The sequence below is a fragment of the Stenotrophomonas sp. STEN008 genome, from assembly GCF_056760435.1.
This window is the reverse complement of record NZ_JBRRET010000004.1, coordinates 113,648-171,318: the sequence shown is the minus strand read 5'-3', so window position 1 is coordinate 171,318 and position 57,671 is coordinate 113,648. Positions and strand designations below refer to the sequence as shown.

The following is a 57,671-nucleotide window of genomic DNA, read 5'->3' as shown; positions in this document are numbered from 1 at the left end:
AATGTGGTGCCGGGCAGCACCGCCGATGTGGTCGGTCGCGGCTTCGTGCCGGGCCAGAAGGTCAGCCTGCTGCGCGGCGACAGCGTGTTGAACGCCCAGCCGGTGGTGGTTGATGCCGATGGCAACTTCAAGACCCAGCTGGCCATTCCCGCCGATGCCGTGCCGGGCACCCATCCGGTCGTGGTGCGGGCGAGCCAGCCGGCCGCCGCGACGGTGCTGAAGCTGCGCGTCTCGCCGCAGCTGCCGCTGTCGGGCCAGGCGCAGTTCACCACCCAGTCCAACAAGCTGGTGCCGGGCCTGTACCAGTCCGCCTACAGCGCCGCCAGCAATGCGCTGTTCGTGACCTCCGCGGTCGGCCGGCCGCCGGTGACCCAGTCGCAGCTGCTGAAGATCGACCCGGCGTCGCTGAAGGTCAGCAAGGCGATCACTCCGGCGCAGGTGCCGGGCAGTACCAACGGCGCGGTCTATGCGGTGTACGGCGTGGGCGTGGATGATGCCAACGGCAACGTGTGGGTGACCAATACCCGTCAGAACAGCGTGGCCGTCTATCGCCAGAAGGATCTGTCGCTGGTGCACCAGTTCCCGGTCGATGCGGTGCCGCATGCGCGCGACGTGGTGATCGATGGTACCCGCGGCAAGGTGTTTGCCTCGGCCACCGGTGAGGATCACCTGTCGGTATTCGATGCGAAGACGTTCAAGGAGCTGCCCGCGGTGACGCTTGAATCGGGCGTGGATGACGGCAAGTTCACGCCGATGAGCCTGGTGCTGGACGAGAAGGGCGGCAAGCTGTTCACCGTCAGCATCGGCACGCCGGAGGCGGCGGTGATCGACGTGGCCAGCGGTGAGGTCGAGAAGGTGATCGATCTGGGCAACTCGATCAGCGCGTCGGGCGTGGCGTTCGACGCGGCGCGCAACCGGTTGTACGTGGCGTCGCAGGGCACCGACAACCTGCTGATCGTCGACGTCGCAGCCGGCAAGGTGCTGCACGATGTGCCGGTGGGCGCGGGTGCGCTGAACGTCGCCTTCGATGATGCATCCGGCCTGGCCTATGTCAGCAACCGTGGCGCCGGCACCGTGACCGTGGTCGACCGCGAGGGCAAGGTGGTCGCCAACCTCGACGGCGGCACTTTGCCGAACCACGTCCGTGCCGATGGCAAGGGCAACGTGTTCGCGGTGAACAAGTCGCGCGGCGCTGAAGACCCGAAGGGTGACCGCATCACCCGCATCACCCCGAAGCAGTAAGTCAGACGGCAGGGCGGCGCGCGCGTCGCCCTGCCAGCAAGGAGAACGTCCATGAACATCGTGCCCCGTCTGCGCCTGTGCGCACTTCCGTTGGCTGTTTCGCTGGCACTGGCTGCCTGTGGCGGCTCGTCGGCTCCCTCCGATGCCAAGAAGCCTTCCGAACCGCCGCCGGCGGCGATGGCGGCCGCCGCGGACACCGCGTTGCCGGCAGGCTGGAAACGCGTGGCCGGTGCCGAGATGCCGGCCGTGCATGACCAGAAGGCCGTGCTGCCGGCCAAGGTGCATTCCGATGACGGCGCCGATATCGCGGTGACCGACACCCGCCGGATCATCGCCGGTGGCGACGACGTCATCGCGGTGATCGAGGCGCTGGGGCTGGGCAAGCAGGTATTTGCCGCCCCGACCAACACCACCACCGAGGCTGGCCGGGCTGCGCCGCACCAGTTCCTGTTCAACCGCACCACGGGTGTGGAGGGTGTGCTGAGCCTGCGGGGTTCGCTGTTCCTGGGCAACAGCCTGCGCCGCCACACCGAGCTGGCGAAGAAGCTGCGCGAGGTGGGGGAGCCGGCGGTGGTCATCGACGATCTGCAGCCGGCGCCGGACAAGGTGCGCAAGGTCGCCGCCGCACTCGGGCTGGCCGAAGCAGGGCAGACGCTTGCCACGCAGGTGCAGCGTCAGCTGGATGAGGCCGCAGCGATCGGCCGGGGCCTGGGCCATGCGCCGCGTGTGATCCATGTGTCGGCCACCGGTGCCGGTGGCGCACCGACCGTTGCGGGCGCCGACAGCGCATCGGCGCAACTGATCGCGCTGGCCGGCGGCGTCAACATCGGCACCGAAGCGGGAGTGAAGAACTACTCGCAGCTGAGCAATGAGGGCGTGGTCGCCGCGGCACCGGAGGTGATTCTGGTGACCGAGCACGATCTGCAGCTGTTCGGCGGTGCCGAGGGCCTGTGGAAGTCGTACCCGACGCTGAAGCAGACACCGGCCGGGCAGGCCAACCGGGTCTGGGTGATGCCGGATGTGCAGCTCAAGTACACCAGCGTAGGTTCCGGGGCTGGCGCACTGGCGCTGGCGCGGGCGCTGGCGGCGCTGCCGAAGGCATGAGTCCGGCGGACCGGCGCCGTCGTCGCGGGCGGACGATGTTGATGGTGGCGATGCTGGCACTGCTGGCCGCCATTCTGGCCTCGTTTGCGGTCGGGCCACTGCGCTTGCCACCGCTGGAGGTGCTGCAGGCGCTGGCGGTGAAGATGGGGCTGCTCGATCCGCAGGCGGTGAGCAGCCGCGACCTGGCGGTGGTCTGGCAGCTGCGCATCCCGCGCGCCCTGTTGGGCGCGGTGGTGGGGGCATCGCTGGCGATGGCCGGTGCCAGCCTGCAGGGCCTGTTCGGCAATCCGTTGGCGGACCCGGGCATTGTCGGCGTCAGCCAGGGCGCCGCGCTGGGCGCGGTCGCCGCCATCGTGCTCGGTGCTGCAGGTGCGGCCGGCTGGTTGGTGCCGGTGGCCGCGTTTGCCGGCGGTGCGCTGGCGATCGGCCTGACCTACGCCCTTGCCCGGCCGGGCAAGGGCAGTGGCAATGCCACGCTGTTGCTGGTCGGCATCGCCATGGCGGCGTTCTGCTCGGCGCTGATCGGTTTCCTGACCTACATCGCCAGCGAGAGCGAACTGCAGTCGCTGGTGTTCTGGCAGATGGGTTCGCTGGCCCGCGCCAGCTGGAGTGATGTCGCCGCCGTGGTGCCGTTGTTCGCCATCGGCGTGTTCGCGCTGCAGCGCCTGGCAACGCCACTGGACATGCTGGCGCTGGGGGAACGCCAGGCCCAGCATCTGGGCCTGGACGTGGCACGGACCCGCCGCCGGCTGGTGGCGTTCAGTGCCCTGCTGGTGGGTGCGGCCGTCGCGTTTGCCGGTTCGATCAGCTTTGTCGGCCTGGTGGTGCCACACGTGGCGCGCATGCTGGTGGGGCCGGGGCACCGCTGGTTGCTGCCCCTTTCCGGCCTGCTGGGGGCGCTGCTGATCGTGGTGGCCGATACGGCCGCGCGCACGCTCGACCCGCCGGCGGAGATTCCACTCGGTCTGTTCTCGGCTGCACTGGGTGCACCATTCTTCCTCTGGCTGGTGCTGCAGCAGCGCCGCAAGGCAGCCCCATGACGGCCCTGCTTCATCTGCGCGACGTCGTGGTGCGACGCGGGCAGCGCGAGATCCTGCACGGCATCAACCTGGCGTTCGAGCCGGCGACGGTCACTGCCTTGGTGGGGCCCAACGGCGCTGGCAAATCGACGCTGCTGGCAGTCGCTGCGGGCGATCTGCATGCCGATGCGGGTGAGGTGAGCCTGCTTGGCAGGCCGCTGGCCGGCTACAAGGCCGGTCCACTGGCGCGCGAGCGCGCGGTGATGCCGCAGGAGCACGGCGTGCGTTTCGCCTTCAGCGTGGAGGAGGTGGTGGCGATGGGGCGCCTGCCACACCCGCCCGATCCCGTACGCGATGACACGCAGGTGGAGGCCGCGATCGACGCGACCGAACTGCAGGCGCTGCGCCTGCGCGAGGTGCAGCAGTTGTCCGGTGGCGAGTCGGCCCGGACCACGTTCGCGCGCGTGCTGGCGCAGGATACGCCGCTGCTGCTTCTCGACGAGCCGACCGCTGCGCTGGATCTGCGCCACCAGGAGCGTACGCTGCGCAGCGTGCGTGCCTGTGCCGAGGCCGGGGCCTGCGTGATCGTGGTGCTGCACGACCTGAATCTGGCCGCCGGCCATGCCGACCGCATCGTGCTGCTGGAACAGGGCAGGGTGGCCGCCGACGGCTCACCCGCGCAGGTGTTGACCGTGGACACGCTGCAGCGGGTCTATCAGCAGGACGTGGTCGTGCTGGAGCATCCGAAGCGGGGCGTGCCGCTGGTGGTGGTCACCTGATCCGGGCGGCGAAAGGAATCCTCATCGTTCCACTGGTGCGCGCAATCAGCACTTGCGCGCCAGATTGGCAGGTCTAGAATGCGCCCCATGAACCGGATGCCGCTCCTGAAGTTTTTCACCCTGACCCGCGCAAGCGCGGAACGGGCGTGTCTGCCTGGAGCTCGACGGGGCCGCTGAATCGGCCACCGTTGGACCATCCACAGAGCGCCCTCCGGGGCGCTCTTTTCGTTTCCGCAGTCCCTTTCATCCACCCGCTGCACCGCAAGGAGAACGTGCCATGCACCAGATCGCCGAGACCGAACGCTAGCCGCGCATCCTGTCGCCAACCGGGGTGCGCGGCCCCCGAAGTTGGCTTGCAGGAACCCATCACATGAACACCCAGATCCTTTCCCGTCGTCGCAACCTCGGCATCATTGCCCACATCGACGCCGGCAAGACCACGCTCACCGAACGACTGCTGTGGAAGAGCGGCGAGATCCACCGCGTCGGTGAGGTCCATGACGGCAACGCCACCACCGATTTCTCGGCGATCGAGCGCGAGCGTGGCATCACCATCGGCGCAGCAGCCGTGCAGGCGCAGTGGGCGCCGCGCGATCTGCCGCCGCATCGGCTGACCCTGATCGACACCCCGGGCCACATCGATTTCGCCATTGAAGTCGAGCGTTCGCTGCGGGTGCTCGACGGTGCCGTTGCGGTGTTCTCTGCCGTGGATGGCGTGCAGCCGCAGTCGGAAACGGTGTGGCGCCAGGCGCGCCGGCACCGGGTGCCGTTGATCGCCTTCGTCAACAAGATGGATCGTGTCGGCGCCTCGTTCGAGCGCGTGCTGGAGCAGCTGCGGGACAAGCTGCAGGCGCGGCCGTGGGCGCTGGGTGTGCCGCTGGGCAGCGAAAGCGACTTCAGCGGCTGGGTCGATCTGGTGGATGAGCGCGTGCTGCAGTGGCGCGACGGCGGCGTGGTGACCATCACGCCGTGGGATGACGCTGCACGCAGCCAGTGGCAACCGCGGCGCGACGCGCTGGTGGAGGCCGTGGCCGACCATGACGAGGGTCTGGCCGATGCGTGGCTGGAGGGCCGGGTGATCGATGCGGAACTGCTGCGCGCGGCACTCCGGCGGGCGACGCTGGCCGGTGCGGGCGTGCCGGTGCTTGCGGGTGCGGCGTTCAAGGACAAAGGCATCGAGGCGCTGCTGGATGCGGTGGTCGATTACCTGCCTTCGCCGTTGGATCGGCCTGCCGTCACTGCCGAAGGCGAGGCCGGCGACGTGCTGCTGCCGCCGGATCCGGAGGGTCCGCTGGCGGGCCTGCTGTTCAAGATCACCCATCAGCAGCACGGTGCGCTGAGCTTCGTGAGGCTGTATTCGGGGACGCTGAAGGCAGGCGACGCTGTGGCCAGCTCGCAGCATCCGCAGGGTCGGCGTGTGAGCCGTCTGGTGCGGGTGCAGGCAGACCAGACCCATGACATCGAGCAGGCCGTGGCCGGTGACATCGTCGCGGTGCTGGGCTGGAAGGATGCGATCAGCGGTGAAACGCTGAGCGCACGCGATCAGCCGTTGCGCCTGGAGAGCATCCAGGCACAGGCACCGGTGCTCGCGTGGCGCCTGGAACCTGCGCGCGCAGCGGACCTGATCCGCATGGCGCAGGGGCTGGCCAGCCTCGCCCAGGAGGATCCCTCGTTCCGCGTGGAAACCGATCGTGAGAGCGGCGAAACGCTGGTATGGGGCATGGGCGAACTGCACCTGGATGTGATGGTCGAGCGCCTGCGCAGCGAATGGAAGGTCGATGTCGGCATCGGTTCGCCGCGCGTCGCCTACCAGGAAACGCCGTTGCGCGCGGTCTCCGGCGTGGTCGGCAGGGTCGTCAAGCAGAGCGGTGGCCAGGGCCAGTTCGCCCATGTGGTGCTGGACGTGGCGCCGCGCGAGGATGACCAGGTGGTGTTCAACGATCGCATCGTGGGAGGCGTGATCCCCCGTGGTTTCATCGCAGCGGTGGAGAAGGGTGCGCGTGCGGCGCTGTCGGAAGGACCGCATGGGCATCCGGTCGTGGGCATCGAAGTGACCCTGGTGGACGGCCAGACCCATGCCAAGGATTCCTCGGACATGGCGTTCCACCGGGCCGGCAGTGAGGCCGTCAGGGCCGCGCTGGCCAGTGCCGGCACGCAGGTGCTGGAGCCGGTGATGGCGGTAACGGTGCATTCGCCCTCGGCGTCGGTGGGCGACGTGGTCGGCGACCTCAACCGTCGCCACGGTCGCGTCGCGCGCATCGAGGACCAGGAGGGCCGTGCCGAAGTGAGCGGCTTTGCACCGCTGGCGCAGCTGGTGGGCTACACCACTGCGTTGCGCTCGCTCAGCCAGGGGCGCGCCAGCAGTGAATCGCACCTGCACGGTTACGAGCCGGTACGCGCTGCCTGAAGTGTGCAAGGGGCCCGTTCGCGGGCCCCTCTTGCTGCCGGCGAGCGGCGGCAGGGCGCATTGCAGTGCAACAAAAGTGTAGAAAAAGCTGGATTAAAGTGATGCCTCACGATAAATTGCGCACCCGTCGTTGCTTGCCGCTGTCTGCCCCCACTCATGCGTGATGACAAAGACCCCGGAACCCTGGAGCTGACCCTGCCGCGCAAGCGCGGTCGTCCGCCCAAATTCGGGTACGCGATGAGCGATGCGCAGCGCGCCGCGCGTTACCGCGCACGCAGGTCGGGCCAGGCCAACCACGCCGATGTGCGCTCCTGCAGTGACATGGTCCTGCTGGACAAGATCCGCGCCGCGGTCAGTGCGCGCGACACCGAACTGGCGGGCTTCCTTGTCCACGTCCTGTGGCAGCGCTATCCGCTGCAGCTGAAATAAGTCAGTGCCGGGGTGGTGGTCGTCACCCGGCTTGTTGATAATGCGGGATTCAGGTTGTTCCCGCTGGCGCGCCCGGGATGGCAGGCGCGCATGATGAAACGGTTCCTACGATGACCACCAGCGACACCACCACCGAAGCGGCGCAGGCCGGCACCCCCCTGTTCTACACCCGTCCGGTGCCGCTGCAGGCTGATGTGCACGCCGACCTGCGCATCCTGCCGGGCAAGCTTGATTTCGCCGCCGGCAACAACGCCATTCCGCTGGTGCTCGGCGAGTTCTCGCTGGCACTGCACCATTTCCCGATCCTGTTCGCCGGCCCCGGCGCCGTTCCGATGGCTGCCGTCGGCGTGACCAACGAGAACCTGTTCATCAAGGACGGGCTGTGGGAAGACGAGGCCTACGTTCCGGCCTATCTGCGTCGCCACCCCTTCATCTTCATCGACACCGGCGCGGACAATGATTTCCTGCTCGGCATCGATGAAGCGAGCCCGCGCGTGGTCAAGGGAGGCGAGGAAGGCCAGGCGCTGTTCGCCGACGGCAAGGCTACCGACATGGTGCAGCAGGCGCTGGAGTTCTGCGGCCAGTACACCCGCGAGCACGAACAGACCCAGGCCTTCTCCAAGGCGCTCATCGAGAAGGGACTGCTGGTCGAGCGCAACGCGACCGTACGCGCTCCGAACGGCCAGGAGTTCAACCTCAACGGCTTCCAGGTGGTCGACGTCGAGAAGTTCGTCGCGCTGCCCGAGGAAACCGTGATCGAATGGCACCGCAGCGGCTGGCTGGCCCTGATCCACCAGCACCTGATGTCGCTGGGCCGCTTCAACGACCTGACCCGTCGCCAGGTCGAACGCCTGGCAGCCTGAGCGGGCTGAAGGGCCGGGCTCCCGCGCAGCGGGGCCCGGTCCGTGCGGGACGTCAGCGCAGTGACTGCGGAACACGCCGCAGCTCGCGGGTGTCATATCCCATCGCGGCGATGCGTTTCACCGCCTGCGCATAGTCCTCCGCAGAGACCTGCGGGGTGCGCGCCATGTACCACACGTAGTCGCGCTTGCTACGCGCCACGATGGTCTGCTGGTAGTCGCTATCGATCCAGGCAATGACGTACTCGGCCTGAATGGGCCATACGAACTGCATGCCCCAGATGGCGCCGTTGCCTTCCTTCTCGACCCTGCCGATCGGGTGCATCGATCGCTGTGGTGCGTCGAAACTGCCCTTGCGATACGTGAAGGTGGTCTGGATGCGGCCGTCCGGCCGCGGCGCGTAGCTTTCAATGGCGTCAAACGCTTCGCGTTCCGGCCAGGAAGGGATATGGGCGATGACGTACCAGTCGCCCATGAAGCGGGGAACGTCGACCGCCTGCGGTCGCGGCAGGGGGCGCAGGTCACTTGAACTGCAGCCGGTGCCGAACAGGGCGATCGCCAGGAACGAGAGCAGCGGAAGGGGGCGCATGGTGACCTCAACGTGGCCGGAACAGGTAATGGGCAACCAGCCACTGCTGGCCGTTGTCGTAGCCGAACAACTCGGCGCAGGCCATCCAGAACATGCGCCAGCGGTTCCACCATTGCCTTGCCGCCGGCCTGCCATAGGTTGCCTCCAGGATCGGCATGATGCGTTCACGCGCGGCATCCTGGTTCGCCAGCCAGTGGTCAGCCGTACGCTGGTAATGCGTGCCATCCAGCAGCCAGCGCCGCTGCAGGCGCAGGTCCTGCTGGAAGTGCAGCAGAGTGTCGGCAGCGGGCATCAGCCCACCCGTGAAGAAGTGCCGCCCCATCCAGTTATCGCCGCCTTCGGTTTCAAAGGGGTACATCAGGGTGCGGTGGGCGAAGATGTGCACGAACAGCGCGCCGTCGGGCTTCAGCCACTGCGCGATGCGTGACATCAGCTGCGCATGGTTGCGGACGTGCTCGAACATCTCCACCGAAACGCAGCGGTCGAAACGGCCGGCCGGCAGCTCCAGCCGGTTCACATCGCAGGTGATCACCTCGACATTGCCCAGCCCGCGCAGCCTGCACTGTTCAAGGATGTGCTGGCGCTGGCTGTGCGAATTGGACACCGCCGTGATGCGCGCGCCCGGGAAGCGCTCGGCCATCCACAGGGTCAGCGAGCCCCAGCCACACCCCAGTTCAAGGATGTGCTGCCCGTCAGCCAGGCTGGCACGCTCGCCGTAGAGCTCGAGCATGGCGACTTCGGCTTCGTCCAGGGTCTCGCGACCGCTCGGGTAGTAGCAGCTGCTGTATTTCAGGCGCTTGCCCAGGCAGGCCTGGAAGAATGCGGCGGGGACTTCATAGTGTTGCCGGTTGGCGGCATCGACATGAAGCGCGACCGGGCTGCCGGCCAACTGCTCAAGGCACTGGTTGAAGCGCGCGGACTGCGCCTCGATGCCCCCGGCACTCTCTTCCTGGAGGCGTTGGGCGCACAGCCGGCGGATACCGGAGCGCAGGGCCACATCCGGAATGAGGCCGCGCTCGGCCCAGGCGATCAGCCCGGTTTCCGGATCGGCAGGCGTTGCGAGCGATGTGGCGACAGTCATGGCAGGTGCTCCTTGGACGAACGCGGGAACCACGGGAAGAACATCGGCGTGCTGCGCTGGTAGTCGCGGTAGTCCTCACCACGGCTGCGCAACGCCTGCTTTTCGGTGAAGGGAATGCCGCTGAGATAGCGCAGGAACAGGTACATCAGCACCGGTCCTGTCCACGCAAGCCAGCCCAATGGCGAGCCGACCGCGAGCAGGACGTAGGTGAACCAGTGCAGCCATTCGAAGAAGTAGTTGGGGTGCCGCGAGTACCGCCAGAGGCCGGTGCGGCAGGTGCGCCCCTTGTTGGCCGGGTCGGCGCGGAACCGTGCGAGCTGATGGTCGGCCAGCGCCTCGCCGCCGACGCTCAACAGCCAGACTGCGGCAGCGGCGGCAACCCAGCCCGCCGCGGCGGGCGAGTCGTTGCTGGCGACGGCCACGAATGGCAGGGAGAACAGCACGATCAGCAGCGCCTGGGCGATGAAGAAGCCGAAGATCTTGCCCTGGTGGCTCTGCCAGTGATCTCGCAGGTATCGGTAACGCCCGTCCTCGGCCTCGCGCCGCACGCGGCTCCACAGGTGCAGCGCGAGTCGGCCGCCCCACAGGCCGCCCAGCACCGCAAGGGCCACACGCGGCAGCGCGGCGCCGTCACCGAGCAGGGCCAGTATCAGCGCTGACGCAGCGACGCCCTTCGCCCACAGCACATCGACGATGCCGATGTTGCGGTGGCGGCGTTGCCATGCCCATCCCCAGGCCATGATGAGCAGGGCATACAGGGCAACCCAGGGCAGGGCGTTCATGGTCGGGCTCCGGCAAACGGTGGGCGGATGGCCAGCCTCGACCAGCGACGCGCAGCGATACACAGCAGCGGCAGGGCGATGCTCCAGCCGATACCCAGCGTCAGCAGGCCTTTCCAGGCCGGGGGCGAAAGCTGCACGGCGTCGAAGCCGCGGCTGGCGGACAGGTACGCCAGCGGGGCAAGCAGCAGGCCAAAGCACACGGGGAGCGCCGTGTTCCGCTGCAGGAAGGCCATCGATGCATTGATCGTCATCGCGAAGGACGCCCAGAGTGCGAGGATCCAGGGCGGTGGCATCCAGCCCAGGGGCGCAGCGGCATAACGCACCACGCCCGCGGCGGCAGCGGCGCCATCGACCAGCCACGCACAGGCCAGGGCCAGGACCAGCAGGCGGAGCTCGACCCGGGGCAGGGGACTGGTGCTGAGCTGGCTGGCCACGAACAGTGTGGCGGCCAGCAGTGCTGGCCATTGCAGCCCGCGCCCGGCGCCAGCGACCGCGCACAGCCAGACCGCCTGGTTGCCGAGCAGATTGAGCCAGGTGCGGCGCATGTCAGTGTGCGCCCGTGGCGTGCGCGCTGCCCCGATGGCCGGGGCGTGCCAGCAGCAGGTGTGAAACGCCGATCGAACGTTCCAGGAAGCCGCCCTCGCAGTAGGCCAGGTAGAACTCCCACAGACGGCAGAACCGGGCGTCGAACCCCTGCGCATGCACTGCAGGAAGCTGTGCGAGGAATCGCTGGCGCCACGCCCGCAGCGTGAGGGCATAGGAATGGCCGAAGTCCTGCTGCGCCAGCAGCTGCAGATCGCTGGCACGGGTCTTGGCGGCCATGATCGCGTTGATGGAAGGGATGAAGCTGCCGGGGAACACGTGGCGCTTGATGTAGTCCACGCTTCGGCGCGCCTGCTCGTAGCGGTGGTCTTCAATGGTGATCGCCTGCAGCAGGGCCAGCCCGTCCGGCTTGAGCAGCCGTTGCAGGGTGGCCATGTAGGTGTCCAGATACTGGGCGCCGATCGCTTCGATCATCTCGATCGAGACCAGCTTGTCGTACTGCCCGTCGAGGTCGCGATAGTCCTTCATCAACAGGGTGATGCGATCCTCCAGGCCCGCGGCACGGACCCGCGCCACGGCGAGCGCATGCTGCTCGGCGGAGATCGTGGTGGTAGTGACATGGCAGCCGTAATGCTGCGCGGCATGCAGTGCGAACCCGCCCCACCCCGTGCCGATCTCGACCACCCGGTCTCCGGGTGCCAGGCGCAGCTGCTGGCAGATGCGATCGAGCTTGCGCCGCGAGGCGTCCTCGAGCGTGTCCTGCTCGCTGGCGAACAGTGCCGATGAATACATCAGGTCCGTTGACAGGAACAGGGCGAAGAAGTCGTTGCCGAGATCGTAGTGAGCCGCGATGTTGCGCCGGCTGCCTTCGCGGCTGTTGCGGCGCAGCCGGTTCCAGCCGCGCAGCAGCCAGCCGCCGATGCGTGCCGGGCCACGTTCCATGCCGTCCAGCAGATCGCGGTTGCGCACCAGCAGGCGTACCAGCGCAACCAGGTCGTCGCATTGCCAGTCGCCATGGATGTAGCTCTCGCCTGCGCCTACGCTGCCTTGTGCGGCGACTTTGCGGTAGAACGCCGGGTCATCGATGGTCACAGTGACATGCAGTTCCCCCGCAACGTCGCCCAGCAGTGTTTCGCCGAGGGCATCCCGTACCCGCAGCTGGCCTTCGCGCAGCGGCGCAAGCTGGGACAGCAGGCGTTGGCGCAGGTATGCGTCGAGCGCGCCGGCCCGGGGCATGGCTGCCGATGGAGTCATCTCGTTCATCGCGGTTTTCCGGCAAGTGAGGGGTGGTCATGGACCGGGTTGCGCTTGAGCCACAACCGCAGCGCATGCCAGTGAATCGCCGCAACGACCTGCACGGTCATCAAGGGATACAGGGTGAGCACCTTCGCCAGGCCGCGCCCGTCCAGCGGTCGTCGCTGCATGTGCTGCGTGGCGTCGAACTGGCGCACGCCCTCCTGCAGAACCTGCATGTGGACCCTGAGGTCCTCGCCGGGCGTGCTGAACCGCCAGTCGTAGGTGCAGTCCATCGCCATGAAGGGCGACACATGGAAGCGCTTCTGGAACTGCCAGCGCAGTGAGCCCGGCTCGCTGGCCGCTTCTGCCACTGACAGGACGTAGGCGTGGCGCTCTTTCCAGGGCGTATTGGTGATGTCGGCCACGATGCAGTCCAGTGTGCTGCCGTCAGGCTGGTAGCAGTAATAGAAACTGACCGGGTTGAAGACGTGCCCGCCGAAGCGCAGATGGGTCAGCAGGCGGATGGGGCCCGCCGGGCGATGACCCCGCACGCCTGCGACATGGCGGCGGACCGCCTCGGGAAGCGGCATCGAGGGGTCACCGAAGTAGTCGCTGCGCCGGAACTCCGCCAGATTGCGGCGGTTCAAGGACCACAGCCATCGTCCGGCAAAGATCGTGTCCAGCTCGTCGAGATCAAGCAGCAGCTGCGCGACCGGGTAGCGGAAGGCGTGCGCGTGCGGCTGGTGCCTGCGGTGTATCACGTGGCCGAAGTAGAGGGCGCTGGCGCTCATGCGGCGGCCTCGTCCTGTGTCATGGGACGTGGCTGCGGCGAACAGGTCCGCATCGCGTCGACGACACGACGGGCACTGCGGATGCCATCTTCGTGGAAACCCCACCCCCAATAGGCTCCGGCGAACCAGGTGTGGCGGCGGCCCTGTACGTCGGCCCAGCGCTGCTGGGCTCGGACCGCAGCATGATCGTGCACCGGGTGTGCATAGCTCATACGACGCAGTATGCGGCGTGGGTCGATCGCCTCGGTGCGGTTGAGCGTCACGACCAGCGGGATGTCGCCGGGCAGTCCCTGCAGCAGGTTCATGCAGTAGCTCACGGTGCAGGGAGCGGCGGGATCGCGCGGCACATGCGCGTTCCATGCAGCCCATGCCTTGCGGTTGCGGGGCAGCAGGGACGCATCGGTGTGCAGTACGACGTCGTTGGGCTGGTAGCGGATGGCGCCGAGTACGTCACGTTCGATCGGATCGGCATCGGCCAGCAGTGCCAGCGCCTGGTTGCTGTGGCAGGCGAGGATCACTTCATCGAATCCTTCCACGCCCGCAGCGCTGTGCACGCGCGCGCCCCAGGGCATCCGCTCGACGGCGAGGACGGGACACTCCAGGCGCTCGTGCACCCGCCAGCGGCGGCGCAGGGCGTCCACGTAGCGCGCCGAACCACCTTCCACCACGCGCCACGGCGCGCGGCCGGTCATCTGCAGCATCTGGTGGTTGGCCATGAACTGGGCCAGGTAGCGTGCGGGGAAGTCCAGGACGGTCGCCGTCGGCGACGACCACAACGCCGACGCCATCGGCAGCAGATGCTCGTCGACGAAGGCCTTGCCATAGCGCTGGCTGCGCAGATAGTCGCCCAGCGTTGGGCCTTCCCGCTCGGCCAGCAGCAGCGGCGCATCGCGATAGAAGCGGCGCAGGTCGGAGAGCATTCCCCAGAAGCGCGGCGAAACGAGGTTGCGTCGCTGGCAGAACAGGCCGTCCAGCGAGGTGGCGTTGTACTCCACGCCCGAACGCTCGCTGTGCATGGAGAAACTCATGGTGGTGGGCCGCGAGGTGACGCCCAGTTCGTCGAACAGCGCGCTCAGCAGCGGATAGTGCAGCGGATTGAACACGATGAACCCGGTGTCCACAGCCATCCGCGTCCCGCCCAGCTCGATGTCGTGGGTGTGGGTGTGTCCGCCGAGATAGTCGTTGGCCTCGAACAACGTGACGTCATGTTCGCCGTCCAGCCACCATGCACTGGCCAGACCAGAGATTCCCGAGCCGATGACTGCGATGCGCATGTCAGTATCTCGCCTTGTCCAGGACCCACGCAGGGATGGGTTTGAGCCCGCTGACCAGCCGCAGGGCGGCCATTGCGCGCAGCCCGTACCAGGTCATGTCCACCTCCCACCAGCGGAAGCCCTGCCTGACCGAGCCGGGAAAGAAGTGATGATTGTTGTGCCAACCCTCGCCGAAGGTCAGCAGTGCCAGCCACAGATTGTTGCGGCTGTCGTCACGGGTATCGAAGCGGCGCCGGCCGAAGCGATGCGCCAGCGAGTTGATGGTGACCGTGGCATGGAACAGGACGACGGTGGAAACGAAGAAGCCCCAAACCAGAAGCTGCGGCCCGGACGTGTGCAGGCCGGGCGCTGCCCGTTCGAGCAGTTCGCCCAGTGCATAAAGGCCTGCCGCCAGCAGTACCGGCACCGCGATGTCGAAGCGGTCCAGCCAGCGCAGTTCCGGGAACCGGGCCAGATCAGGCACCCGGGCAAGGTCGGTGGTGAATGCCTCGCGGGTCAGGAACCAGCCCATGTGACTGCGCCAGAATCCGCGCTGGCGTGGGGAATGGGGGTCCTGCGGCTGGTCGGCGTGGCGGTGGTGATGCCGATGGTGCGCGGCCCACCACAGCGGGCCGCGCTGCACGCTGGAAGCGCCGATCACCGCGAATACGAACTGCACCCAGCGCGGCGCCTGGAAGGTTCGATGCGAGAAGTAGCGGTGATAGAAGGCGGTGATCGCAAACATCCTGATCGCGTAGAGCGCAGCTGCCACGGCCACGGCGATCCAGGACACCCCCACCCAGATCACGCCGAGGCAGGCCAGGTGCATCAGCGCGAATGGCACCGCGCGCAGCCAGTCGATCCGATCCGCACGCCCACTGTCGGTGTCCATTGCAGTGCCGGCGTCGAACCAGCGCCGGATGGTGCTCAGAAGGCGTTCGCGTCGGCTGCGGAGGGGCGCTGCGGAAGCCATGGGGCGGATCTCGAGAGAGGCGTGTGTTTCTCTACGCAGCAGGGCGGGAAATGGATGCGCCTCGTTGCAGATTCTTCGTCTTCCTGTTTGTCTTCACTTCGCCGTAACGGCGCACCCGGCGACCAGAGGCCGCGCCCACGCCTGCTGCCACTGGCTGTCCGGCTGGGGCGCAGGCGGGCTGTCGAAGCGCACCACCACGGCGGGGTAAGTGCCACGTGCATCGCGCAGGTTGCTGGTGCCGCGGAACTCCAGCAGGCGACGATCGGCCTCGGCGTAGACCAGTGACAGGCGTGGGGCCACGCCGCCATACCAGGTGTCCAGCTGGACCTCGAATGACTGTGCAGCCAGCCCGCGCCAGCGGTTCGCACCACGCCAGCTGACCTTGACCGGATAGAAGCGCTGGCGCCCGGGGACGAGAAAGGGCAGGGTCACCTCGGCTCCCTGCAGCAGCGGTGTCCAGTGCTGGCGCACGGCCGCATCGAAGCCGGCATCGACGACTGCACCGGCAGGCGCTGGCAGGCGTGCCTGCCGCGATGTGGACGAGGCACTCTCCTTCCACGAGATGCGGACTGCATCGCTGGACATCTCCACGTCAGCCTGCTGACCGGAGCGCTGGTCGAGCAGCCGGTAGCCGCGCGCCAGCGGTCGATCCGTGGCCGCCATGTGTTTTCTTGCAAAGGGCTGGCCGTCCGGGCACAGGTACTGGACCCAGCGCTCGGCGCCTTCCGTGGCGCCCCGCTGCCAGTGCATCTCGCGGTAGGCCACCCGGCCGTCCGGCAGGGTGGCGATGCCCTCGTTGTGCAGCAGGGTGGCCGAGAGTGCGTGGCAGGGCAGGCACAGCAGCAGGAGAGTGATGCGCATCGAAGGCGCTCCGGCGGGGGGACGTCCTGGCATACGCGGCAGGGCCGTTGCTGGATGCAGGTCGGTGCTGCATCCAAACGGGCCCGTGGCCCGTACTCAGGACAGACCTTCACCAGCCCGCCGCGACCGCAGATGTACCCTGACGCCGCCAGCCCTCCCGTTCCCTTCGACACCGCCCGCCTCGTGTCCAGTTCCCAGCAGCCCAGCACTGACGCACTGAACTGGACCGGTGACATGGACGCGGTGGCGCGGTTGCGCGACCGCGACTGCTTCATGCGCATCTATGACCACTTCATGCCCAGGTTGTGCGTCTATCTGCGCGGACTCGGCGTGCCGGATGCCGTGGCTGAAGAGCTTGCGCAGGAATGCCTGTTGAAGGTGTGGCTGCGCGCTGGAGACTACGATCCGGCGCAGGCGGCACTGAGTACATGGCTCTACCGGATCGCCCGCAACCTGCATATCGACCGGGTCCGGCGCGAGCGCAGCTGGATGCAGGTCCAGGCGGCCGTCGAAGAGGCCGCTGCCGCGGACCTGGTCGAGCGCAGCAGCGCCGAGCAGTTTGCCGACCATGCACGGCTGCGCCAGCGCATCAACGAACTGCCGGCAGTGCAGGCGCGCATGGTCCGGATGTCGTACTTCGAGGCCAAGAGCCACGGTGAGATCGCCTCCATTCTGGGCATGCCGCTGGGGACCGTGAAGTCGCATCTCCGCCGCGCATTCCTGCGCCTGCAGTCGCGGATCGGAGGTGCGCAATGAGCCCGCACCACCATCTGCACGAATCGACGTTGATGAGTTATGCGGCCGGCGCACTGCCGGTGCCACTGAGTATCGTCGCCGGCACGCATCTGGAGCGCTGCCCGGTGTGCCGGCAGCGCCTGCGGGAGGCTGAGGCGATCGGTTCGGCGCTGCTGGAACACACCCAGCCTGCGCTTGCCGAAGACCGCCGGGACGCCCTGCGCGAGGCCATGCTGGCCCATCTGTCCTCGCAGGCGGTCTCAGCAGCGGCCGAGCCATCATCGCCACGGGAGGTGCCGCATGAACGGCCGGAGGCTGATCCGGACTACCTGCCGGCATCGCTGCACCCGTATTTCGGCAGGTCACTGGCAGCGCTGCGTTGGCGCTGGATCGCGCCTGGCGTGCACTGCATCCGGGCCGAACAGATGCCATCGTTGATCATGCTGAAGATCGCCCCCGGAAAGTGCCTGCCGATGCATAGCCACGGACAGAGCGAACTGACGCAGATCCTGCGCGGTTCCTACAACGATGCGTTGGGCCTGTTCGCGCCTGGCGATGTCGCGGATCTTGACGAGGACGTTGAGCACCAGCCGGTGACGGCGCCGGGCGTGCCATGCATCTGTGTATCCGCGCTGGATGCCCCGCTGGTGTTCAGTGGTTGGCTGGCGCGCCGCATCCAGCGTTTCGTGAAACTCTGAGCCCCGTGGACAGCCACGCCGCCCCTGGCCGCATGAAGCTGCTCGTTGCCGGTGCAACAGGGCTGGTGGGGCAGGGCGTTGTCCTGGCCTGCCTGGAATCGCCCCGGGTGCAGCGTGTCACGGCACTGGTCCGCAGGCCGGGCAGCCGGCCGGGGCAGCAGGTCGCCGAGCTGCTGCTCGCCGATTTCCGGCAGGCCGCCGGGAGTGTTGACCTGTTTTCGGGATTCGACGCCTGCCTTTACTGCGCCGGAGCGCCGCCGGTGGGAACCCGCGAAGCCGAGTACCGCGCGGTGACCTTCGATGCCACGCTTGCGGTGGCTTCGGCGTTCGCCCAGGCATGTCCGCAGGGGCGCTTTCTGTACGTGTCCGGGGCTCATGCTGATCCGCAGAGCCGCATCATGCCATTGCGGGTGAAGGGGCAGACCGAACAGGCGCTGGCCCGCTTGCCGATCCGTACGGTGATGTTGCGACCAGGCGGTGTCCAGCCTGTTGCAGGTACAGGCACGGTGCATTCGTGGATGAAGCCACTCTATGGTGTCGGCGCCCCGGTGCTGGGGCTGGTCGCACGCATGGCCCCTTCCATCGCGACCAGCAATCTGGCCCTGGGGCGGGCGATGGTTGCATTGGCCGACATGCCACAGCCGCCGGGCGTCGTTGAGTGCGCGCAGATCAACCGGCTCGGAACCAGGCAAGGCCCCTGAGCCGGCGCGCGCCCCGGGCCGTCAGCTGGAGGACGCCAGTACGCCGCGGATCGATTCGGCCAGATCGGCGCGCGTGAATGGCTTGCTCAGCAAAGCCGCAGAGCGGCCCGCGCCCCCGGGGGCGTCATGATCGCGCGGATAGCCGGATGTGAACAGAATCGCCACCTCAGGCCAGCGCTCCCGGACTTCGCGACCCAGTTCCCAGCCGGACATGCCGGGCATCACGATATCGGAGAACAGCAGATCGATGCGCGCGTCCGGGCGTTCCAGCAGGCGCAGCGCGGACGGCCCGTCATGTGCCTCCAGCACGCGGTAGCCCAGCTGGCGCAGGGCGTCGACGGTGTATGCGCGGACATCGTCATTGTCTTCAGCGACCAGGATGGTTTCGCCGCGCTGTTCATAGCCGGCCAGGCCTGCTGCCGGCGCGGGAGATTCACAGGGCAGTGGCAGCGGCGAGCGCGGGAACATCATGGTGATGCTGGTTCCTCCGCCCTCCACGGAGTCGATCAGGACGTGGCCGCCGGACTGCTTGACGAAACCATGCACCATGGAGAGCCCCAGGCCCGTGCCACGCCCCACCTGTTTCGTGGTGAAGAACGGCTCGAACACCCGCGCCAGCGTATCGGCCGGCATGCCGTGGCCGTTGTCGCGGACGCGCAGCATCACGTACTCGCCCGGAGCCGCATCGGGGAACAGGGCGGCATAGTCGCCGTCGAGATGGCTGTTGTCGATCTCGACCTTCAGCCTGCCGCCGCTGGGCATCGCATCGCGTGCATTCACCGCGAGGTTGAGCACGGATGCCTCCAGCTGCGCGACGTCCAGTTCCACGCACCAGATGCCGGCAGCCGTGCTGATCTCCAGTCGCACCAGCTCGCCCAGCGCCCGCTGCAGCATGTCCTGCATTCCGAGCATGCAGTCGTTGAGATTGACGGCCTGGCTGCGCAGCGGCTGGCGGCGCGCGAAGGCCAGCAGCCGCTGGGTCAGGCTTGCCGCGCGCGAGACGCCTTTCAGGGCGTTGTCCAGTGCGCGTGTGGTCGCCTCGGCCGACGCTCCGGGATGGCCGCTCAACAGCATCGCGTGCTCGACGTTGCCGGAGATGACCGTCAGGATGTTGTTGAAGTCATGGGCGATGCCGCCGGTCAGCTGCCCGACGGCCTCGATCTTCTGCGCCTGCCGGAGTGCATGCTCTGCCTGTAGTCGTGCGGTGGTCTCCACGGCTTCGGACACCACCGCGGTGACCTCGCCGGCGCCGTCCTGCAACGGACGGAATGAAACGTCGAAACTTCGCCGGCCGGTGGGCAGCTCCAGTTCGAGCGAGTGCAGGGAGCTGCGCCCACGTACGGCATCGGCAACCGCCTTGTCGATCACCTCGCTCATTCCGGGCGTGGTGGTGAACCAGGGCGTCTGCCAGTAGGGGGTATCCACAACGTGCGCCTTCTCGGCCAGCACCGCGGCCAGCGAGGCGACGTTGGCGTCGACGACACGCCCGGACAGGTCAAGCAGCACCTGATGCTGGAAGCTGGACTCGAAGATGGACTGCAGACGTCGCTTGCTGGCCCGGAGCTCGGCGGTGCGCGCCTGAACCTGCCGCTCCAGCGACTGGTTGTCCTCGCGCAGGGCCAGTTCGGCGCGCTTGAGCTGGGAAACGTCGCTGCCCACGCAGATGTAGCCGACCACGCGGCCATCGGCTGCGCGCTCCGGTACGCAGTCCATCTGTACGAAGCGCGTCTCACCGCTGCGATGGGCAAGACGTGCCTGGAAGTTGGCGCGCTCTCCCTGGAGGACCTGCTGCAGGCTGGGCAGCGCCTCCTCGAAGGCTGAAATCCCACTGATCTCGCGCGCAGTCCGTCCCTGCACTTCGGCCAGGCTTACGCCGTGCCAGTCGAGAAACGCACGGTTGGCGAAGCGGAAGCGGTGTTCGTGATCGAACTGCGCGATCAGCGCCGGAACCACGTCGGTGATCTGCTGCAACTGCGCCTGGCTGTCATTCAGCGCCGCCTGGGCCTGGGCCAGCTTGCCACGCTCGTGCGCCTCCTGCCGTGCACGCCGTATCGCGTCCGGCAGTCGTTGCAGCCGCTGCTTCACCACGTAGTCGCGCGCGCCACGGGTCAGGGCCTGCACCGCCAGTTCTTCGGTAAGCGTGCCGGAAACAAAAATGAACGGCGTATGGGGGACGCGTTCGCGCGCCAGGGCCAGGGCCGCATCGCCATCGAAGCCGGGCAATACATGATCGGCGAGGATGACGTCATGCGTGCCGCTGTCGATGGCATCGAGGAAACCCCGACGCGTCCATACGCGCTCCGCCTCGAAATCCAGGCCGGCCCGCAGCAGCTGGGCGGAGATCAGCTCCGCATCGAGTGCGCTGTCCTCCAGCATGAGGATGCGCAGGCGCTCGCCGCGGTCGGTGATATCACCCATGGTGGTGTCCCGAGCCGTTCGGGCGATGCGGCGGTGGTTGATTGGTGATTCCCCAGAACATGCCAAGACCCTGGATCGCGTCGAAGAATTCCTTGAAATCCACGGGCTTGACCACGAACGCGTTGACCCCTAGTTCATAGCTGCGGATCAGATCCTGCTCCTCCCGCGACGAGGTCAGCATCACGATCGGGGTGCTGCTGAGAACGGGATCGCCACGAACCTGCTCGAGCACCTCCAGTCCATTGACCTTCGGCAGCTTGAGATCGAGCAGCACGACCACGGGGCCGCCATGGCGGGCACCGGAAAAGGCGCCCTCGCATCGCAGATAGTCCAGCGCCTCGGCGCCGTCACGCACATGGATGACATCATTGAGCAGCTGGCAACGCGACAGCGCGGCCAGGGTCAACTCAGCATCCTTGGGGCTGTCCTCGACAAGCAGGATCGGCCGCAGGTCCCTCATTGAACATCTCCAGAATGCAGGGGCAGGGTGAAATGGAGGGTGGCGCCTTTGCCCGGCTCGCCCTCGGCCCAGGTGCGGCCGCCATGGCGGCCGATGATGCGGCGCACGTTGGCCAGGCCGATGCCGGTGCCTTCGAACTCCTCGACATGGTGCAGCCGCTGGAATACGCCGAACAGCTTGTCCACATAGCGCATGTCGAAGCCGCAGCCGTTGTCGCGCACAGTGAAGACATCCTCGCCTGCCGAACGCTCGTGCGCCACTGCGATCACCGCGTGCGTGCGCTCGCGGGTGAACTTCACTGCATTGGACAGCAGGTTCTGCCAGACCAGGCGCATCATGGTGGGGTCGGCCTCAACCTGGGGCAGGTCCCCGATCTGCCAGTGGACGTCGCGTCCGTGGTATTCGAACTCCAGCATCTTCCGCACATCCTCCACCATGGCTGCCATGTCGATGCGTGCGCGACCCAGCGTCGAGCGGCCCATCTGGGAGAAGCTCAGAAGATCATCCACCAGCGTGCCGGCCGATTTGGCCGAATCGACGATGGTGTCGAGGAAACGCCGCTCGGTCTCGTTCAAGCGCTCGGCTGCCGAGCTGCCCAGCAGTTCGGAATAGCCCACGATATGCCGGAACGGGGCGCGCAGATCATGGCTGATGGAATACGAGAACGCCTCCAGCTCCTTGTTGCTGCGCATCAGCTGCTCGTTCAGTTCGGCCATCTCTTCCGCCTTGCGCAGCACGATGTCGACGATGGCGTTGCGCATCTCGAGCGCCGCATCGCAGTCGGCCTCGTTCCACGGCAGGCTGCGGTGCTGCACGGTCTCTTTCCATGCCTCGAAGGAATGCCGTGGCGACAGGGCGTCGCTGCCGCCTGCGCTCTTGCGTGGATCGCCACCCCATCTGACCGTGCGTACCACCTCTGGGCGGAACCACATCAGGTAGCTGTCATGCAGCTGGGAGATGGATACGGCGATCACGCCGCTGGCAACATCGCTGAACTGCTCCGCAGGCGGCCAGGCCGCGGTCAGATGATCGGTGACGTACATTTCCTCGCCCACGTGCGCGGTCGCGAGCCACTGTGCCAGCGCAAGTACCTCCGGATTCCCGGGGCATTGGCCCAGGCGCATGCAGTCGTTCCTGTGCACGATGGCCGCGCCCTGCGCGCCGGTCAGTGAAAGCAGGCTGTCAGGGTCCCGGCGGAGCGCGGCCATGAAGTCCTCGTCGCCGGCCATGCGGCCCAGCAGCTTGACCAGCAAGGACCGGCGCCCGACCCGTTCCTCAACGGCGCGTGCGCGCTGCTTCAGTGCGATCTGCAGCGACAGGATCTGCCCCATGAACTCGCAGGCCGTGCGCACGTGATAGGGCAGCCGGCGCGGCTGTGCGCTGTGGCACGACACCAGCCCCCACAGCTGTCCCTCGTGGATCAGCGAGACCGACATCGATGCCGCCGTGCCCATGTTGCGCATGTACTGCAGGTGCACCGGCGAGACGCTGCGGAGCGTGGAAAGGCTCAGGTCGGTGGGCGGGGCCTGGCGATGATGCCCGGCCCGCACCAGGGGCACGGGCGTGTAATCGCAATCGGCGATCAGCCGCACCCGGTTATGCAGATACAGGGCGCGCGCCTGCGCCGGAATATCCGATTCCGGGAAGCGCAGATCAAGATACGAAGGCAGGATGCCGTTGCCATCTTCGGCCACGACGGTTCCATTCCAGCCGGCGTCGAACTGGTAGACGAGCGTACGGTCGAATCCGGCGATCCTGCGTATGTGCGCAGCCGCCAGCTGGCAGAGATCCTCGACCGTCGCGGCACCCTCGATGGCGAGCATCAGTTCGCGGATCGCGGGGTACAGCTCCTCCAGCGAGGCGGGTTGACCGGCAACGGGGGCTTCCAGTTCGATCAGAAGATCGTCATCTGAACGATGCGCGAGCAACTGGTGGCGCCCCAGCCCATCCAGGTGGACCGCGCCCAGGTGCAGCGTGCCGCCGGGTGCGATGTGCCGCAGGCGATGTACGAAGGGGCCGATCACACCGCCCAGTGCGTTCTCGACATGCTGCATCAACGGATCACCGTACTGGCGCAGCGCGATGGGCTGGCTAACGGCACATTCCCGCACCAGCAGCGTCAGCGGATCCAGCACCAGCAGCACGCCGTAGGGCTGGATGGCGCCCGGTGTGTGGATGGGTTCCCGCGCACAGTCCGACAGTGCATCGTTCCAGGTGCGATCAGCGGAAGGCATCAAGGGCGGTACTCATGATTCGTGACGGGCCGGGCGGAATGGAATGGTGACGGAAAATGCTGCGGCCGCATACCGTCCGGACGATGTGAATGCCTGTTCACGCATTGCTGAACACTTCAGCTGCGCAACGCCGCACGAATGCAAACGCCTGTTGAGCCGCGCTGCAGGCCTGCTGGCGTTGCTGCTGCGTGAGGGGTTCCGCATCCAGATGCGCGCGGGTGATCCGCCATTGCTCGGCCACGCCTGCAGGCGAAGGTGCAAGATGACGGGCGCCATGGCCGGCACCCAGCCCCAGCGCGGCGGCGTACTTGAGCAGGACAGCCGAACCCAGGGCAGAACCCTCGACGGTATACAGCCAACCCAATGCCGACGCACGGGATGCGTGCTGCAGCCTGGGACGCCAGGCATGCGCGCGTGGCAGCGGGGCGCCCATATCCAGCAGATCCTGTTCAACCAGCTGCAGTCGTGCCGTTGCCGGAAGCATCAGCCCGTCCATGTACAGCGGCGCGGCGGCGTGGTGGAAATGCCATTGGACCTGGAGAAAGCGCCCGTAGCGCAATGTGGATTCGAACAGGCGTTGCCCGATCAGGAACGCATCGAGGCTGCCGTGCATCGACCGCGTGGCGTCCCTCAGGTACACGCTCAACGGACTACCGGCAGACTGCTGGCAGCGGGCGGGTGGATCGGAGGACGGCAATGGACTGTGCATCTGCGGCACCCTAGCAGAATCGGTCCGCGGCCCGCACAAGATTTCGCGGTCACTGCATGTGCACTGCACACCCGCTGCACGCCGGTTTCCATAACGTACGCAGGACACTTCCACTGGCGCTCCGTCGTGAACCTGCACACACCCCCGAACACGTCCCACTCCATGCGCGCGATGCCGGACAGCTGCCAGTTCCAGCTGCTGGATGTGGATCTTCTGCAGGACCCCGGCACCCGCCGCATCGTTCACCTGTATTCCATGGTGGCACGCTGCCTGCGCTGCGAGACGGTGTTCAAGGCGGTGGAGGGGCAGGGCCTGGTCAGTATGTCGGCCATCCGCGTGCTGCGCTGCCCGACCGGCTGCGGGCAGCAGTCGCTGAAGGGCGCGACCCTGCACAGCTGGCAGCCTGCGCCTGAAGCAACCGCCTGAAGCGCGCACCGCCTTACAGGGCCCCGGGGTTGGCCTGCCACACCGCGTAGTTGAGTACGGCGGCGAACCCTACCCACAGCAGATAGGGCAGTAGCAGGATCGCCGCCAGCGTCCGGATGCGCGCGAAGGCAATCACGGTGGCGATGATGAGCGCCAGCAGGGCCAGGATATCCACGAAGGCGAGCGCACCCTGTTTCCATCCAAAGAACAGCCAGCTCCATGCGGTGTTGGCTGCCAGCTGCACGACGTAGAGCACCAATGCCACCGTGTTGGGGCGCCGTTCCTTCTCGCGCCAGACCAGCCACGCGGCCACTGCCATCAGCGCGTACAACACCGTCCAGACCGGTCCGAACAGCCCGGCGGGAGGCGCCCACGCGGGCAGCGACAGGGTGGAGTAGAAGTCCGATGCCGAGATCGAGGCCCGTGCGCCAAGCGCCGCTGCCACGAAGGTCAGCGTAAGCCAGCCGGCCAGTCCAAGGGCCTGCGTTGTTCGTTTCATCGGGCATCCTCGCGTGGGTCTCGAACCAATACGAACGAGTGGCACGTTTGGATGCAGCGCCGGCCGTCAGTCCCCAGGCGCTTGTTGCGCAGGTGCCGCCGAGGCGGGCAGCAGGGAGGGGCGCTCATCAAACCACTCGCGGGCCTTTGCCAGGTGCCAGCGGCGCTGCTCGCCGTCGAGCTCGAGGCCGGCGCCGAGCACGCCCCAGCGCAGATAGAGATCGCCGCGCTTGTGCTGACCGGGAAGATCGAGGCGGGCGCGGACGGACCACCGGTCATTCTCCGCAGTCAGCTCGTCCAGGGTGAGATGCCCCGGCCGCCAGCGCAGTGCGGTCTGCGCATCGACCTGGCCAGCGTCGAGCAGCGACAGCACCCAGCGCGGATAGTCGCCGCGCTCGGCAAACACCGCCAGCAGGGGCGAGGCATCGCTCATTGCCACGGCGCCACGTGCGTCCACCTGGAACGGCGACTGTGCATCGATGCGCCCGGACTGGATGTCGATACGTCCGCGCCACGGCGTCTTGCGTGCGACACCGGCCATCTGGATGTTGCGCAGCTCGACGGTGCTGCCGGAGACGTCGAAATGGCGGTCAGTGAAGTTGCCGCGGCGCAGGGCTGCATCCAGCTGCACGTCGCCGGCCAGTGACAGCCCGGCGACCTGCGCACGTGCCTGCCGGCCCAGCAGGCGGGCGCTGCCCTGGCCGATGCGACCATTGGTGTCCAGCCGCATCTCGCCGCTCACCTGGCCGGTGCCGCCGAGCAGCCGTACCTGGTCCGTGCCCAGATAGCGGTTGTAGGCCGCCAGGTCCGGAATGGTGGCGTCACTGAAACGCAGGTGCGCGCGCACACCGTTGCGCAGCTCGCGGATACGGCCGTCACCGCTCAGCGTCACCTGCAGATCGCGGCCATCGAACAGCCGTGTGCGCGGCGCGTCCGTCGGGTTGGCAGTGAAGCGGGGCAGGCGTACCGACAGCTCGGCGCGGGTGGGCGATCCGTCCTTGAGCTCACCATGCGCGCTGGCCGTGCCCGCCATCGTCACGCCGGCAATACCGGCAACCGCTTTGGCGGATGGAATGTCGACCGTGCTGCCCGCCACCAGTTCACCATTGCGGAGCTTCAGATCCGCCTGCAGGACGCCGCCGCCATCGAGCTGCAGCCAGGGTTTGCGAACGAATAGTGCGGGGATCCAGTTGAGCGAGGTGAAGGTCCACTCGCCGCGCACCGTTCCCGAGGTCCGTTCGATCAACTGGTCGATCTGGCGGAAAGGAATCTCACGGCCAGCAATCCGCAGATCGGCGTCCAGCGCTGCGCCCGTTCCTGCTTTGGGAGGCAGCCGGGCCTGCAGCCGAATGTCGTCGGCGGTGTTGAGCTGCAGGGCCAGAACGCCACGGCCGGGAGCGCCGTCACCGAGCAGCAGGGGCACGTGCCACAGCGCGTGGCTGCCGGGCTGCAGGCGTCCATGGTCCATCCGGATGTCCATCTGCAGTCGCCCCGGCACCGGGGCACTGGCGATCCGCGGCTGCGCCAGGCCGGTATCCAGGCGAAGCCCCTGGCTTCGTGCGTTGACCTCGAGCGCAGCCCGCAACAGGCCCAGTTTGGCCAGGCCGGGCGCCTGGTCGCGGAAATGGCGGGGATAGCTGAAGCGGGACGTGAGTTCTGTGTCCCCCAGCAGCTGGACGCCGTCATAGCTGACGTCGGCGGCATCGAAGCGGACCTGGGAATCGAACAGTTCCGACGGACCGCCGCGCAGTTGCTTGAGGAAACCGACCGTTCCGGCTCCCTTGCCGATGATCAGCAGCTTGCCCAGCCGGGCACTGCGGATGCTGTCGCTATGGATGGCGTTGAAGCGCAGCGTCCACCCGCGGGTACCGCGGGGGGGCGAGGGGACGACCTGATCGACGCGACTGACGTCGGCCGAAACACCGGTCGCCTGCAGCCGCGGCACCCGGACTTCGCGCCGGAACAGGGGGAGGAGGGCAAGGCGCGCACTGGCACGTTCCGCATGCAGCACATAGACCGTGTGGTTGACGTGGCCGCGCATGTGCACGTTCCAGGCGATCACGTGGCCCGGCACCAGTGTGATCGCCGGGCCCGTGGTCATCACGAACTTCTGCGGCTTGCGGTTGGTGACGTTGTCGAACAGCGGCGTGTTGAGGAAGACGTTGCCCGCCAACAGATAGGCTGCGTAGAGGCCGAGCAGGATGTAGAGCGCTGTGCGCCACCGGCGAGGCAAATGCTTGAGGTGCGCGCGGACTGCTGCCATGAACGCTCAACATGATGACGAACTCCGGCCACTATGGCCGAGTACCGTGGTTCACCATGTGAAGTGACTGGCGGCGCTGGTGCAGCATGGCCCAGTGCGGAAACCGCATGAAGGTGGCGGCGTTCCGCTCGCGCAGGCAGCCGCACTGAACCCTGTGCCGGACCAGCGATGGCTCAGAGCAGCAGCAATGCCCCGAGCAGCGCGGGCGGCATCACCAGTACGCCGATGCGCAGGAAGTCGAGCCCGCTGACATGTTCGCCTTCCCGACGCAGGGCCACCAACCACAGCAGGGTCGCCAGCGAACCGGTCACCGACAGGTTCGGGCCGAGGTCCACACCAATCAGCAGTGCCGCGCGCGTCTGCGCCGGCAGGTCGGCCATCTGCCCCAGTGAGCCTGCGGCCAGACCCACCGGCAGATTGTTGGCGAGATTGCTGAGCAGGGCTGCGGCCGAGCCGGCCAGCCACCCGGCCTGGTGGGGTGAGGTGCGGGCAAGGGACTCCAGCGCACTGGCCGCCATCTGTATCACGCCGGTCTGTGCCACGCCTTCGACCAGAACGAACAGACCTGCCACCAGCGGCAGCACGCCCCAGGACACGTTGCGCAGCAGCGGCAGCGGACTCTGGCGCTGGCGAAGGGCGACGGCGACGACGCTCGCGCTGCCTGCGCAGAAGGTCACCAGACCCAGCGGGCCGTTCAACGCCGACGTCACCAGCAGCGCTGAGCCGGTGAACAGCACGCCGTAAGCACTCAGGCGACCGCCAGCAGACAGGGGGCGATGTTCCGGCGCCGGGGCCAGTGGCTGCGCGATCTCGCGGCGGTGCACCCAGCGCAGGACCAGGTACGTCGCACCGATCGCCGCCAGCGACGGCAACGCGAACTGCGCCAGCCACTGCTGCAGCGGTGGCATGTGCCTGCCATACACCACCAGATTGGCCGGATTGGAGATGGGCAGCACGAAGCTTGCCGCATTGGCGATGAACGCACAGACGAACAGGTAGGGCAGGGGATTGGCGCGGGCCGCCCTGCACGCGGCATAGACCGCAGGGGTCAGCACGACCGCGGTCGCGTCGTTGGAGAGGAATACCGTCACCAGCGTGCCCACCAGGAACACCAGGTCGAACAGCCGCCGCCCGGAGCCCCCCGCGTGCCGCACCGCGTACAGCGCCAGCCAGTCGAACAGGCCTTCCCGCCGCGCGAGCTCTGCCAGAACCATCATCCCAACCAGGAACAGATAGACATCACCGCCTTCGGCGACCGCGCCCAGGACCGTGCCGACCTGCATCACACCGGTCAGCGGCAGCAGCGCCGCCGCCACGACGGCCCAGACATACTCGGGCAGGCGGAAAGGACGGAACAGCAGACCCACGGTGGCGAGCGCCACCGCCGACCAGATGATGGCGGAGGAGTGGGAAGCGAGCATGGGGAGGGGGAGCAGGAAACGCGGCATCATACCGTGTGGGTCGCGCCGCGGCCGCGTGTGCGATGCGCACAAGGGGACTGCCGCGGGAATGATTTGCTGCGCTGCACGGTGACAAGCGGGAACCAGGGTGATTAGTCTGCGCCTCAACGCGATGGTAGCGCTACCAATAGATTCGGGGTTTGGGTCCAGGGGCTGCCTTCTTTACCGCGTGTTCGTCCTGGCAGGCTTGAAAGCGAGTTTGAGTCGCGGCGCGTCCGGCGCCCGCGATGTTCGGTTTGGAATACGGGCCTCGCCCGTGCGTGCCCCTGGGAGGGGGCGGTACATCCATTCGATCGTATGTCATAGGGGACTTTCATGAGCGCTCGCAGTTTCCGTGCTACTCCAGACCCGAGGAACCGTCCATGAGCCGGACCTTGGCGAAGTTCCGCTCCAGGGCCATGTTCACGTTCGTCGGCGGCGTCCTGGTGATCAATCCCGCCTTCGCACAGGAGGCCTCCACGACCACCGCACAACCGCCTACGGCGCAGACGCAGCCCACGCAGCCTACTCAGCTGGACGCGGTGCAGGTGACTGGCATCCGCAACAGCCTCAGCCAGGCCATGGACATCAAGCGTGATTCGGCTGGCGTGGTGGACGCGATCAGTGCCGAGGATATCGGCAAGTTCCCCGATACCAACCTGGCGGAGTCGCTGCAGCGCATCACCGGCATCTCCATCGAGCGTCGTGACGGCGAAGGTGCACAGGTCACTGCACGTGGCTTCGGTCCGCAGTTCAACATGGTGACCCTCAACGGACGCCAGATGCCCGGTGCCGATGCATTCGGTGCGTCCGGGCAGGTCGCCATCGGTGGCGTCGACGGTGGCACCCGCGCCTTCAACTTCGCGCAGCTGGCCGCCGAGGCCATCAACGGCATCGAGGTCTACAAGACCAGCCAGGCGCAGGTACCCAGCGGCGGCATCGGCGCGACGATCAACATCCTGACCGCGCGGCCACTGGATCACGAAGGCATCATCGCCAATGCCGGCGCGAAGCTCGTCTCCGACCGCAGCCAGCCGTTCGACAATGATCTGACGCCGGAGCTGTCGGGCATCTTCAGTTACAGCAACCCGGAAAAGACCTTCGGTGTGAGCCTGAGCGCGAGCCAGCAGAAGCGCAAGGGCGGCTCGGTGCAGGCCACGGAGAACTACTGGAACGTGCAGCCGTGGACGGGCTCGATGCCCGGCAACCCGACGGTGGTCAACGCGCCGGAGATCGGCCAGCTCTATGCACGCCCGAACGACCTGCGCTATGCATTCTCGGAGTTCGAGCGGGAACGCGTGAACGGCCAGGCCGTTCTGCAGTTCGCGCCCACGGACAGCCTGACCCTGACCGTGGACTACACCTACTCGACCAACGAGATCACCGAGAACCGTGGCGAGCAGGGCATGTGGCTGCAGAACAGCAACTACACCAACGTCCAGTTCGATACCAGTGGTGCGGTGGCCACCCCGGTTTACATCCGTGAGATCGCCGGCACCAAGGATTTCGGGTTGGAACAGCAGCGCAGCATGCAGGAGTACAAGCTGGGATCGCTTGGCTTCAATGCCGTGTGGAATGTCACCGACCGCTTCAAGCTGAGCTTCGACGCACACAATTCGAAGAACGAGAGTCGTCCGAATGATCCGCTCACCGGCGGCGGCTCGATCTTCATGAGCATTGCCGGCACCAACAACTGTACCCGTGGCCCCCATTGCGGTGGCTCCTGGGTGCAGGAACTGGAGTTCAACAATGGCCTGCCGGTCGGCACCCAGACCTGGTATCCCAGCACGGCAGATGCGATCGCCGGCACCAACGGCGTGGTCAACCCGGGCTTCCAGGAGGGCGAGATCGGCACCCAGGTGCTGCGTGTCAACGCACAGTCGCAGGTGAGCGAGATCAAGCAGGCCCGCGTGGACGGTGAATGGAATTTCGATCAGGGGCGGTTCCAGTTCGGCGTGGATACCAACAAGTCGACCACGCACCGCATCCAGGCAGCCGAGGCCTACTCGACCCTGGGTGACTGGGGCGTGGCCAACGTGAACCGGGATACCGATGCCGGGCTCATGGATCTGCTGCGTCCGGTCAACATCGTCGGCCTGTTCGATGACTACAGCGCCAGCAGCTGGCCCGCATGGCGCGGCAACGCCGGCCAGCTCGCGCAGTGGGCGGCGGACGAATATGGCGTGGGGCTGGGAGTCAGCCCGCAACGCGCGGCCGACAACTTCGTGGAAGAGAAGACCAAGGCGGCCTACTTCCAGGTGGAACTGGATGGCCAGCTGGGCAGCATGCGCACCAATACCCGGCTGGGAGTGCGCTACGAAACCACCGACGTGGTCTCGACCTCGGTCATCGCCGTTCCCGAGTCCATCGAGTGGCAGGCCAACAACGATTTCCGCATCGTGCTGTCCGACGAGCAGCAGCCCTTCACCGAGAAGGCAAGGTACAGCTACATCCTGCCCAATCTCGATTTCAGCATTGATTTCACCGATGAGCTGAAAGGCCGTGCCTCGTTCGGCAAGAGCATCGCCCGCGCGCCCTACGGCAATCTCTATGCGGGCCCGGGCGCACAGCAGCCGTTCGGATCGGTGCTGATCGATCCGTCGTCGCGCGCCAGCGGCAACGCGCAGAATCCCAGCCTGAAGCCGCTGGAATCGGACAACCTCGACCTCGGGCTGGAGTGGTATTTCGCCGACGCCAGCTATGTGTCGTTGACCTACTGGAACAAGTCGGTCGACAACTTCATCGGCAATACCGTTGTCCAGGAGAGCCTGTACGGGCTGACCGATCCCACGTCCGGCCCGGATGCGCGTGCGGCTCTGGACTTCCTCACCAGTGCAGCCTGCGTCTCCCAGGTCGGTGCCGCCAATGCGGCCGCCTGCTCGGCCAACGACACCTCGCTGTTCACCGCGCTGGCGTTGCTGCGCAACAACCCCGCCGGACTGGCGGCCTACAACGGAACCGACGCGCAGGTGCTGGCCACCGAAGCGGCCTACGATCTGTATGGCCAGGCGGACGATCCGCTGTACCAGTTCAATGTCAACCGCCCGATCAACCAGAACAAGTCCAAGCTGCACGGCTGGGAGCTCGGCGGGCAGTACTTCTTCGGCGACACCGGTTTCGGCGTGCTGGCCAACTACACGATCGTCAGCGGCGACGTCGGCTACAACAATGGCGGCGATCCGGGCATCGACCAGTTCTCGCTCACCGGTCTGAGTGATACCGCCAACGCCATGCTCATGTACGAGAAGTACGGCTGGTCGGTCCGCCTGGCGTGGAACTGGCGCGACCAGTACCTGATCCTGGCCAACCAGGGCGCCAGCCGCAATCCCTACTATGTGGAGGCTTACGAGCAGTGGGATCTGAGCGTGAACTACACGCTGGACGACCACTGGTCGTTCGGACTGGAAGCGATCAACCTGACCGGCGAGGACGTACGCTGGCGCTCGCGCACGTCGCAGATGATCGTGAAGCTGGCTGACCAGAGCCCACGCTACATGCTGGGTGTCCGTTACAAGTTCTGAGTCTGGCGACGGACCCGTCCGGCGCGGTACCGTTGTCCCGGCAACGGTACCGCACGGGCCTGTCCTGACGCAGCACCTGTCGCACGTGCCGGCGGTACCCTGCCGGCCACTGGCCCCGCACCGGACTGGACACCCTGATGGCCCGCTATGAAATGCTCAACAACATCGCCCATCGGGACCTGAGGGTCGCCACCGGCTTCGGCCCCGAGTTCGGCGACGCCGTGGGCATGGTGCCGGCCTATCCCAGCGAGTTCGCCGAACTGCAGCGGGAATATCCCATCTTCCTGCGCAAACAGGCCGGATCGGGCGAATGGCAGGCCGTCGCCCTGCTCGGGTTTGAACAGCACGAGAACCTGTTCCTGCAGGACGGCCGCTGGAACGCCTCCTATCTTCCGGGAGCCGCAGCGAAGGGGCCGTTTCTGATCGGATTCCAGGAGCATTACGTCGACGGTGTGCTCACCCGGGAGGCGGTGATGCATGTCGATCTGGACCATCCCCGGGTCAACACCGACGCCGGCGAGCCGCTGTTCCTGCCGCAGGGTGGCAACACCCCCTACCTCGACCACATTGCCGGCGTGCTGCGTGGCATCCATGATGGCAGCGCGTTCGGCGCCGCGATGTTTGCAATGCTCGAGGAAAGCGGACTGATCCAGCCGGTCACGCTCGATGTGCAGATCACGCAGCATCACCGGGTGAGCGTGAACGGATTGCACGGCATCGACCGTGAGCGCCTGGCGCTGCTGGACGACTCGACGCTGGCCGCGCTGAATCGCGCTGGCTGCCTTGAGGGCGCCTACCTGATGCTGGCGTCGCTGCACAACATGCGCCGCCTGATCGCCGAGAAGCAGCGGCGCCTGCGCGCGCAGGAAGCAGCAGCGTCCACGGCCAGGAACTGAGGGCGGGCGATGGGGGCTGCGATGCGGATACTGGAGGGCATCGATCCTGCTGCGCTGCCTCTGGCCTCGCTGGTCGAGGCCGGAGAGCCGGTAGTGCTGCGAGGCATTGCGTCAAACTGGCCGCTGGTCGAGGCTGGACAGCGCTCCACGCTGGACGCGCTGGCCTACCTGGGCGGCGTCGACGCGGGCGTGCCCATCCAGTACTCGTTCGGCGGGCCGGACATCGACGGGCGCCCGTTCTACACCGCCGACTTCAGCCGGCTGAACTTCGAGGTCCGTCGGGCATCGCTCAGCGAGGTGCTGGACGGGATCGCCTCGACGCTGCATGAGCCAAGACCGCCCACCTACTACGTGGCGTCGCTGCCGGTGGAGCGGGCATTGCTGCCGGCATTCGCACAGGCCAACCAGGCAGGGTTGGCAGGGCAGGGCATCGACGCGTTGGCCAGCATCTGGATCGGCAACCGCGTCACCGCATCGTGCCATTTCGATACCCCCGACAACCTTGCGTGCTGCGCGGTGGGCCGACGCGAGTTCACGCTGTTCCCGCCCGAACAGATCGACAATCTCTACCCAGGCCCGCTGGATCCCACGCCAGGCGGCCAGGTGGTGAGCGTGGTGGACTTCGAACGTCCCGACTTCGACCGGTATCCCCGCTTCAGGGAGGCCCTGGCGAGTGCACGCAGCGCAGTGCTGGAGCCAGGGGATGCCATCTTCATTCCCAGCATGTGGTGGCACCATGTGCGCAGCCTGGCGCCGTTCAATGTGCTGGTGAACTACTGGTGGCGTAGCTCGCCGGCCTTCCTCGGCTCGCCCCTGCCGGCGCTGCACCATGCGATGTGGGCCCTGCGCGATCTGCCCGCGCGTGAAAAGAAGGCGTGGGAAGCGCTCTTCCAGTATTACGTATTCGGCCCCGGCGAGCGCGCGGGGCAGCACCTGCCCGACGATGCGCGGGGGGATCTTGCACCGTTCGACGAGCAGCGCGCGCGCCGCATGCGCGCGATGCTGCTGGGCAGACTCAACCGCTGAGGGGCACCGTGATCGATACCGCGAGCACAGCAGAAGGGCGCATCCGCAAGGTGGTCATTGCCGGCGGTGGCACCGCCGGTTGGCTGGCCGGATGTGCGCTGTCCCATCAATTCCGCGACCAGCTGGACATCACCCTGGTCGAGTCCGAGCAGATCGGTACGGTCGGTGTCGGCGAGTCCACCGTACCGCCCATCCGCACTTTCCATCACTTTCTGCAGATCGACGAGCAGGAGTTCCTGCGCGCGGTGGCCGGCACGTTCAAGCTGTCGATCTCGTTCGAGAACTGGCGCCTGCCGGGCGATCGCTTCTTCCATCCGTTCGGCACCATCGGACATGGCACCTGGGCCACGCCGTTCCACCATTTCTGGCTGGACAGCCTCCGCCGCGGGATGCCATCGGACCTGGGCGATTTCTGCCTGGAGAGCGTCGCCTCGCGCGACGACCGCTTCTCGCTGCAGACCCAGCCGCAGCCCAGCTACGCCTATCACTTCGATGCCGGTCTCTACGCCCGGTTCCTGCGCCGCAGAGCCGAAGCGCAAGGCCTGCAACGGGTGGAGGGCAGGATCGCCGAGGTCAGGCAGCATGCGCATGATGGTTCGGTGCAGTCGCTGGTGCTGGACGACGGGCAGGTCATCGAGGGCGATCTGTTCATCGACTGCACCGGCTTCCGTGGCCTTCTGATCGAGCAGACATTGAAGACCGGCTATGAGGACTGGCACGAATGGCTGCCGTGCGATCGTGCCGTCGCGGTACAGACCGAATCAATCGCGCCGCCGGTGCCGTACACCCGGGCCATCGCCCATGAAGCCGGATGGCGTTGGCATATCGCGCTGCAGCACCGCGTCGGATGCGGGCTGGTCTATTCCAGCCGGCACATGTCCGATGATGAGGCGAGGGCGAAGCTGCTGCGCGACGTGGGCGCACCGCCGCTGCGCGAACCCTGGCAGGTGCCCTTCCGCAGTGGACGCCGTCTGCAGGCCTGGAACAGGAACGTGGTTGCGCTGGGGCTGGCCAGTGGCTTCATCGAACCGTTGGAATCCACCAGCATCCATCTGACGATCAGCGCCGTGGTGCGGCTGATCCAGTTGTTTCCGTTCGATGGGATCGCGGCCTCACTGGTGCAGCTCTACAACGAGGTCAGTCGCCAGGAGATGGAACACGTGCGCGATTTCATCATCCTGCATTACCACGCCACCCAGCGCGAAGAGCCGTTGTGGAAGGCGTGCCGCGAGATGGCGGTGCCCGAGTCGTTGCAGCAGCGGCTGCGCGCCTGGCGTGAGCGCGCGCACGCGTGGCAGGACCCCGGCGAGCTGTTCCGGGTCGAGTCGTGGACCAGTGTGCTGCTTGGCCAGGGCATCCAACCGGGCCGCCCGCACCCGCTTGCGCGGGCACTGAGTGACGCCGACCTGCGCACGCTGCTGAAACGCATCCAGCAGCCGGTGCGGCAGGCGGCCACGCAGATGCCATCGCAGGCGGAATTCATCGACCGCTATTGCCGGTCGGGCCCCGAGGTATGGCACGCGAACAGGGCGGCGTCGTAACAGGTCTGCCTGCAGATGCCGCGACGGCGAGCAGGGTTTTGCGTTGCAGCACGCTTTTTCCGCCGCGGCTGGTTACAGTGCGGCATCACGGCGGGCGGCACCGCGCGCCGTGCAAACGAGGAGGCAGTGCAACAAGGCCTCCTTTTTTGAACAGCAGGAATGGTAGCGCTAACTTTTCGGTGTTCGGAGGCGGTTTCGATGGGTCTGGTTGCCGGTGTCGACGCAGGAACGCAGAGTTTGAAGGTGCTGGTCTACGACCCGGAGGCGCGTGCCGTTGTCGCCCGCACCAGCGCGGCGCTGGAGATGAGCAGCGGCGCCGATGGCAGCCGGGAACAGATGCCGGCGGACTGGGTGGCGGCGCTGCGCACCTGCTTCGACGGGATTGATCCATCGCTCCGGTCACGCATTGCAGGTCTGGCCGTATCGGGCCAGCAGCACGGCTTCGTGCCGCTGGATGCGGCGGGCGACGTGCTGGCGCCGGCCAAGCTCTGGTGCGATACCAGCACGTCGGCCGAATGCACCCGGATCATGGATGCCGCCGGCGGAATCGACCGGACCATCGCGCTGGCCGGCAATCCGATCCTTGCCGGCTATACGGCCTCCAAGCTGCCGTGGACGAAGACGCATCGCCCGGCAGCCTATGCGCGGCTGGCGACCATCCTGCTGCCGCACGACTATCTCAATTTCGTGTTGACCGGGCAGCGGTTCTGCGAGCACGGAGATGCCTCCGGCACGGGCTGGCTCGATGTGCGCACGCGCACGTGGTCGCAGGCGCTGCTGCGCGCCACGGATCCGGACCGCGATCTTGCCGCCTGCCTTCCCCCCATCGCCCCACCTGATGCGTTGTTCGATATCGACCGCGCGGCTGCCAGCATGCTCGGACTGCCGGTGACGGTGAAGGTGGCGGTCGGCGGCGGCGACAACATGATGGCGGCCATCGGCACCGGCTGCGTCACGGAAGGCCGCCTGGCGATGAGCCTGGGCACGTCGGGCACGTTGTTTGCCTACTCCGATTCACCGGTGATCGATCCGGACGGGGCCTGGGCCGCCTTCTGCTCTTCCACCGGCGGCTGGCTGCCGCTGATCTGCACGATGAACTGCACCGTCGTGACCGAGCAGGTAGCGAGCACCTTCGGTTTCAGTACGCGTGACGGCGATGCCCACCTCGACGCGACGTCGCCCGGCGCTGGCGGATTGGTCATGCTGCCGTTCCTCAATGGCGAGCGCACCCCCGACCTGCCGCTGGGCAAGGGCGTGCTGGCCGGCCTGGACACCCACAACTTCACGCCGGCGCACATCTACCGCGCTGCCATGGAAGGGGCGACCTACAGCCTGAAGTTCGGCTACGACGCGTTCAGGCGCGCCGGCATGCAGTTCGACCGCATCGTGCTTACCGGGGGTGGCAGCAACAGTGCCGCGTGGCGGCAGCTGGTGGCCGATGTGTTCGGACTGCCGGTCGACGTGCCGGTGCAGGCCGAAGGCGCGGCATTCGGTGCGGCGCTGCAGGCCCTGTGGGCCATCGGGCGGTCGCAGGGTGATGCCGCGCCGATCAGCGAGGTCACCGCGCAGCATGTCCGCGTGGACCCGGCACTGTCCGCACGTCCGGATTCCGGCCGCAGTGCGGCCTATGCCTCCGCCTATTCGCGTTTTCTCCGCCATCTCGAGGCCGTCACGCCGCTGCAGCGCGGCTGAGGTCCGCCTCCCTCCAACATCCCGCACAACGACAGGAGCACGTACCATGACCACGCAGCCCTTCATCGGCGCCAAAGAGTACTTCCCGGGCGTCGGCCGCATTCCGTTCGAGGGCAGGGACTCGGACAATCCGCTCGCCTTCAAGGTCTACGACGCGAACCGGGTCATCGGCGGCAAGACCATGCAGGAGCACCTGCGCTTCGCCGTGTGCTACTGGCACACCTTCTGCAACGCCGGCCACGATCCGTTCGGACCGGGAACCCGGCAGTTTCCGTGGGAGGCCGGTTCGCCGCTGGCCACTGCAGAGGCGAAGGTCGATGCAGCCTTCGAGTTCTTCACCAAGCTGGGCGTGCCGTACTGGTGCTTCCATGACATCGACCTGGCGCCGGATGCAGACGACATTGGCCAGTACCAGAAGAATCTCACGCACATGGTGCGCCTGGCCAAGGCCCGCCAGGACGCCACCGGGGTCAAGCTGCTGTGGGGTACGGCCAATCTGTTCTCGCACCCGCGCTACATGAACGGCGCATCGACCAATCCTGATTTCGCCGTGGTTGCCCGTGCCGCGGTGCAGGTGAAGGCCGCGCTGGATGCCACCGTCGAGCTGGGGGGCGAGCACTACGTGTTCTGGGGTGGGCGCGAAGGCTACGCGTCGCTGGCCAATACGCAGATGAAGCGCGAGATCGAGCATTTCGCGCGGTTCCTGACGATGGCCCGCGACTACGGCCGCAGCATCGGCCTGAAAGGCAACTTCCTCATCGAGCCCAAGCCGATGGAGCCGATGAAGCACCAGTACGATTTCGACAGCGCGACCGTGGTGGGCTTCCTGAAGGAGCACGGGCTGGACAAGGACTTCAAGCTCAACATCGAAGCGAACCACGCCACGCTCTCGGGGCACACCTTCGAGCATGACCTGCAGGTGGCCTCCGACCATGGCCTGCTTGGCAGCATCGATGCCAACCGTGGCAATGCGCAGAACGGGTGGGACACCGATCAGTTCCCGAGCGATCTGTACGACACCGTAGGCGCGATGCTGGTCGTGCTGCGGCAGGGTGGCCTGGAGGGCGGGCTGAATTTCGACGCCAAGGTGCGCCGGGAGTCGACTGACCTGGAAGACCTGTTCATTGCCCACATCGGCGGCATGGACGCGTTCGCACGAGGTCTGGAAGTGGCACACGCACTGCTCACCGAGTCGCCGTGGGAGCAGTGGCGCAGGGAGCGCTACGCCAGCTTCGACACGGGAGCCGGCAAGGATTTCGAGCGCGGCACGCTGAGCCTTGCCGACCTGGCCACGCTGGCCGCCGATATCGGCGAGCCGCGCCAGACCAGCGGCAAGCAGGAACGCTACGAGAACCTGCTCAACCAGTATCTGCTGCGCTGAGCACGGCAGCGTCAAGGCGGCAATGGAGCGATCGAGGGGATGTCGATGAACCAGGCAGCAGATGGCGGAGAGAACACACGGCTGATCGTTCTGATCAGCGTGGTGGCAACGATTGGCGGGTTCCTGTTCGGGTTTGACAGTGGCGTCATCAACGGCACCCAGGACGGCCTGCACCAGGCGTTCCGCTCCGGGGAATGGATGCAGGGCTTCGAGATCGCCTCGATGTTGCTGGGCTGCGCCGTGGGCGCCTTCAGCGCCGGCAGGTTGGCCGACCGGCTGGGGCGGCGCAATGTGCTGATCCTGTCGGCGGTGATGTTCCTGCTGTCGGCGCTGGGGGCCGGCGCTGCGGGTTCTTCCGCGTGGTTCATCGTCGCGCGGGTGATAGGGGGATTTGCAGTTGGCGCGGCGAGCGTGATTTCACCGGCCTACATCGCCGAGGTGGCACCCGCCCGTTACCGTGGCCGACTGGCTACGGTGCAGCAGATCGCGATCATCAGCGGGCTGACCGCAGCGTTCCTGTCCAACTACCTGCTGGCCGCCGCCGCCGGGGCATCGACGGAGCCTCTGTGGGCAGGGCAGGCCGCCTGGCGCTGGATGTTCTGGATGCAGGCGGTGCCCTCGCTAGTGTTCCTGCTGCTGTTGCTGACCATCCCCGAGAGCCCCCGCTACCTGGTGGTGAAGCGGCGCAAGGAGGACGCACTGCGGGTTCTCACCCGGCTGCTGGGCCGCGACAAGGCACAGCTCACGCTCGACGAGATCGAGGCCTCCCTGTCCACCGACCATCATCGTCCGCGGCTGTCCGACCTGAGGAGCAGGGCGACCGGGCGGATCCGTCCCATCGTCTGGGTGGGTGTCGGCCTGGCCTGTTTCCAGCAGCTGGTCGGCATCAACGTGGTCTTCTACTACGGCGCCGTGCTGTGGCAAGCGGTCGGGTTCTCGGAGAACGACGCGCTGCTGATCAATGTGCTGTCCGGCGCACTGAGCATCGGCGCATGCCTCGTCACCGTGCTGCTGATCGACCGTATCGGTCGCAAGCCGCTGCTGTGGATCGGCTCGGTGGGCATGTCCGTATCCCTGGCGCTGGTGGTGGTGGCCTTCGCCAGCGGCTCGCTGGCCGACGGGCACCTGCAGCTGCCGGGCCGCATGGGCACCCTGGCGCTGGTCGCCGCCAATGCCTACGTCGTGTTCTTCAATCTGTCCTGGGGACCGGTGATGTGGGTGATGCTGGGCGAGATGTTCCCCAACCAGATCCGGGGCTCGGCACTGGCCGTCGCCGGTGCAGCGCAGTGGACGTCGAACTTCGCGGTCACGGTGACGTTTCCGATGCTGCTGGCAGCGGCCGGGCTGGCGGCAACCTACAGCATCTACCTGGTGGCCGCGGTGGTCTCGGTCGTGTTCGTGCTGCGCCATGTGCACGAGACCAAGGGCAAGGAACTGGAGCAGATGGAAGGATGAGCGCCATGACATCGCAGGATTCCATGCGCCGTGCCGGCGCGCTGATCGCCGGACTGATGGTGGCGCTGGTCGGTTGCAAGGGGGGAGACCGGCCAGCGCAGGCCACCGCTACCGAGGCTGATCCATGGCCACAGGTGGCCTGGCCCCTGGCCGAGGATGCCGCACTGGAGAAACGCATCACCGACCTGATGGCCGGCATGACCGTGGAGGAAAAGGTCGGCCAGCTGGTGCAGGGAGACATCGCCAGCATCACCCCCGACGACGTGCGCAGATACCGGCTCGGCTCGATCCTGGCCGGAGGCAACTCCGATCCTGGCGGTCGCTACGATGCATCGCCCGCCGAGTGGCTGGCGCTGGCGGACGCGTTCTACGACGCCTCCATGGACACCTCGCAGGGTGGAAAGGCAATTCCGCTGCTGTTCGGCATCGACGCGGTGCACGGGCAGAGCAACATCATCGGCGCCACGCTGTTCCCACATAACATCGGGCTCGGCGCTGCTCGCAATCCCGAGCTGCTGCGCAGGATCGGCGAGATCACCGCGCTGGAGACACGCGTCACCGGCATGGAATGGACGTTCGCGCCCACGGTCGCGGTTCCGCAGGATGACCGCTGGGGGCGCACCTACGAGGGCTATTCGGAGTCTCCCACCGTAGTGGCCAGCTATGCGGGTGCCATGGTGGAGGGCCTGCAGGGCAGGATAGGGTCGCCTGACTTTCTTGATGGCCGCCATGTGATCGCGTCGGTGAAGCACTTCCTGGGCGACGGTGGCACGACCGGCGGGAAGGACCAGGGCGATACCCGCATCAGCGAGGCCGAGCTCGTGCGCATCCATGCGGCCGGCTATCCGCCGGCGATCGCTGCCGGAGCACAGACCGCCATGGCGTCGTTCAACAGCGTCAACGGCGAGAAGATGCACGGCCACCGGCACTACCTCACCGACGTGCTGAAAGGGCGGATGAACTTCGGTGGCTTCGTGGTCGGCGACTGGAATGGCCATGGACAGATCAAGGGCTGCACGACCACCGACTGTCCCGCCACCATCAATGCGGGCCTGGACATGGCCATGGCGTCGGACAGCTGGAAGGGCTTCTACGAAACCACCCTGGCAGCCGTGAAGGACGGCAGGATCACTGCTGAGCGGCTGGATGATGCGGTGCGCAGGATCCTGCGGGTGAAGTTCCGCCTGGGCCTGTTCGAGGCGGGCAGGCCTTCCACCCGGGCGGTCGGCGGCCAGTTCGCGCTGATCGGCGCCCCTGAGCATCGCGCGGTGGCGCGGCAGGCGGTGCGCGAGTCGCTGGTGCTGCTGAAGAACCAGAACGGCATCCTGCCGCTGTCGCCAAAGCAGCGGATCCTCGTGGCCGGCGACGGTGCCGATGATGTCGGCAAGCAGGCCGGCGGCTGGACGCTGAACTGGCAGGGCACCGGCACCACCCGCAAGGACTTCCCCAATGCGGACACGATCTTCGAGGGTATCGCGCAGCAGGCCAGGGCCGCGGGTGGCGAGGCCACGCTTGCCATCGATGGCAGATACACAGTGAAGCCGGATGTGGCAGTGGTGGTGTTCGGTGAAGATCCGTACGCCGAGTTCCAGGGCGACCTGCCCACGCTGGCCTACAAGCCCGGCGATGAAACGGATCTGGGATTGATTCGCCGGCTCAAGGAAGACGGCATTCCAGTGGTGGCGGTCTTCCTGAGCGGGAGACCTCTCTGGGTGAACCGGGAAATCAATGCCGCGGACGCCTTCGTGGCGGCGTGGCTGCCGGGATCGGAAGGCGGTGGCGTTGCCGACGTACTGCTGCGTGGTCCGGATGGCCGCATGCAGCACGACTTCAAGGGCAGACTCAGCTTCAGCTGGCCACGTACGGCCACGCAGTACGCCAACAACGTCGGCCAGAAGGACTACGCCCCGCTGTTCCCGTTCGGCTTCGGTCTGAGCTATGCCGACAAGGGCGATCTGGCGGCACTGCCGGAAGTTTCGGGCGTCACCGGCAACGAGGGGGCAACCGGTGTCTTCTTTGCCCGCGGCGATGCAGGTGCCGGCATGGCGCTGCGGCTGGAGGATGGTGCCGGGCAGGGCATGACCGTGATCAGCGTGCCGGATGCACTGGCAGATGACCGTCTGAAGATCACCGGTGTGGACCATCTGGCCCAGGAGGACGGCCGGCGTCTTGCCTGGTCGGGTCAGGGGGAAGCTGTGGCCGCACTGCAGTCGCACACGCCGCTGGACCTGCAGCGGGAAGCCAACGGTGATCTGATGCTGTTGACCACGCTGCGTGTCGACGTGGCACCACGTGGCGACGCGTGGCTGGCGGTGGGCTGTGGTGCCGGGTGCTCGGCCCGCATCGCCATCGGGCCCACGCTGGCGGCGCTTCCGGTCGGCCAGTGGACGCGCGTGGGCATTCCCCTGAAATGCCTGGCTGCGGCCGGAGCGAAGGTGGGTGCGCTGGATCGGCCGTGGTCGGTGGGGACGGCTGATGCAATGACGATCTCCGTGTCCCGCGTGGCGCTGGGCGCGCTGAACGAAGCCGAGACCACCCTCGGATGCGGTGCGTGATGGCATCCTGCCTGAAGGCCAGCGCGCTCGACACAGGCACCGTGCGGGTGCCGGCATGACACGGGCCTGTGCGCTACCGGTGCGTGGGCGGGGCCGCCACCGAATCGCGTGCGATCAGGCGATGCGGCACGACATGATCCCGCAGTACGGGGGCGTTTCCGGCCGGGCGACGGATGGTGCGCAGCAGGATATCGATGGCAGCATTGGCCATCGAGGCGATCGGCTGATGGATCGTCGTCAGTTCCGGCCACACGGTGGTTGCGGCCGATGTGTCATCGAAGCCCACCACCGACAGGTCGCGGGGGACCTCCAGGCCGCGTCGGTGCGCCACGGAGATGGCGGCTGCCGCCATGTCATCGTTGCTGGCGAAGATGGCCGTCGGTGGCCGACGCTGGGACAGCAGCTTCTCGGCGGCGGCCAGTCCGGACCGGTAGGTGTAGTCGCCGTGCTGGACCAGGCCGGGTTCCACCGACAGTCCGGCTTCCTGCAACGCGGTGACGAAACCATCGTAGCGACGCGCACTCGCGCTCAGATCCCGGCGCCCGCGGATGAAGCCGATGCGGCTGTGGCCCTGCCGGATCAGGTGCTCGGTCATTTCCTTGCCTGCGTTGAAGTCGTCGATGCGGACGCAGGACAGGGCCTCGCTCAGGCGCCCCGATGCGATGGCCACCACCGGGATGCCGGCCTTCACCAGTTCACTCACGGCCGCCTGCGATTCGCACAGCGGCGGCGGCAGGATCACCCCGTCGACGCGGCTGGCCAGGGCACGCGCTGCCGTGCGCTCGGACTCATCGTCAAGGTTGTCCCAGTAGTCGATGACCAGTTGGATGGCAGAGCTGGACGCGACGCGCAGCAGCCCGACCAGCAGTTCGCGCAGGTAGGCACCGCTGGGATTGGTATAGATCAACGCAATGCGCGTGTGCTGCGCAGCGGCCAGCGAACTGGCCGCCAGATTGGGCGTATAGCCCAGCTCACGCACGGCACGCATCACCCGCTCGCGGGTGACGTCCCGCACCTTGCCCTGGTTGATCACCCGCGACACGGTCATCGGCGAAACGCCGGCAAGGGCCGCAACCTCGTCGATCGTCACGCCCGCGGTTCTGCGGCGAACCGATTTCTTCGGCTTGTCCAATGCACGATCCCTTTGTTCTTGGTGGCGTTGCCGCGCAGGTGCGAGGGCAGATGATGAACCGTTCCGGCGCCGGTCGTAGTCTACAAAGTCGAATGTTAACGCCGTTGTTCCGCGCTGTCGGCGGACGGCTGTGCGCCGCCCTTGCCTTGCTGGCATGCGCCGGTGGCGCACATGCGGAGGATGGCTACGGATTGTGGATGCGCTACGTGCCGGCGGCCGTGGAGGTCGCTGCCGGTTATCGGCTGCAGCTGGGCGAGGTGGTCGCCCCTGACCAGACGCCCACCCAGCGCGCCGCGCGTGATGAACTGGCGCGCGGCCTTCCCGGGGTACTGGGAACGGCACCGCCCATCCGCACGGACCTCGCCGGTGATCACGCCCTGGTGCTGGGCACGCCGCAGTCCTCGATGCTGGTCGCGTCGTTCCGCGAAGACATTGCCACCTTGGGCGAGGATGGCTACCTGATCAGGAAGGTCCGCAGCGGAGGACGCGATCTTCTGCTGGTGGCGGCACGGCAGGACATCGGTGTGCTGTACGGCGTGTTCCACCTGCTGCGGCTGCTGCAGCGTGGCGGATCGCTGGAGTCGCTGGACGTGCGGGAATCGCCCCGGGTTGCGCTGCGGGTGCTCGATCACTGGGACAACCTGGATCGCTACGTCGAACGCGGCTACGCGGGCAGCTCCCTGTGGGACTGGCAGACCCTGCCGCAGTGGCGTGACCCGCGCTATACCGACTACGCCCGCGCCAACGCGTCGCTGGGCATCAATGGCACCGTACTGAACAACGTCAATGCCAGCGCCCTGAGCCTGTCGCCGGCCTATCTCGCCAAGGCCGCCGCGCTGGCGGACCTGTTCCGCCCCTACGGCATCCGTGTGTACCTGAGCGCACGCTTCAGCGCGCCCATCGAGCTCGGTGGCCTGGCCACGGCCGATCCGCTGGATCCGGAGGTGCGGCGCTGGTGGCGGAAAAAGGTCGAAGAAATCTACGCCCTCATCCCGGATTTCGGCGGCTTCCTGGTCAAGGCGAACTCGGAGGGCCAACCGGGCCCGCAGGATTACGGCCGCTCCCATGCCGACGGTGCCAACCTGCTGGGCGATGCCCTGGCGCCGCACAACGGCGTGGTGATGTGGCGTGCCTTCGTCTACTCGCACGAGGTACCCGAAGATCGCGCCAAGCAGGCCTACGGTGAGTTCATCGGCCTGGACGGTGCCTTCCGCCGCAACGTGATCGTGCAGGTGAAGAACGGGCCGATCGATTTCCAGCCCCGCGAGCCGTTCCATCCGCTGTTCGGCGCGATGCCACGCACGCCGTTGATGATGGAGTTCCAGATCACCAAGGAGTATCTGGGATTTGCGACGCACCTGGTGTACCTGGGCACGCTGTACGAGGAAGTGCTGCGGGCCGACACCCGGGTACGCGGGCCGGGCTCCACGGTCGCGCGCGTGGTCGACGGTTCGCTGCACGGCCATGCGCTGACCGGCATCGCCGGCGTCGCCAACATCGGCGTGGACCGGACCTGGAGCGGCTCGCACTTCGATCAGGCCAACTGGTATGCCTTCGGGCGGCTGGCCTGGAATCCGCAGCAGTCTGCCCGCGCCATTGCTGAAGACTGGGCCGCGCTGACGTTCTCGCCGGACCCGCAGGTGACCGGCCCGATCGTGCGGATGATGATGGCCTCGCGCGAAGCGGCGGTGGACTACATAACCCCGCTGGGCCTGCATCACCTCATGGCCCGTGGGCATCACTACGGCCCCGGTCCCTGGGTGGATGGGGGGCCGCGCGCCGACTGGACGTCCGTGTACTACCACCGCGCGGACCGGCACGGCGTGGGCTTCGACCGCACCTCGGCCGGGAGCAACGCGGTATCCCAGTACGCCTCGGCGGTCGCCGCGGAGTACGGCGACCTGGCGCGGGTGCCGGAGTCGCTGCTGCTGTGGTTCCATCATGTGCCGTGGGATCACCGCATGCGTTCGGGGCGGTTGCTGTGGGACGAACTGGTAGGACGCTACTCGCGTGGCGTGCGCCAGGTGCAGTCCCTGCAGGCTACCTGGGCAACCCTGCAGGGCCGGATCGATCCACAACGCTATCAGCACGTGGCCGCGTTCCTGCAGATCCAGCAGGAGGAGGCGCAATGGTGGCGCGATGCCAGCGTGGCGTACTTCCAGTCGCTCAGCGGCCGGCCGTTGCCGCCCGGCGAACCGCCACCGCCGCACCCGCTGTCGTATTACCAGGCATTGCAGTTTCCTTTCGCACCGGGGGATGGACGATGAGCATGATCGGACGGGCCGGGCGGGCGGCCTTGCTGCTGGCCCTGGCTGCAATGGCCGGGTCCGTCGCGGCACGGGAGCCGGCGGCGTTGCTGCATCCGCTGTTCCAGGATCATGCCGTCCTGCAGCGTGATCGGCCGATCGCGGTCTGGGGCCAGGCGCCTGCGGGACAGGAGGTTTCCGTGACCTTCGCCGGGCAGGCGGTGACCACGCAGGCGGATGCCACGGGCCGATGGCACGCCACGCTGCAGCCGACTCCGGCAGGCGGCCCCCACATGCTGCAGGCAACGTCCGGCAAGGACATCCAGATCGCCCGCGACATCCTGGTCGGCGATGTCTGGCTGTGCTCCGGACAGTCGAACATGGAGCTGCCCGTGTGGCGCGCGCTCAATGCAGGCAGCGAGATCGCCTCCGCCACGCTGCCGACGATCCGCCTGTTCACCGTGCCGCAGGCCGCGGCGGTGCAGGCGCAGACGACATTCCAGAGCGCGGTTGCCTGGACGCCGGCATCGCCCGCCACGGTGGGCGACTTCTCCGCGACCTGCCTCTACTTCGCACGCGAGCTGCAGCGCACGGTCGCCGTGCCGATGGGATTGATCCAGGCCGCCTGGGGCGGCTCGCGGATCGAGGCATGGACCAGCGTCGAGGCGCTGCGCGCGCAGCGGGGCATGGCAGAGCCCCTGGATATCCTCGCGCTGTATGCCGGTGCCCCCCTGGCGGCACGCGCACGCTGGGGGCGGTACTGGCAGCAGTGGTGGGTGACGCGCGATGAGGCTGTGCCCGGCGCATCGCCGTGGCGCGCCGAGGCCAGCGACAGCGGATGGCAACCGGCGCCTGCAGCGCTGGGCGCATGGGAGCGGTGGAACGTCCCGGCGCTTGCCGATTACAACGGCATGGTGTGGTATCGCACGCAGGTCACGCTGAGTGCGGAACAGGCGGCGCAGGGCGCGACGCTCGAACTGGCATCCGTTGACGAGACGGACATGACCTGGGTGAACGGTGTCGCCGTGGGCAGCCAGTATGGCGCCGGTGAGCGGCGCTATCCGCTGCCGAAGGGGCTGTTGAAGGCCGGGTCCAACAGTGTCGTGGTCAACGTGCTGGACACCTACGGTGAAGGTGGCCTGGCCGGCCCCGCCACCGCACATGCGGTGATCCTGGAGGACGGTCAGCGGGTGGTGCTGGATGCGTCCTGGCAGTACCGGATGGCACCTGGCGGACAAGCGCCCCCGTTCGCTCCCTGGCAGGCGGCGACGGGTCTGTCGACGTTGTACAACGGCATGATCGCGCCACTGGGCGAGGTCGGACTGCGCGGCATGCTGTGGTACCAGGGGGAGTCGAACACCGGCGACGGCGCCGGATATGCGGCACTGCTGCGCTCGCTGCGGGATGATTGGCGACGCCAGTTCGGTGCAGGCACGCCGTTGCTGCTGGTGCAACTGGCTGGCTATGGCCAACCGCCCGTCGCCCCTGCGGACAGCGGATGGGCGCAGGTGCGCGACGCACAGCGCCGGGTCGCGGCCGAAGATCCCCGCAGTGGCCTCGCCGTGGCCATCGACATCGGCGATGCCTACGACATCCACCCACCGAACAAGCAGGAACTGGGTCGCCGTCTGGCCCGGGTCGCGCGTCACGTCATCTACGGCGAGCACGCAGTGGCCCCGTCAGGGCCGGATGCGGCCAGGGCCCTGCGCGTGCCGACAGGCGTGGCCGTCGAATTCGAGGATGTCGACGGCGCCCTGGCAGCAATCGGTTCGAAGCACCCCATCGGCTTTGAACTCTGCGATGCCGCTGCCCCGCGCTGTGAGTACAGCGACGCCGAACTGGATGGACGCCGGGTGGTGTTGCGCAGCCTGCCTTCCCTGCGCCCGACGCATGTCCGCTACTGCTGGGCCGATGGCCCGGTGTGCACGCTGCGTGACAGCAGCGGGGCGCCGGCCGGTCCGTTCGAACTTCCCATTGCCGACGCCGAGGCCCGACGATGAAGATGTTGTCCCTGCAGCACCCTTCTGCCCGGCGCGCCCGGGTGTCACTGGCGCGCCGGATGCTGGCAGCGATGTTCGCGCTGTCGGCGGCGACCGCCCATGCCGCCTCGCCGGAGGCCGCGCCGCCGGTGTACTTCGACTGGTTCGAGTACCGCGGTCATGACACCGCGTTTGAAGCTCCGCTGCCGGCGGGCCACTACCGCAACCCGATCCTGGCCGGCTTCCACGCCGATCCGAGCATCGTGGGCGCGAACGGGAAGTTCTATCTGGTCAACTCCAGCTTCACCTACTACCCGGGCATTCCGGTGTTCGAGAGCGTCGACCTTGTCCACTGGAAGCAGATCGGCAACGTGATCGACCGTCCGACACAGCTGGATTTCGACGGTCTGAGCGTCTCCCGCGGCATCTTCGCGCCCACCATCGAGTTCCACGAGGGAACCTTCTACGTCGTCACCACCGCGACCGACAGTGGTGGCAATTTCATTGCCACCGCGCGGGATCCGGCGGGACCGTGGTCCGATCCGCACTGGTTGCCCAGCATCGATGGCATCGATCCGTCACTATTCTTCGACGACGATGGCAAGGTCTACCTGATCAACAATGATGTGCCGCCTGGTCCGGCCCGCTACGACGGCCACCGCGCCATCTGGATGCAGCAGATCGATCTGTCGGCCTTCAAGCCGGTCGGCCCGCGCAGGGTGCTGGTCGATGGTGGCGTGGAGCCGTCGAAGAACCCCATCTGGATCGAAGGGCCGCACATCTACAAGCGTGAGGGCTGGTACTACCTGTCCGACGCCGAAGGCGGCACAGGGCCGCAGCATTCGCAGGTGGTGCTGCGCAGCCGTGATGTATGGGGGCCGTACATCCCCTATCCGGGCAATCCCATCCTGACCCAGCGCGAGCTGCCGGACGACCGGCCGCTGCCGATCACCAATGCAGGGCATGCCGATCTGATCGAGGGCCCGGACGGCTCGTGGTGGGCAGTGTTCCTTGCCAGCCGCAATTACCAGAAGCGGCACTACAACACCGGGCGCGAAACCTATCTGCTACCGGTTCGCTGGCAGGATGGCTGGCCGCAGATCCTGCCGACCGACCAGGCCATTCCCTATGTGGTCAAGGCACCGTCCTGGATGCAGGGGCAGGCGTCCCAGGCGCCGCTGACCGGCAACTTCGTCGACCGCGACACCTTTGATGGGCCGACGCTTGCCGCCCACTGGCTGCGCGTTCGGGTGCCCAAACAGGCCTGGGCCGACCTGGGTGACCGGCCGGGCATGCTGGCCGTGCATCCGCTTGCGGAGAATCTGGACACGCTGCGCAATCCGGCGTTCCTCGGTCGCCGCCAGCAGCATCTGCGCTTCGAGGCGAGTACCGAGATGTCCCGTCCGGCCATCGGTGTCGCGGCGGGCCTGGCTGCATTCCAGAGCGAGGCCTACTGGTATTTCCTTGGCGTCCGCAGCGTGCGCGGCGAGCGTCTGTCGGTCTTCCTCGAGGGCCGCGACGGCAGCGGCACCACGCGAACGCTGGCCAGCCGCGAGGTCCCCGCATCCGCGGTCCTGCGTCTGAAGATCGCCGGGGATGAGGCCGACTACGCGTTCTCGTTCGATACCGGTGACGGGCAGGGGTGGCAAACGCTGGCACGCGATGTGGATGGCACGGTTCTGAGTACTGATCGCGCAGGCGGCTTCGTAGGCGCACTGCTGGGACCATTCGCGCGCGATGAGCGCGCCGGGAGGAGCAAATGATGATATCGACTTCGTCCAACAACGCTGGCCACCGCAGCATGCGGCATGGCCGGCGGGTGCTTTACGCTGCGCTGCTGTGCATGGCGACCGCCGCGTCGGCCGCCGCACCGCGGCCGTGGCTGGATGTGTCGGCCAGCTTCGAGCAGCGGGCCGCATCGCTGGTCGCACAGATGACGCTGGAGGAAAAGGCCGCACAGATGCAGAATGCCGCGCCGGCGATCGAGCGCCTCGGTGTGCCGGCCTACGACTGGTGGAACGAGGGGCTGCATGGCGTGGCGCGGGCAGGGCAGGCCACTGTCTTTCCACAGGCCATCGGCCTGGCGGCAACGTTCGACGTGCCGCTGATGGGCGAGGTGGCGACGACCATCAGCGACGAGGCCCGTGCCAAGCATCACCAATTTCTCCGCGAGGGCTCGCACGGGCGCTACCAAGGGCTCACGTTCTGGTCCCCGAACGTCAACATCTTCCGTGACCCGCGCTGGGGCCGTGGCCAGGAAACCTACGGCGAGGATCCTTACCTGACTGCCCGCATGGGCGTCGCCTTCGTACGTGGCCTGCAGGGCGATGACCCGGTGTACCGCAAGCTCGATGCCACGGCCAAGCATCTGGCCGTGCACAGCGGACCGGAGGCCGACCGTCACCACTTCGACGCGCGGCCCAGCCGGCGCGACCTGTACGACACCTACCTGCCGGCGTTCGAGGCGCTGGTGAAGGAGGGCGATGTCGATGCGGTGATGGGCGCATACAACCGGGTGTACGGCGAGTCAGCCAGTGCCAGCCGGTTCCTGCTGCGCGACGTGCTGCGGCGTGACTGGGGCTTCAAGGGCTACGTCGTCTCGGACTGCTGGGCGATCGTCGATATCTGGAAACATCACCGGATCGTTGCCACCCGCGAAGCCGCCGCAGCGCTGGCGGTCAGGAATGGCACCGAGCTGGAGTGCGGACAGGAGTACGCTACGCTGCCCGCAGCCGTGCGCCAGGGCCTGATCACCGAAGCGGAGATCGACGACGCGGTGACACGCCTGTTCGCCGCACGGATGCGCCTGGGCATGTTCGATCCACCGGAGCGGGTGCGTTGGACGCGGATTCCCGCCTCGGTCAACCAGGCGCCCGCGCACGACACCCTGGCGCTGAAGGCCGCCCAGGAATCGCTGGTCCTGCTGAAGAACGAGGGGGTACTGCCGTTGTCGCGTGACCTCAAGCGCATTGCCGTGGTCGGTCCCACGGCTGACGACACCATGGCGCTGCTCGGCAACTACTTCGGCACACCGGCCGCGCCGGTCACGATACTGCAGGGTATCCGCGATGCGGCGAAGGGTATCGACGTGCGCTACGCCCGTGGCGTGGACCTGGTCGAGGGGCGTGATGATCCCAGCGCGACGCCGCTGATCGAGCCGACCTTCCTGCGGCCGTCGGCGGCGTCGACCGAGCGTGGCCTGCGTGGCGAGTACTTCCGCACGGCCGACCTGTCGGGCACGCCGGCACTGGTCCGCACCGACGCGCAGATCGGCTTCCGCTGGGACCGCGGCTCGCCAACCGACAATCTGCTTGCCCGTGGCGAGGCGGCGCCGGGGCAGGGCATTCCGAGCGATGGTTTCAGCATCCGCTGGACCGGACAGCTGCTGCCGCCGGTATCCGGGCGCTATCGGCTGGAGGTGGCCGGCGACGACGGCTTCCGGCTGTATCTGGACGGCAAGCGCGTGCTGGACCACTGGGTGAACTCGGATCGTCTGCACGCCGAAGGCATCGACGTCGATCTTCAGGCGGGCCGCGCCTACGAGCTGAAACTGGAGTACTACGACGACGAGCGCGATGCGGGCGTGCGGCTGGGCTGGCGCATGCCGGGCGCCAAGGCACCCTTCGACGAAGCCCTTGATGCGGCCCGCGACGCCGATGTCGTGGTGTTTGTCGGCGGCCTGACCGGCGACGTCGAGGGCGAGGAGATGACCGTCAACTATCCGGGCTTCGCGGGCGGGGACCGGACCGATCTGCGGCTGCCGGCACCCCAGCGCACCCTGCTGGAGGCACTGCATGCCACCGGCAAGCCGGTGGTGATGGTGCTGACCGGCGGATCGGCAATGGCCGTTGACTGGGCCCAGGACCATCTGCCGGCGATCCTGATGAGCTGGTACCCGGGGCAGCGCGGCGGCACTGCCGTGGGCCAGGCGCTGTTCGGCGACGTCAACCCCGCAGGTCGTCTGCCGGTGACCTTCTACAAGGCCGGTGAAGCGCTGCCGGCGTTCGACGACTACAGCATGGAGGGCCGTACCTACCGGTACTTCCGCGGCACCCCCCTGTATCCGTTCGGCCACGGGCTCTCGTACACCCGCTTCGATTACGCAGCACTGCGCATTGATGCGGACAGGATCAATGCCGATGGCCGGCTGGGTGTGCACGTGGACGTGACCAACACCGGCACACGCAGCGGTGACGAGGTCGTGCAGCTCTATGTGCGACGCCAGCAGGCTGGCAGCGACGAGGCCGTGCAGGAACTGCGTGGCTTCCAGCGTGTCCATCTCGCCGCCGGCGAACGGCGCACCGTGACGTTCTCGCTTGAGGCACCGCGGGACCTGCGCCGCTACGACGAAGCGGGCGGTGCCTATGCGGTGCTGCCCGGGGCCTACGAGGTGCGGGTCGGCGCCTCGAGTGCCGATATCCGCGCGCGGGCCGGGTTCTCGGTGGAGGCCGTGCATGGCAAGCACTGAACACACCCTCACGGTGCGCGAGAAGCTGGGCTACAGCCTGGGCGATCTCGCGGCGAACCTGATCTTCCAGACCCTGATCACCTATCTGGCGTTCTTCTACACCGATGTCTACCGGCTGCCGCCGGCAACGGCGGCTACGATCATCTTCGTGGTCGGCATGCTCGGCGCGTTCGTTTTCACCCCGCTGATCGGCATCGCCGCAGACCGCACCTCGACGCGCTGGGGGCGGTTCCGTCCGTGGATCCTGTGGACGGCGATCCCGTTCGGCGTGCTGTCGCTGCTGGCGTTCAGCACGCCAGAACTGGGCGAGCGCGGCAAGGTCATCTATGCGCTGGGCACCTACGCTCTGCTGGTCTTCGTCTATGCAGCGAACAATCTGCCGTACTCCGCACTGAGTGGTGTGCTGACCGGCAGCATGGCACAGCGCAACAGCCTGTCGGCCTACCGTTTCGTGGCCGTGATGATCGCGCAGTTCATCATCCAGGTCCTGCTGATGCCGCTGGTGCTGATCCTGGGTGACGGTGACCGCGTGCGGGGCTTCGAACAGGTGATGACCGTGTTCGCCATCGTCGGGACGGTGTTCTTCCTGATCACCTTCGCCACCACGCGCGAGCGCATCGTCCCCACCCGCGAGCAGACCGGGGGCGTGTTGCAGGACCTGTCTGACCTGCTGCACAACCGGCCGTGGCAGGTGATGCTGGCCCTGACCGTCCTGGTGTTCATCAACCTGGCGCTGAAGGGTGGCACGTACATCTACTACTTCCAGTACTACATGAGCGACGCTGCGCTGGTCGACTTTCTGGAAAACTCAGGATTCAACGGCCTGATCAGGGTCCTGAATGCAGGTCTGGGTAGTGCCGGATTCGCCGGCTTCAGCTGGCCCAGGGACGCGGCAACCTCGGCCTTCAGCCTGTTCAATGCCTGCGGAATCATCTGCATGATCCTGGGCATCGGCGTGTCGCGACGGCTGGCAGACCGCTTCGGCAAGCGTGACGTCTTCGGCGGCGCACTGTTCATCTCAACCCTGTTCCTGCTGGCCTTCTACCTGTTTCCGCCGACGGCGGTCGGCGTCGCCTTTGCTGCCTTCATGCTGCATGGATTCTGCTACGGCATCACCATCCCGCTGCTGTGGGCGATGATCGCCGACGTTGCCGACTACTCGGAATGGAAGAACCATCGCCGGGCCACCGCGATCATCTTCTCGGCGATGCTGTGCGGCCTGAAGATCGGCCTCAGCGTGGGAGGCGCCCTGGTCGCCGGCATTCTTGCCCACTACGGCTACCAGGCGGGCATGGCGACACAGCCCGAGGGCGTGGTCGAGGGCATCCGCCTGACCGTAAGCGTCTACTGCTCCCTTCCTTTCCTGCTCGCCGTGGCGCTGCTGTTCGCGTACGAAATCGACAAGCGCGCGGAAGCCCGCATCGAACAGGACCTCCAACTGCGTCGCCGCACGGCCGACGCGTCCGCGTAACCCAACGATGACGACCATGATCGACCTCTCTCCAGGCGACGACGGCCGGGCCGACGACGCCCGCCTCGCGCAGCTCACCCGGCACGCCATCTCGCAGCCGCTGGTGACCCATATCTACACCGCCGATCCGTCGGCCCATGTCTTCGAGGGACGGCTCTACATCTATCCCTCGCACGACATCGACGGCGGCCAGCCGTTCGACGACGAGGGTGGGCACTTCGGCATGCAGGACTACCACGTACTGCGGATGGACACGCCCGACGGCGACGCCATCGATTGCGGCCAAGCGCTGCACCTCGACGATGTGCCGTGGGCGCACAAGCAGATGTGGGCGCCCGACGCCGCCTGCCGCGACGGGCGCTACTACTTCTATTTCCCGGCCAAGGATGCGCAGGGCCTGTTCCGCATCGGCGTGGCGGTCGGCGAACGGCCGGAGGGACCATTCATTCCCCGGCCCGAACCGATGCAGGGCGCGTACTCGATCGACCCGGCCGTATTCGAGGACGAGGACGGCAGCCACTATCTGTACTTCGGTGGGATCTGGGGCGGACAGCTGCAGCACTATCGTGACAATCGGTACGACACCGCGCACGAGGAGCCGACAGGCAGTGCGCCGGCGCTGGGGCCGAGGGTGGGCCGGCTCGATGCCGGCATGACCGAACTGGCCGAGCCCACGCGCGAGGTGCAGATCCTGGACGAGCACGGCCAGCCGCTGCGCGCGGACGATCATGCGCGCCGCTTCTTTGAAGGGCCGTGGGTGCACAAGTATCAGGGCCGGTACTACCTGTCCTATTCCACGGGCAACACGCATCTGCTGTGTTATGCGATCGGCGACAGCCCCTATGGCCCGTTCACCTATGCCGGCGTGCTGCTGACGCCCGTGGTGGGCTGGACCACGCACCACTCCATCTGCAGCTTCAAGGGACAGTGGTATCTGTTCTACCACGATGCGCTGATGTCCGGCGGCGTGACGCATCTGCGCTCGGCCAAGTGCACGCCGCTGCACATGGAGGCCGATGGTCGCATCCGGACCATCGATCCCTATGGTGCATGAGCGCAGGCTGCCGGTGGACGACGCACTTGCTCCGCTACCGGCCGGTGAGCTGCACTGGCTTCAGGCAGGCGATCTCGAAGTGGCGCTGGCGGCCGGGGCAGGGGGGCGCCTGGCACAGATGCGTTACCGGGGCGTGGACTGGCTGGTGGACGCAGAGGAGGGCGGAGCGGCGACGATCGCCTGGGGCTGCTATCCGATGGTGCCGTGGGCTGGGCGCATTCGTCGTGGACACTTCAGCTTCGACGGTGCACCCCATGAATTGCCGGTCAACTTCGGCGGGCACGCCATTCACGGGGTCGGCTTCTCCAGGCCCTGGCAGATCGACAGCCTCGACGCGACGAGTGCCACGCTGACGCTTGATCTGCCGCGTGACAGGTACTGGCCCTTCGGTGGCGTTGCCCGACAGGTCATACGCCTGCAGGCACACTGCCTGCAGCTGCACCTCTCGGTGCAGGCTGCGCAGCAGGCCATGCCGGCAGTACTGGGCTGGCACCCGTGGTTCCGTAAGCCGGACCGGCTGCTGTTCAAGCCTCGCGCGATGTACCCGCGTGACGAGGAGGGTATTGCCGTTCTGCCGTGCGTGCCGCCCACGCCAGGTCCATGGGATGACTGTTTCATCACCGACCGTGATCGTGACATCGCGCTGGTGCGCGGCGGGCAGCGCCTGCGGCTGCGATCGGACGGCGACCACTGGGTTGTCTACGACGGTGCCCCCCACGCCACCTGCGTCGAACCGCAGAGCGGGCCACCTGATGGCTTCACGCTTGCGCCGCGCCGGCTGCAGCTCGGTCAGCAGCTGGCGCAGACGTTCGAGCTGGTCTGGGACCAGGACGCCCCCTGAACTGCGGCGCGGTCCAGCGCAGGGCGGGAACTGCGACGGAGCGGGCCATCACAGGCTCCAATCGATGCGCAGGCCTGCAATCAGCGCATCCGGCAGGTCACGCTGGCGCGCAGGTTCGTTGAACTGGTCAGGATGCACGATGTAGTGCAGGTTCGGCGCAATCCGCAGCTGTGGGGTGAGCTGGATGCCGTAGCTCAGCTCCATCATCACCTGGCTCCCATGCGGGGTGCCGCTGCCACCGGCTGCGGCACGCGCCAGGCGCAGGTTCTCCAGGGCGATGCCGCTGTACTTCTGCTGGGTCACGACGAAGGCGATGCTGTCCTGTGGACGGCGGGCGAAGGTGCCTTTCTGCACCAGGCCGGCCTGCAGAAAGTGATCCTCGATCAACTGGCCTGAGGTGCCCTTGAGCACGGCGCCGAAGACCGTCAGGCCGCGACCGCTGCCATCACCGGTCAGCTGCTGCTCGAAACGGGCAAATGCACCGGAGCGACCGTGGCGGTTCGCGTAGTCCTGGCCACTGAGCACGGCGGGCATTCCGTTGATGTCGCGCAACGGATCACGATAGGTCGAGTTGTCCTGCCAGCCACCCAGTTCATACCGGGCCCGCAATCGCGCCGAAGCCGGGCTGCGCCAGCCGATCGTGTACGGCACGATCCAGCCGGTGGCCTGGTGCGTGCTCCATTTCAGGCCATGCTGGCCGTCTTCGGCCTGACTCGGATCGACCTGGTAGGCGCCGACGCGCAGATAGACATCCGGCGTCAACCAGGTGGTGGCATCGGCCATCCAGCTCGACACCGGCCACCAGGTGAAGTTGCTGGTGCGGAACACGTAGGTCGGGTTGCCGCAGGCCGAATTGCCCTGGAAGTACTGGCACAGTTCGGAGCCGAGGAAGTGGATGTTGGCGACGCTGCGTCCGGCTTCGAGCACCAGGCGGTCGTCGAGCAGTTTCTGTTCGAGGGTCAGATTGGCCAGACGCGTCCCCTGGCCACCGTAGATTTCCTGCACCGAGGTGCTGTTGCCGGTGCTGCTGGCAGCCAGATTGGTGCCATGGCGGTTGATGCCGTAGGCCTTGATCGTTGCCCCCTGCCACCCGAACGCGGCCTCCAGGTTCACGTCCGCGCCGAACATCAGCTGGCCGGCATAGGCCGTGCCGCTGTTCTTGCCGCCGTCGAGCGTGGCCGCGGCTTCGCCGGTGTAGGAGAGCTTGGGTGAAACGACCTCGCCCCGGTCGGCCGCCGCGGCCAGCGAGGGCAGCGTCAGCAGGAGTGCGGCCAGCAGCAGGCGGCGGGAGGAGCGGGGCATGGGCGGAAGTCCTGTAAATGGGCAACGACGCGGCCCCGGAGAGCCGGGACAGCCGAGTGATCGAGGCAGGGAGAACGGTCAGGCCGCGGCGGTGACCGGCTTCTTGAGGAGACGCAGCGCGAGCGCCGTCACGGTGACGCCGGCCAGCAGCGCCAGCAGGTAGACGCCCAGATGGGTGACCGCGTTCGGGATCGGCAGCACGAACACGCCACCATGGGGGACCTTCAGTTCGACACCGGCGGCCATCGAGATCGCGCCGGCCACGGCCGAGCCAAGGATCAGCGCCGGAATGGTGCGCAGCGGATCGCGCGCGGCGTAGGGGATCGCACCTTCAGTGACGAAACTGAGACCGAGCACGCCGGCGGCTCCGGCAGTGCCGCGTTCCTCGGCCGTGAAGCGGTTGCTGAACAACCACGTCGCCAATGCGATGCCCAATGGCGGCGTCATGCCGCCGATCATCGTCGCTGCCATCGGCGTGTAGACCTGGCTGGAGATCAGTGCAGTGGAGAACGCATAGGAAGCCTTGTTGACCGGGCCGCCCATGTCCACCGCCATCATTCCGCCCAGCAGCAGACCGAGCA

45 protein-coding genes and 1 pseudogene (2 of these 46 running past the window's edge) are annotated in these 57,671 nt (G+C 67.1%); 27 read left to right on the top strand and 19 right to left on the bottom strand.

The window, feature by feature from the left end; genetic code table 11:
- The 7 genes from ACVOME_RS03735 to ACVOME_RS03705 all read left to right on the top strand — a co-directional run.
- Window positions 1–1,242, top strand: partial view of a YncE family protein gene (locus ACVOME_RS03735; RefSeq protein WP_128988579.1) — the 3' portion only. Its footprint begins 147 nt before the window's first position; the window shows 1,242 of its 1,389 coding nt (coding positions 148–1,389); its start codon lies beyond the left edge, outside the window; it ends in the stop codon at window positions 1,240–1,242.
- 51 nt (window positions 1,243–1,293) lie between these two features.
- A complete protein-coding gene (locus tag ACVOME_RS03730) occupies window positions 1,294–2,346 on the top strand; it encodes a heme/hemin ABC transporter substrate-binding protein (RefSeq protein WP_262218073.1) in 1,053 nt (350 codons plus the stop codon).
- Window positions 2,343–3,386, top strand: coding sequence for a FecCD family ABC transporter permease (locus tag ACVOME_RS03725; RefSeq protein ID WP_053518563.1), 1,044 nt, complete (start codon window positions 2,343–2,345; stop codon window positions 3,384–3,386). Before ACVOME_RS03730 ends, ACVOME_RS03725 begins: the two co-directional genes overlap by 4 nt.
- On the top strand, window positions 3,383–4,144 hold the full coding sequence (locus tag ACVOME_RS03720) for a heme ABC transporter ATP-binding protein (RefSeq protein ID WP_197599962.1): 762 nt from the start codon (window positions 3,383–3,385) through the stop codon (window positions 4,142–4,144). Before ACVOME_RS03725 ends, ACVOME_RS03720 begins: the two co-directional genes overlap by 4 nt.
- A gap of 370 nt (window positions 4,145–4,514) precedes the next feature.
- Window positions 4,515–6,551, top strand: coding sequence for an elongation factor G (gene fusA / locus ACVOME_RS03715; RefSeq protein ID WP_481504750.1), 2,037 nt, complete (start codon window positions 4,515–4,517; stop codon window positions 6,549–6,551).
- Window positions 6,552–6,707: 156 nt separating this feature from the next.
- On the top strand, window positions 6,708–6,980 hold the full coding sequence (locus ACVOME_RS03710; protein ID WP_019659661.1) for a hypothetical protein: 273 nt from the start codon (window positions 6,708–6,710) through the stop codon (window positions 6,978–6,980).
- A 110-nt stretch (window positions 6,981–7,090) separates the two neighbouring features.
- Window positions 7,091–7,843 (top strand): SapC family protein, encoded by a 753-nt coding sequence (locus tag ACVOME_RS03705; protein ID WP_053518557.1) that lies wholly within the window; start codon window positions 7,091–7,093, stop codon window positions 7,841–7,843.
- Window positions 7,844–7,895: 52 nt separating this feature from the next.
- Here the strand turns inward: ACVOME_RS03705 and ACVOME_RS03700 are convergent, their stop codons facing one another.
- From ACVOME_RS03700 to ACVOME_RS03660, 9 genes are all read right to left on the bottom strand, one after another.
- A complete protein-coding gene (locus tag ACVOME_RS03700; RefSeq protein WP_065175694.1) occupies window positions 7,896–8,429 on the bottom strand; it encodes a lipocalin family protein in 534 nt (177 codons plus the stop codon).
- Window positions 8,430–8,436: 7 nt separating this feature from the next.
- Window positions 8,437–9,510 (bottom strand): SAM-dependent methyltransferase, encoded by a 1,074-nt coding sequence (locus ACVOME_RS03695; RefSeq protein ID WP_065175693.1) that lies wholly within the window; start codon window positions 9,508–9,510, stop codon window positions 8,437–8,439.
- On the bottom strand, window positions 9,507–10,292 hold the full coding sequence (locus tag ACVOME_RS03690; protein ID WP_065182210.1) for a DUF1295 domain-containing protein: 786 nt from the start codon (window positions 10,290–10,292) through the stop codon (window positions 9,507–9,509). The genes ACVOME_RS03695 and ACVOME_RS03690 overlap by 4 nt, the downstream gene beginning before the upstream one ends.
- Complete coding sequence (locus ACVOME_RS03685; RefSeq protein WP_053518549.1) at window positions 10,289–10,837, bottom strand: DUF2878 domain-containing protein; 549 nt, start codon at window positions 10,835–10,837, stop codon at window positions 10,289–10,291. The genes ACVOME_RS03690 and ACVOME_RS03685 overlap by 4 nt, the downstream gene beginning before the upstream one ends.
- Before the next feature lies 1 nt (window position 10,838).
- Entirely contained in the window at window positions 10,839–12,098 is a 1,260-nt protein-coding gene (locus tag ACVOME_RS03680) for an SAM-dependent methyltransferase (RefSeq protein ID WP_065182211.1), read from the bottom strand.
- Window positions 12,095–12,862, bottom strand: coding sequence for a DUF1365 domain-containing protein (locus tag ACVOME_RS03675; protein ID WP_065182212.1), 768 nt, complete (start codon window positions 12,860–12,862; stop codon window positions 12,095–12,097). Before ACVOME_RS03675 ends, ACVOME_RS03680 begins: the two co-directional genes overlap by 4 nt.
- Window positions 12,859–14,136: an NAD(P)/FAD-dependent oxidoreductase gene (locus ACVOME_RS03670; RefSeq protein ID WP_111186985.1), complete on the bottom strand. Its 1,278-nt coding sequence runs from the start codon at window positions 14,134–14,136 to the stop codon at window positions 12,859–12,861. The genes ACVOME_RS03675 and ACVOME_RS03670 overlap by 4 nt, the downstream gene beginning before the upstream one ends.
- A 1-nt stretch (window position 14,137) precedes the next feature.
- Window positions 14,138–15,088 (bottom strand): acyl-CoA desaturase, encoded by a 951-nt coding sequence (locus ACVOME_RS03665; RefSeq protein ID WP_065182214.1) that lies wholly within the window; start codon window positions 15,086–15,088, stop codon window positions 14,138–14,140.
- Between the two features lie 93 nt (window positions 15,089–15,181).
- Entirely contained in the window at window positions 15,182–15,949 is a 768-nt protein-coding gene (locus tag ACVOME_RS03660) for a hypothetical protein (protein WP_128988607.1), read from the bottom strand.
- A gap of 132 nt (window positions 15,950–16,081) precedes the next feature.
- Between ACVOME_RS03660 and ACVOME_RS03655 the strand changes: the two genes are divergently transcribed.
- Genes ACVOME_RS03655 through ACVOME_RS03645 form a run of 3 tightly spaced genes read left to right on the top strand, consistent with a single transcriptional unit; the run spans window position 16,082 to window position 18,083 of the window.
- Window positions 16,082–16,705 (top strand): sigma-70 family RNA polymerase sigma factor, encoded by a 624-nt coding sequence (locus ACVOME_RS03655; protein ID WP_065182216.1) that lies wholly within the window; start codon window positions 16,082–16,084, stop codon window positions 16,703–16,705.
- Complete coding sequence (locus ACVOME_RS03650; RefSeq protein WP_277381768.1) at window positions 16,702–17,382, top strand: ChrR family anti-sigma-E factor; 681 nt, start codon at window positions 16,702–16,704, stop codon at window positions 17,380–17,382. Before ACVOME_RS03655 ends, ACVOME_RS03650 begins: the two co-directional genes overlap by 4 nt.
- Window positions 17,383–17,414: 32 nt before the next feature.
- Complete coding sequence (locus tag ACVOME_RS03645) at window positions 17,415–18,083, top strand: NAD(P)H-binding protein (protein WP_053518533.1); 669 nt, start codon at window positions 17,415–17,417, stop codon at window positions 18,081–18,083.
- A gap of 21 nt (window positions 18,084–18,104) precedes the next feature.
- On the opposite strand, the gene ACVOME_RS03640 is transcribed toward ACVOME_RS03645, so the two are convergent.
- The 4 genes from ACVOME_RS03640 to ACVOME_RS03625 form a co-directional block, all read right to left on the bottom strand.
- Entirely contained in the window at window positions 18,105–20,501 is a 2,397-nt protein-coding gene (locus ACVOME_RS03640) for a response regulator (RefSeq protein ID WP_065175684.1), read from the bottom strand.
- Entirely contained in the window at window positions 20,494–20,961 is a 468-nt protein-coding gene (locus ACVOME_RS03635) for a response regulator (protein WP_053518529.1), read from the bottom strand. The genes ACVOME_RS03640 and ACVOME_RS03635 overlap by 8 nt, the downstream gene beginning before the upstream one ends.
- Entirely contained in the window at window positions 20,958–23,195 is a 2,238-nt protein-coding gene (locus ACVOME_RS03630) for an ATP-binding protein (RefSeq protein WP_481504749.1), read from the bottom strand. Before ACVOME_RS03630 ends, ACVOME_RS03635 begins: the two co-directional genes overlap by 4 nt.
- A gap of 97 nt (window positions 23,196–23,292) precedes the next feature.
- Window positions 23,293–23,835 carry a biliverdin-producing heme oxygenase gene (locus tag ACVOME_RS03625; RefSeq protein WP_239519791.1) on the bottom strand — a complete coding sequence of 181 codons (543 nt, stop codon included), beginning with the start codon at window positions 23,833–23,835 and terminating at the stop codon, window positions 23,293–23,295.
- A 195-nt stretch (window positions 23,836–24,030) separates the two neighbouring features.
- Here ACVOME_RS03625 and ACVOME_RS03620 point away from each other — a divergent pair, with 195 nt between their 5' ends.
- Complete coding sequence (locus tag ACVOME_RS03620) at window positions 24,031–24,330, top strand: hypothetical protein (RefSeq protein ID WP_481504748.1); 300 nt, start codon at window positions 24,031–24,033, stop codon at window positions 24,328–24,330.
- A gap of 13 nt (window positions 24,331–24,343) precedes the next feature.
- Here the strand turns inward: ACVOME_RS03620 and ACVOME_RS03615 are convergent, their stop codons facing one another.
- Both ACVOME_RS03615 and ACVOME_RS03610 read right to left on the bottom strand, forming a co-directional pair.
- A complete protein-coding gene (locus tag ACVOME_RS03615) occupies window positions 24,344–24,829 on the bottom strand; it encodes a TspO/MBR family protein (protein WP_065182222.1) in 486 nt (161 codons plus the stop codon).
- A 66-nt stretch (window positions 24,830–24,895) separates the two neighbouring features.
- Window positions 24,896–27,091 (bottom strand): AsmA family protein, encoded by a 2,196-nt coding sequence (locus ACVOME_RS03610; RefSeq protein WP_481504747.1) that lies wholly within the window; start codon window positions 27,089–27,091, stop codon window positions 24,896–24,898.
- Window positions 27,092–27,168: 77 nt separating this feature from the next.
- Here ACVOME_RS03610 and ACVOME_RS03605 point away from each other — a divergent pair.
- Window positions 27,169–27,240 (top strand): annotated as a pseudogene (locus tag ACVOME_RS03605) (CGNR zinc finger domain-containing protein); the annotation flags it as partial.
- A gap of 24 nt (window positions 27,241–27,264) precedes the next feature.
- Here the strand turns inward: ACVOME_RS03605 and ACVOME_RS03600 are convergent.
- The gene (locus ACVOME_RS03600) at window positions 27,265–28,512 is read right to left on the bottom strand and encodes an arsenic transporter (protein WP_481504746.1); all 1,248 of its coding nucleotides are present in this window, start codon (window positions 28,510–28,512) and stop codon (window positions 27,265–27,267) included.
- Between the two features lie 401 nt (window positions 28,513–28,913).
- Between ACVOME_RS03600 and ACVOME_RS03595 the strand changes: the two genes are divergently transcribed.
- The 8 genes from ACVOME_RS03595 (at window position 28,914) to ACVOME_RS03560 (ending at window position 42,597) form a co-directional block, all read left to right on the top strand.
- The gene (locus tag ACVOME_RS03595; protein ID WP_053518517.1) at window positions 28,914–32,051 is read left to right on the top strand and encodes a TonB-dependent receptor; all 3,138 of its coding nucleotides are present in this window, start codon (window positions 28,914–28,916) and stop codon (window positions 32,049–32,051) included.
- Between the two features lie 137 nt (window positions 32,052–32,188).
- Window positions 32,189–32,947: a SapC family protein gene (locus tag ACVOME_RS03590; protein ID WP_481504745.1), complete on the top strand. Its 759-nt coding sequence runs from the start codon at window positions 32,189–32,191 to the stop codon at window positions 32,945–32,947.
- Between the two features lie 9 nt (window positions 32,948–32,956).
- Window positions 32,957–33,973, top strand: a complete 1,017-nt coding sequence (locus ACVOME_RS03585) for a cupin-like domain-containing protein (protein WP_197571021.1) — start codon at window positions 32,957–32,959, stop codon at window positions 33,971–33,973.
- An 8-nt stretch (window positions 33,974–33,981) separates the two neighbouring features.
- A complete protein-coding gene (locus ACVOME_RS03580) occupies window positions 33,982–35,514 on the top strand; it encodes a tryptophan halogenase family protein (RefSeq protein WP_481504744.1) in 1,533 nt (510 codons plus the stop codon).
- 198 nt (window positions 35,515–35,712) lie between these two features.
- Window positions 35,713–37,206, top strand: a complete 1,494-nt coding sequence (gene xylB / locus ACVOME_RS03575; protein ID WP_481504743.1) for a xylulokinase — start codon at window positions 35,713–35,715, stop codon at window positions 37,204–37,206.
- Between the two features lie 46 nt (window positions 37,207–37,252).
- Window positions 37,253–38,587: a xylose isomerase gene (xylA, locus tag ACVOME_RS03570; RefSeq protein ID WP_053518508.1), complete on the top strand. Its 1,335-nt coding sequence runs from the start codon at window positions 37,253–37,255 to the stop codon at window positions 38,585–38,587.
- Between the two features lie 45 nt (window positions 38,588–38,632).
- The gene (locus tag ACVOME_RS03565; RefSeq protein WP_164152081.1) at window positions 38,633–40,042 is read left to right on the top strand and encodes a sugar porter family MFS transporter; all 1,410 of its coding nucleotides are present in this window, start codon (window positions 38,633–38,635) and stop codon (window positions 40,040–40,042) included.
- A 5-nt stretch (window positions 40,043–40,047) separates the two neighbouring features.
- Complete coding sequence (locus tag ACVOME_RS03560; protein ID WP_481504742.1) at window positions 40,048–42,597, top strand: glycoside hydrolase family 3 N-terminal domain-containing protein; 2,550 nt, start codon at window positions 40,048–40,050, stop codon at window positions 42,595–42,597.
- 73 nt (window positions 42,598–42,670) lie between these two features.
- Here the strand turns inward: ACVOME_RS03560 and ACVOME_RS03555 are convergent, their stop codons facing one another.
- Entirely contained in the window at window positions 42,671–43,729 is a 1,059-nt protein-coding gene (locus ACVOME_RS03555; RefSeq protein ID WP_053516379.1) for a LacI family DNA-binding transcriptional regulator, read from the bottom strand.
- A gap of 92 nt (window positions 43,730–43,821) precedes the next feature.
- On the opposite strand from ACVOME_RS03555, the gene ACVOME_RS03550 reads away from it, so the two are divergent.
- The 7 genes from ACVOME_RS03550 to ACVOME_RS03520 are packed head-to-tail and all read left to right on the top strand — an operon-like array spanning window position 43,822 to window position 55,788.
- On the top strand, window positions 43,822–45,996 hold the full coding sequence (locus ACVOME_RS03550; RefSeq protein WP_481504741.1) for an alpha-glucuronidase family glycosyl hydrolase: 2,175 nt from the start codon (window positions 43,822–43,824) through the stop codon (window positions 45,994–45,996).
- 2 nt (window positions 45,997–45,998) lie between these two features.
- Window positions 45,999–47,975, top strand: a complete 1,977-nt coding sequence (locus tag ACVOME_RS03545; protein ID WP_481504755.1) for a sialate O-acetylesterase — start codon at window positions 45,999–46,001, stop codon at window positions 47,973–47,975.
- A gap of 59 nt (window positions 47,976–48,034) precedes the next feature.
- Entirely contained in the window at window positions 48,035–49,717 is a 1,683-nt protein-coding gene (locus ACVOME_RS03540; RefSeq protein ID WP_481504754.1) for a glycoside hydrolase family 43 protein, read from the top strand.
- A gap of 38 nt (window positions 49,718–49,755) precedes the next feature.
- Complete coding sequence (locus ACVOME_RS03535) at window positions 49,756–52,422, top strand: glycoside hydrolase family 3 protein (RefSeq protein ID WP_481504753.1); 2,667 nt, start codon at window positions 49,756–49,758, stop codon at window positions 52,420–52,422.
- Window positions 52,409–53,893 carry an MFS transporter gene (locus ACVOME_RS03530; RefSeq protein WP_481504740.1) on the top strand — a complete coding sequence of 495 codons (1,485 nt, stop codon included), beginning with the start codon at window positions 52,409–52,411 and terminating at the stop codon, window positions 53,891–53,893. The genes ACVOME_RS03535 and ACVOME_RS03530 overlap by 14 nt, the downstream gene beginning before the upstream one ends.
- A gap of 16 nt (window positions 53,894–53,909) precedes the next feature.
- Window positions 53,910–54,947, top strand: coding sequence for a glycoside hydrolase family 43 protein (locus ACVOME_RS03525; protein WP_197599982.1), 1,038 nt, complete (start codon window positions 53,910–53,912; stop codon window positions 54,945–54,947).
- On the top strand, window positions 54,937–55,788 hold the full coding sequence (locus tag ACVOME_RS03520; RefSeq protein WP_481504739.1) for an aldose epimerase family protein: 852 nt from the start codon (window positions 54,937–54,939) through the stop codon (window positions 55,786–55,788). The genes ACVOME_RS03525 and ACVOME_RS03520 overlap by 11 nt, the downstream gene beginning before the upstream one ends.
- A 48-nt stretch (window positions 55,789–55,836) precedes the next feature.
- On the opposite strand, the gene ACVOME_RS03515 is transcribed toward ACVOME_RS03520, so the two are convergent.
- Both ACVOME_RS03515 and ACVOME_RS03510 read right to left on the bottom strand, forming a co-directional pair.
- A complete protein-coding gene (locus ACVOME_RS03515) occupies window positions 55,837–57,090 on the bottom strand; it encodes a carbohydrate porin (protein ID WP_346480304.1) in 1,254 nt (417 codons plus the stop codon).
- Between the two features lie 78 nt (window positions 57,091–57,168).
- Window positions 57,169–57,671 carry the 3' portion of a PTS fructose transporter subunit IIC gene (locus ACVOME_RS03510; RefSeq protein ID WP_053516393.1) on the bottom strand. The gene runs 1,198 nt beyond the window's last position, so only the last 503 of its 1,701 coding nucleotides appear in the window; its start codon lies off the right edge, out of view — the gene reads right to left on this strand; it ends in the stop codon at window positions 57,169–57,171.

What these genes read in the sequence shown, in the direction of transcription:
- ACVOME_RS03560 (WP_481504742.1), top strand. Translation starts at nt 40,048, where the DNA reads ATGACATCGCAGGATTCCATGCGCCGTGCCGGCGCGCTGATCGCCGGA.
- ACVOME_RS03615 (WP_065182222.1), bottom strand. Translation starts at nt 24,829, where the DNA reads ATGAAACGAACAACGCAGGCCCTTGGACTGGCCGGCTGGCTTACGCTG.
- ACVOME_RS03525 (WP_197599982.1), top strand. Translation starts at nt 53,910, where the DNA reads ATGATCGACCTCTCTCCAGGCGACGACGGCCGGGCCGACGACGCCCGC.
- ACVOME_RS03595 (WP_053518517.1), top strand. Translation starts at nt 28,914, where the DNA reads ATGAGCCGGACCTTGGCGAAGTTCCGCTCCAGGGCCATGTTCACGTTC.
- ACVOME_RS03535 (WP_481504753.1), top strand. Translation starts at nt 49,756, where the DNA reads ATGCGGCATGGCCGGCGGGTGCTTTACGCTGCGCTGCTGTGCATGGCG.
- ACVOME_RS03695 (WP_065175693.1), bottom strand. Translation starts at nt 9,510, where the DNA reads ATGACTGTCGCCACATCGCTCGCAACGCCTGCCGATCCGGAAACCGGG.
- ACVOME_RS03700 (WP_065175694.1), bottom strand. Translation starts at nt 8,429, where the DNA reads ATGCGCCCCCTTCCGCTGCTCTCGTTCCTGGCGATCGCCCTGTTCGGC.
- ACVOME_RS03720 (WP_197599962.1), top strand. Translation starts at nt 3,383, where the DNA reads ATGACGGCCCTGCTTCATCTGCGCGACGTCGTGGTGCGACGCGGGCAG.
- ACVOME_RS03590 (WP_481504745.1), top strand. Translation starts at nt 32,189, where the DNA reads ATGGCCCGCTATGAAATGCTCAACAACATCGCCCATCGGGACCTGAGG.
- fusA (WP_481504750.1), top strand. Translation starts at nt 4,515, where the DNA reads ATGAACACCCAGATCCTTTCCCGTCGTCGCAACCTCGGCATCATTGCC.
- ACVOME_RS03630 (WP_481504749.1), bottom strand. Translation starts at nt 23,195, where the DNA reads ATGCCTTCCGCTGATCGCACCTGGAACGATGCACTGTCGGACTGTGCG.
- ACVOME_RS03550 (WP_481504741.1), top strand. Translation starts at nt 43,822, where the DNA reads ATGTTAACGCCGTTGTTCCGCGCTGTCGGCGGACGGCTGTGCGCCGCC.
- ACVOME_RS03645 (WP_053518533.1), top strand. Translation starts at nt 17,415, where the DNA reads ATGAAGCTGCTCGTTGCCGGTGCAACAGGGCTGGTGGGGCAGGGCGTT.
- ACVOME_RS03610 (WP_481504747.1), bottom strand. Translation starts at nt 27,091, where the DNA reads ATGGCAGCAGTCCGCGCGCACCTCAAGCATTTGCCTCGCCGGTGGCGC.
- ACVOME_RS03725 (WP_053518563.1), top strand. Translation starts at nt 2,343, where the DNA reads ATGAGTCCGGCGGACCGGCGCCGTCGTCGCGGGCGGACGATGTTGATG.
- ACVOME_RS03705 (WP_053518557.1), top strand. Translation starts at nt 7,091, where the DNA reads ATGACCACCAGCGACACCACCACCGAAGCGGCGCAGGCCGGCACCCCC.
- ACVOME_RS03675 (WP_065182212.1), bottom strand. Translation starts at nt 12,862, where the DNA reads ATGAGCGCCAGCGCCCTCTACTTCGGCCACGTGATACACCGCAGGCAC.
- ACVOME_RS03545 (WP_481504755.1), top strand. Translation starts at nt 45,999, where the DNA reads ATGATCGGACGGGCCGGGCGGGCGGCCTTGCTGCTGGCCCTGGCTGCA.
- ACVOME_RS03680 (WP_065182211.1), bottom strand. Translation starts at nt 12,098, where the DNA reads ATGAACGAGATGACTCCATCGGCAGCCATGCCCCGGGCCGGCGCGCTC.
- ACVOME_RS03515 (WP_346480304.1), bottom strand. Translation starts at nt 57,090, where the DNA reads ATGCCCCGCTCCTCCCGCCGCCTGCTGCTGGCCGCACTCCTGCTGACG.
- ACVOME_RS03690 (WP_065182210.1), bottom strand. Translation starts at nt 10,292, where the DNA reads ATGAACGCCCTGCCCTGGGTTGCCCTGTATGCCCTGCTCATCATGGCC.
- ACVOME_RS03655 (WP_065182216.1), top strand. Translation starts at nt 16,082, where the DNA reads ATGTACCCTGACGCCGCCAGCCCTCCCGTTCCCTTCGACACCGCCCGC.
- ACVOME_RS03670 (WP_111186985.1), bottom strand. Translation starts at nt 14,136, where the DNA reads ATGCGCATCGCAGTCATCGGCTCGGGAATCTCTGGTCTGGCCAGTGCA.
- ACVOME_RS03640 (WP_065175684.1), bottom strand. Translation starts at nt 20,501, where the DNA reads ATGGGTGATATCACCGACCGCGGCGAGCGCCTGCGCATCCTCATGCTG.
- ACVOME_RS03730 (WP_262218073.1), top strand. Translation starts at nt 1,294, where the DNA reads ATGAACATCGTGCCCCGTCTGCGCCTGTGCGCACTTCCGTTGGCTGTT.
- ACVOME_RS03565 (WP_164152081.1), top strand. Translation starts at nt 38,633, where the DNA reads ATGAACCAGGCAGCAGATGGCGGAGAGAACACACGGCTGATCGTTCTG.
- ACVOME_RS03520 (WP_481504739.1), top strand. Translation starts at nt 54,937, where the DNA reads ATGGTGCATGAGCGCAGGCTGCCGGTGGACGACGCACTTGCTCCGCTA.
- ACVOME_RS03600 (WP_481504746.1), bottom strand. Translation starts at nt 28,512, where the DNA reads ATGCTCGCTTCCCACTCCTCCGCCATCATCTGGTCGGCGGTGGCGCTC.
- ACVOME_RS03665 (WP_065182214.1), bottom strand. Translation starts at nt 15,088, where the DNA reads ATGGCTTCCGCAGCGCCCCTCCGCAGCCGACGCGAACGCCTTCTGAGC.
- ACVOME_RS03635 (WP_053518529.1), bottom strand. Translation starts at nt 20,961, where the DNA reads ATGAGGGACCTGCGGCCGATCCTGCTTGTCGAGGACAGCCCCAAGGAT.
- ACVOME_RS03650 (WP_277381768.1), top strand. Translation starts at nt 16,702, where the DNA reads ATGAGCCCGCACCACCATCTGCACGAATCGACGTTGATGAGTTATGCG.
- ACVOME_RS03585 (WP_197571021.1), top strand. Translation starts at nt 32,957, where the DNA reads ATGGGGGCTGCGATGCGGATACTGGAGGGCATCGATCCTGCTGCGCTG.
- xylB (WP_481504743.1), top strand. Translation starts at nt 35,713, where the DNA reads ATGGGTCTGGTTGCCGGTGTCGACGCAGGAACGCAGAGTTTGAAGGTG.
- xylA (WP_053518508.1), top strand. Translation starts at nt 37,253, where the DNA reads ATGACCACGCAGCCCTTCATCGGCGCCAAAGAGTACTTCCCGGGCGTC.
- ACVOME_RS03530 (WP_481504740.1), top strand. Translation starts at nt 52,409, where the DNA reads ATGGCAAGCACTGAACACACCCTCACGGTGCGCGAGAAGCTGGGCTAC.
- ACVOME_RS03685 (WP_053518549.1), bottom strand. Translation starts at nt 10,837, where the DNA reads ATGCGCCGCACCTGGCTCAATCTGCTCGGCAACCAGGCGGTCTGGCTG.
- ACVOME_RS03710 (WP_019659661.1), top strand. Translation starts at nt 6,708, where the DNA reads ATGCGTGATGACAAAGACCCCGGAACCCTGGAGCTGACCCTGCCGCGC.
- ACVOME_RS03660 (WP_128988607.1), bottom strand. Translation starts at nt 15,949, where the DNA reads ATGCGCATCACTCTCCTGCTGCTGTGCCTGCCCTGCCACGCACTCTCG.
- ACVOME_RS03540 (WP_481504754.1), top strand. Translation starts at nt 48,035, where the DNA reads ATGCTGGCAGCGATGTTCGCGCTGTCGGCGGCGACCGCCCATGCCGCC.